We start from the raw sequence: 43,485 nt of genomic DNA, 5'->3' as shown, positions 1-43,485 counted from the left end.
AAAAAAAAACTGACTTATGCAAGACTTTTAATATATTAATATATTGATAGTCAGATATATAACCGCATACAATCGATTCTTCTGTAACCTCGTACTACCCTACGAGTAATTCTTTGCGGACAGTACCCTGGAGCAGAACCACGAGTTTCTCCCAACCGATTTCATAACGATGACTGGCCTTGCAGAAAACAGGCAGGAGGAAACGGTCTTTGTCCAGCTTCTTCCAATAAAGCACGTATCCCCCTGTATCATGATGAAGGATTTTGATGTTCCGCCGGTCCTTACTCAAAAAGATGAAAATGTCCCCTGTGGAGGGCTCTTTGCCCATAATCTTGCGTACCAGTTCGGCAAGGGTGAAAATACCTTTTCGCATATCTACCGGACCTTCGCACAGGTAGAAGCGCATGCTGGGATTCAGCCCTAACATAATGTTCCCAGGTTTTGAAGCAGAGCTGTTATGCTCTCAAGATTAGTGTTACATTTTCGGATCTCAACTCCATTGCCCAGTTTTAGACGAAACGAAACAATCTCAAAGTTGTCCGATTTGACAGATTTGGGAGATAATGTACAACGTGAATGACCGGAGGGGGAACCGTTCACATGAATAGGAGTCAGCTGCATACCGGAAGGGGAAGTGGGGTTAGTTAATTGACACTTGTAATGACGATACCAGCCAAGGAATTTATAATAATCAACGCCAAAACGATGGCAATACTCCAAAAGAGAGACTTGGCAACCACTGTCGGATGACTGATAAGCAGAAAGAATCTCTAAAAAACAATCAGTAGAGTCCATAAGAATAAAATTTTAAGTTCTGTGCAAAGGTAAAGCTGACTGATAGGATAAACAAGAGCCATACAATGAGTGCTTACCCAACATAATCAGGCTATTACAGAGTAAAGATTGTTTCATCGGCGAGAAACTACAGTTCCATCGGTGCGGAACTATAGTTTCATCAGTAAGAAACTAATAGTTCCAAGCAGGAGAAACAAAAGTTTCAAGTCTACGAAACCTTAGTTTCAAGCCGCAGAACAAATAGTTTCAAGGCTTGAAACTATCAGTCACAAGGCAGATCCTGCCCCGTAAGTACAAGGGTAATAAATAGAATAGCCTATCTGCCTGTAGTTAATACTATTTAGGCAATGAAACTTCATCTGTGATTTTTACTTGATTCGGGTATGCACCTCTATCACACCTTTGTAGTGCGTTTATTTCTCCCTGGCTTTGCAGTGACAGCACGATTGCCGTCACAGTGCTGTCACCACTTTGCTGTCACGCCATTTACTTTTCATAATCAAACAGTTAAGTTGCAATCTGTGACAGATGACAGCAAATTTTATTTTTTTTATTTATTAGAGAGAGGCTGCTGAATTCAAGTTATAAATGCAATATCTCTTTTTTATTAATCGGACTTTGGATGCAAAGTTGCTTATTTATTCCGATAAAGTTGCGGACGGAAAGGAATATAAAGAGTATAATTACTATCCGCCGGCTTTCCTCCCGCCAATGCAGGGGACCATTTCGGCATCCCTTTAACAATGCGGAGAGCCTCCTCTGCAAATTCCGGATGAGTGGAACGTAGAATATGAGGACGAAGGATAACCCCTTCCTTATCAATAGTAAACTCACACAAAGCATAACCCGAAACATTCTTCTCTAAAAGTCCTGCCGGATAAACCATTTCATTGGCAATATATTCTTCCAGACTCATCGCAGAGAAATGAGCAGGTTCTTCCACCTGCCTTCCGGAAAGCGTCTTTGCGCGGGGACCTACCGGATAAATTCCAACATACATCGGTTGTTTATAAGCATCCGGTTCTTCCTTACTACGCTGTTGCAATGCTTTCAATAAAGAAGCAGCCTCTTCCGCCAATGTCTGTTCCGAAATATTCTCTCCCCGGGATAACATATATGCCGACTGACAAACCAATACAAGACGTTCCATCAACGTTCCTTTTTCCGGCGACCATTTTCGTCCCATCCGCTCTTTGCCTTTTGCGTCCGTAGAAGAAAAGTAATAGACAATTCCATCCAGACCGGCCGTAGAACCATCCAGATCCTGCACCTGCTCTGTCACCAAACGAAAGATAGCCCCTAAAGACTGATACAGGGAAGCGCTAATGACAACCGATTTAGTATCCACCGTCACTGTCCCCTTCTCCGCCTGCCAATAGGTACGAGATAGTGTATTCGAAATCAGCGTATAACGCCCGTTTTTCCTTTCTACCGACATTGCATACTCCGGCGAAAAGGAAGGGATAGCTGCGAAACGCGCGTATGGCTGTTTCTGAAAGCCAGTATTAAGTAAAGAAAACACACTACGGTAATATTCGCCTAACTCGCCTGTATAAGAAGAAAAAGGTTTCACCGGCTCCAAATAGTCAATCTGGGCCGCCAGGCGAAAAGAAAAGGTTAAAAGCAGAAGACAGAAAACAATCTTTTTCATAAGTTGCCGGATTTTCGGTACATATCGGCAACAAAGATACAAATTATTTCGATGGTTCGTGATAAAATTATATCTTTGCACGGTTTTTACTAAGAAACTGAATAACAATACATCGAAAATATGATAGCTAAGATTGAACAACTTCTGAAAGAGGTGGAAGCCTTACACGCCTCCAATGCCGAAGAACTCGAAGCTCTCCGCATCAAATACCTAAGTAAGAAGGGAGCCATTAACGACTTAATGGCAGATTTCCGTAATGTAGCTGCCGATCAGAAAAAAGAAGTCGGCATGAGACTGAATGAACTGAAAACAAAAGCGCAGGACAAAATCAACGCGCTGAAAGAATTGTTTGAAAGTCAGGACAATGATTGTGACGGATTGGATTTGACGCGTTCGGCTTATCCCGTGGAACTTGGTACACGCCACCCGCTCACCATTGTAAAGAACGAAATCATCGATATCTTTGCCCGCCTGGGATTCAGCATCGCCGAAGGTCCGGAAATTGAAGATGACTGGCATGTATTCTCGGCACTGAACTTTGCCGAAGATCATCCGGCACGCGATATGCAGGACACTTTCTTTATCGAAGCTCACCCGGACGTAGTATTGCGCACACATACTTCTTCCGTACAAACCCGTGTGATGGAAACTTCACAACCTCCTATCCGCATCATCTGTCCGGGACGTGTGTATCGTAACGAAGCAATCAGCTATCGCGCACACTGTTTCTTCCATCAGGTAGAAGCGTTGTATGTAGACAAAAACGTATCGTTCACCGACTTGAAACAAGTATTGTTGCTTTTCGCTAAAGAAATGTTCGGTGCTGATACAAAGATTCGTCTGCGTCCGTCTTACTTCCCGTTCACTGAACCTAGTGCGGAAATGGACATCAGCTGTAATATCTGCGGCGGTAAAGGTTGTCCGTTCTGTAAACACACCGGCTGGGTAGAAATCCTCGGTTGCGGTATGGTAGACCCGAACGTACTTGAATCTAACGGTATAGACAGCAAAATATACAGCGGTTATGCTCTCGGTATGGGTATCGAGCGTATCACAAACCTGAAATATCAGGTGAAAGACCTCCGTATGTTCTCTGAAAATGATACTCGCTTCCTGAAAGAATTCGAGAGCGCTTACTAAATTTAGATTTCACCACAGAGGACGCAGAGGACACAGAGTTTTTATTTCAGCCGTATCAACTACGACTCGTTTTTCATAGAAAGTCATTAGAAAGAAAAAACTCCGTGAAACTCTGCGTCCTCTGCGTCCTCTGTGGTGAAATAAATAAATTCATTATGGCAAAGGATAGACTCATTACTCCCAGTTATTGTTTCATCTTGGCAGCCAACTTCCTGCTCTACTTCGGCTTTTGGTTGTTGATTCCTGTTTTGCCGTTCTATTTATCAGAATTCTTCCAAACTGGAAATTCCACTATTGGCATTGTACTTTCCTGCTATACGGTAGCCGCTCTCTGCATCCGTCCGTTTTCCGGTTATCTGCTCGACACGTTTGCCCGCAAACCTCTTTATCTGTTTGCTTACTTCATCTTTATGATGATGTTCGGCGGGTATTTAATAGCCGGCTCCCTTACCTTATTTATTATATTCCGAATCATTCATGGCGTCTCTTTCGGAATGGTTACAGTAGGAGGAAACACGGTAGTGATAGACATTATGCCATCTTCCCGCCGTGGAGAAGGTTTAGGTTATTACGGGCTTACCAACAATACAGCTATGTCCATCGGGCCGATGTTCGGACTGTTTCTGCACGATGCAGGAGTCTCTTTTGCTACGATCTTCTGTTACGCATTCGGTTCCTGCATTTTGGGTTTTCTATGTGCCAGTCTGGTGAAAACGCCCTATAAACCTCCTGTGAAACGGGAACCGATTTCACTCGACCGTTTTATTTTGATGAAAGGACTGCCAGCCGGACTTAGCCTATTGTTACTTTCCATCCCTTACGGAATGACAACCAACTATGTCGCCATGTATGCCCGCCAAATAGGATTGAACACACAAACCGGATTCTTCTTTACTTTTATGGCTGTCGGCATGGCAATCTCCCGCATCTTTTCGGGGAAACTGGTGGATCGCGGAAAAATAACGCAAGTAATAATAGCTGGATTATACCTGGTTGTTTGCAGTTTCTTCCTGCTTTCAGCCTGTGTATATCTGATTCAATGGAATGATACCGTTTGCAACATCCTGTTTTTTGGTATCGCATTGTTGATGGGGGTCGGATTTGGAATCATGTTTCCGGCATTTAATACGTTGTTTGTCAACCTTGCCCCCAATAGCCAGCGGGGAACAGCCACTTCCACCTATCTTACCTCTTGGGACGTAGGAATCGGTATCGGTATGCTGACCGGTGGATATATCGCAGAAATTAGTACATTTGATAAGGCTTATCTTTTCGGAGCCTGCCTGACAGTAGTTTCCGCCCTCTATTTCAAACTAAAAGTGACGCCTCATTACCATAAAAATAAGCTACGATGAGAAAGAAAGAACGTTATGAGAAAGTAATCGCCTGGTTTCAGGACAATGTACCTGTAGCCGAGACCGAACTGCATTACAACAATCCGTATGAGTTGCTGATAGCTGTTATTCTTTCTGCACAATGTACGGACAAACGGGTGAATATCATCACTCCCCCTTTGTATAAAGATTTTCCGACTCCGGAAGCGCTGGCAGCCACTACGCCGGAAGTTATTTTCGAATATATACGAAGCGTATCCTATCCGAACAACAAAGCCAAACATCTGGTCGGTATGGCAAAGATGCTGGTGAATGACTTCAATAGTCAGGTGCCCGACAATCTGGAAGACTTAGTAAAGCTACCCGGTGTAGGAAGAAAAACAGCCAATGTCATCCAGTCGGTTGTGTTTAATAAGGCTGCAATGGCGGTAGATACACACGTATTCCGTGTCAGCCATCGCATCGGACTGGTGCCGGATAGTTGCACTACCCCGTTCAGTGTGGAAAAAGAATTGGTGAAGAATATTCCGGAAAAACTCATACCGATTGCCCACCATTGGCTCATTCTGCATGGTCGTTATGTTTGTCAGGCACGCACTCCCAAATGTGACACCTGTGGTTTGCAAATGATGTGCAAATATTTCTGTAACACCTATAAAGTTACAAAAGAGGAACCAAAAGCCAAGAATAAATAACGATTTAATAGCAAGGAACCGAAATAAATAGTAACTTTGCGGTCGTTCTAAAAGAAGAATTTTAAAAACACTTTTAAATAAAAATAGAGTATTATGCAGACAATTGACAAATTCAATTTTGCCGGTAAAAAGGCATTTGTTCGCGTGGACTTCAATGTACCCCTGGACGAAAACTTCAACATTACAGATGACACTCGTATGCGTGCAGCTCTTCCTACTTTGAAGAAGATCCTGGCAGACGGCGGAAGCATCATCATTGGCTCTCACCTGGGCCGTCCGAAAGGCGTTGCCGATAAATTCTCTTTGAAACATATCATCAAGCATCTGTCTGAATTGCTGGGCGTTGAAGTTCAGTTCGCTAACGACTGCATGGGTGAAGAAGCTGCTGTAAAAGCTGCTGCTCTGCAACCGGGAGAAGTGCTGTTGCTCGAAAATCTTCGCTTCTATGCTGAAGAAGAAGGCAAACCAAGAGGTTTGGCTGAAGATGCAACTGACGAAGAAAAAGCTGCTGCCAAGAAAGCAGTAAAAGAAAGCCAGAAAGAATTTACCAAGAAATTGGCTTCTTACGCTGACTGCTACGTAAACGACGCATTTGGTACTGCTCACCGTGCACACGCTTCTACAGCATTGATCGCTAAATATTTCGATGTAAACAACAAGATGTTCGGTTACCTGATGGAAAAAGAAGTGAAAGCCGTTGATAAAGTATTGAACGACATCAAACGTCCGTTCACTGCTATCATGGGTGGTTCTAAAGTTTCTTCTAAAATCGAAATCATCGAAAACCTGTTGAGCAAGGTAGACAACTTAATCATCGCCGGTGGTATGACTTATACATTTACTAAAGCTATGGGTGGTAAAATCGGTATCTCTATCTGTGAGGACGACAAACTTGACCTGGCTTTGGATTTGATGAAGAAAGCAAAAGAAAAAGGTGTAAACCTGGTATTGGCTGTTGACGCTAAGATTGCTGACGCATTCTCTAACGATGCAAATACTAAATTCTGTGCTGTTGACGAAATTCCTGACGGATGGGAAGGTCTTGACATCGGTCCTAAGACTGAAGAAATCTTCGCTAACGTTATCAAAGAATCTAAGACTATTCTTTGGAACGGTCCTACAGGCGTATTCGAATTTGACAACTTCACTCACGGCTCACGTGCAGTAGGTGAAGCAATCGTTGAAGCAACTAAGAACGGCGCATTCTCACTTGTGGGTGGTGGCGACTCTGTAGCTTGTGTTAACAAATTCGGTTTGGCTAGCGGTGTATCTTACGTTTCAACCGGTGGTGGCGCATTGCTCGAAGCAATCGAAGGAAAAGTTCTTCCGGGTATCGCTGCTATCCAAGAATAATAGAACTAGATAATTAGTTAATTTTTTAAATAGTTAATGATAAGAGGGCAGTTCTTTGTGAAAAGAGTTGCCCTTATTTATAAAAAACGGAGTTCCTCTTATTTACAAAAACGAGGTATGAAAAGACTGATACTACTCTTTTGGTTCATCCTTCTCTTCCTTTACTCCTGTCAGAGTAAAAAAGGAGACGGCTCTTTTTTACCTCTAACCGAACTGCAACCACTCACCCTGGGCATGATGCCTACACTGGACGGACTCCCTTTCCATATAGCTAAAACACAAGGTATCTACGATTCATTAGGGCTGAACCTGACTATTCTTTCATTCAACTCTGCCAACGACCGGGACGCTGCTTTCCAGACCGGGAAAATGGATGGCATGATTACCGACTATCCCAGCGCAGTAGTGCTGCAAGCTATCCATCATGCAGATTTAGGGTTCGTCTTGAAAAATGATGGTTATTTCTGCTTCATTGTCTCTAAAGAAAGTAATATCAATCAACTGGAACAGCTCAAGGAAAAGAATATTGCTGTGTCACGCAACACAGTTATCGAATATGCTACCGACCAGTTATTAAGCAAAGCCGGAATCAGTCTTTCAGAAATGAATATGCCGGAAATCGGCCAGCTTCCTCTCCGACTGCAAATGTTGCAATACAATCAGATTGACGCTTCTTTCCTGCCCGACCCTGCCGCATCCATCGCCATGAACAGCCAGCATCGTTCATTGGTGAGTACACAGGAATTGGGCATTGATTTTACGGCTACCGCTTTTTCACGAAAAGCGCTCAACGAAAAAAGAAAAGAAATCGAACTACTCATCACAGGTTATAATCTGGGAGTAGATTATATAAAAATGCATCCACAGAAAGAATGGGAACAAGTGCTGATAGAAATAGGTGTACCGGAAAATCTGACAGGACTCATTGCCCTCCCTAGTTATCAAAAAGCAAAACGCCCTTCGGCTGAAGGGATAGATAAAGCTATACAGTGGTTGAAAGAAAACCACCGAATCCCCGAAACCTACTCTGAACGGAATCTGATTGACACAACGTATATCCCCACAGTATCAACCATAATACAGTATCAACCATAATCAAAATCAAATAACAACTAACTCATGCGAAAAACACTACTCCAATTCTTAACCTTTGTATTATGCATTACAGGTATGCAAAATCCTCTCCTGGCACAGGAGCAGACACCACTAAATCAAGTTGTCAACACACTGAAAGAACGGATTAGTCTCTCTGGATATGCCCAATTGGGATATACTTATGACGATGCAGCGAACCCGGACAATACATTCGACATCAAACGAATCATTTTCATGGCACACGGAAAGATCACCAAACGGTGGACTTGTGATTTTATGTATGACTTCTACAATGGGGGCATGTTACTCGAAGTGTATACCGATTATCAGTTTCTCCCCGGACTTACGGCACGTATCGGTGAATTCAAGGTTCCTTATACCATAGAAAATGAATTATCTCCTACCACAGTAGAGCTCATCAATTGTTATTCACAGTCTGTTTGTTATCTGGCGGGAGTAAGCGGCAGCGATAAGTGTTACGGAATGACGTCCGGACGGGATATCGGTATGATGCTTCACGGAAAATTATTTCGTGACTTTCTACAATACAAAGTGGCTGTAATGAACGGACAGGGATTGAACACCAAAGACAAAAACAGTCAAAAAGATGTAGTCGGTAACTTGATGGTTAATCCGCTGAAATGGTTATCCGTAGGTGGTTCGTTTATCCGCGGAACAGGACATGCCATAGCAGATTCGGAATATACCGGAATTAAAGCCGGAGAAAATTACGCCAAGAAACGCTGGAGTGCAGGAGGGGTTGTCACCACTTCCACCTTTAATCTACGCACGGAATATCTTGCCGGAAAAGACCGGAGTGTGAAAAGCGAAGGTTTCTATGCAACAGGCAGTGTACGCTTCGCCCGGAATTTCGATTTCATCGCTTCGTTCGATTATTTCAACCCGAACAAAGCTGCTGATTTCAAACAGAATAACTATATTGCAGGCGTACAATACTGGTTCTACCCTAGATGCCGCTTACAAGCACAATATACCTTTTGCGACAAGAAAGGAGACGGACAAAAAGACTCCAATCTGATACAGGCACAGGTGCAGGTAAGGTTTTAAATTAAGTATCAATTAAGTATCAAGTATTAAGTATTAGCATCCGGTATTAGGGCTGGAGTAACAGTATTAAAACAGCGGAATCAAATAATTATAGAATATCAACCTTATAAATAACAGAAACGAAGAAATCATGGAACACAAAATCGCGGAAACCAACGCCCGAATAGACGTGGCCGACGTATTAAGAGGATTAGCAGTAATGGGAATTATTCTCTTACACAGTATTGAACATTTTAATTTCTACTCTTTCCCAGAAGAAGTACCTTTTGAATGGATGAAATTTACCGATCAGGCTATTTGGAGAGGATTATTCTTCACATTCAGTAACAAAGCATACGCTGTGTTTGCCCTGCTCTTCGGTTTCAGTTTCTACATTCAGGACAACAACCAACAACGGAGAGGGAAAGATTTCCGCTTGCGTTTTTTATGGAGATTATTCATTCTCTTCATGATAGGACAGTTCAATGCCGCTTTCTTTACCGGTGAAATATTGACTATGTATGCGATTTTAGGAATTATCCTTCCGATATTCTGCCGGATGAGCGACCGCACGGTTGTCATCTTCGCTACTTTATTAATTCTACAACCTATCGACTGGGTGAAATTGATTTATGCTTTGTGTAATCCTGACTATGTGGCAGGAAAAAGTTTGGCAGGTTATTATTTCAGCATTGCTTTCGACGTACAAAAGAACGGAACTTTCCTCGAAACAGTCCGCATGAATATGTGGGAAGGACAACTGGCCAATATGACCTGGGCACTGGAACATGGACGTATCTTACAGACACCGGGGTTATTCTTATTCGGAATGCTTGTCGGTCGCCGCAAATATTTCCTGTACAGCGAACAGAACGAACGCCTGTGGTTAAAGGCATTGGCCGTTTCGCTTCTCTGCTTCTTCCCCATCTACGGATTGAACAATATGCTGCCGGAATTCATCGAACGAAGTGCCATCCTTGTTCCCTTGCAATTGATATTAAGTTCATTCAGCAGCCTTAGCTTCATGGTATTGCTGGTAACAGGATTACTGCTGACTTTCTACCGTGTGAAAGACCGCAGTTTCTTTATGCGTTTCACATCTTATGGTAAAATGAGTTTAACGAACTACCTCGGGCAATCTATTTTCGGTTCTCTTTTGTTCTATCATTGGGGATTTGAACTTGGACGATATTTAGGAATCACTTACAGTTTCCTTTTTGGCATCCTTTTTGTTCTATTACAAATGGTATTTTGTTCGTGGTGGCTCCGACACCATAAGCACGGTCCTTTTGAAGGTCTCTGGAAACGTTTGACCTGGATTGGAAAAAATAAATAATTAAAGAATGATGAACGAAAAAACGATTAATGAACAATACGCATATATACGTACTTTACTTGAAGAGAAAAGACTCAAAGAAGCCTTAATGCAGTTGGAATCTTTGCTGTGGCAATGTCCTGACTGGGATTTGCGCACTCGCCTGGAACAATTGCAGACCTCTTACAAATATATGCTGGAATACATGAAACAGGGAGCAAACGACCCTGACCGGTGGAATCTGTATCAAAAAATGGTAGCAGACACCTGGGGAATTGCCGACCAATCACGTTTGCTCATGTTGGACAACGCTTCATCAAGATATTATCATGAGGTACGCCGCACTCCCAGATCGGCGGACTTGTCGAACTATGGTATCAAAACAATATTACACATATTGGAGTCATTTAATGACGACTTGGCAGTCAGCGGATTACTGTCTGACGAAAAGATGGATGAAGTATTAAGACGGCATGAAGATACGCTCAAGTTTATGTTTATAAGAACGTGGACAAACAGTGCATGGACTCCCGAAGACGAGGAAGACGCAAAAGCTATGCTTGCCTCGGAATTACTTCCGGGAGATGACTTATGCTTATTTGTCAGTGCCCTCACATTGAGCTTGATGGAATGTTTCGACATACGAAAAATAATGTGGCTGCTCAATGCTTACGAACACCCTAACGTCAACGTCAGCCAACGGGCATTGGTAGGTACAATGATTATCTTCCACATCTACAGAAGCCGTCTTTCTTTTTATCCGGAACTTATCAAAAGGGTAGATCTCATGGAGGAAATACCTTCATTCAGAGAAGACGTCGCACGTATTTACCGCCAAATGCTATTGTGTCAGGAAACGGAAAAGATTGATAAAAAGATGAGGGAAGAGATTATTCCTGAAATGCTGAAGAATGTTTCCTCCATGAAAAATATGCGGTTCGGTTTTGAAGAAAACGATGAAGAAAACAATGATATGAACCCGGATTGGGAAGATGCGTTCGAGAAGTCCGGCCTGGGAGATAAATTGCGTGAAATGAACGAATTGCAATTAGAGGGCGCAGATGTGTATATGAGCACTTTTGCCGCATTGAAAAATTATCCGTTCTTCCGCGAGGTGCATAACTGGTTCTATCCATTCAGCAAACAACAGTCCAATGTACTCAAAGCAATGAAACAAGCGGGAAATCAAGGCAGTAGTTTACTGGATTTAATTCTTCAATCGGGCTTTTTCAGCAACAGCGATAAGTACTCGCTCTTTTTCACGATTCATCAATTGCCACAGTCGCAACAAGATATGATGTTGAGTCAGTTGAACGAACAGCAGGTGGCAGAATTGGCAGAGAAATCGAATGTTGAAACAATGAAGAGGTTCAATGAACGTCCGGGAACGGTCAGTAACCAATACCTGCACGACTTGTACCGTTTCTTCAAACTTAGTGTACGCAAGAGTGAGTTCAGAGATATTTTTAAAGAGAAACTCGACCTTCATCACGTTCCTGCACTCGACAATATCTTGTATTGGGAAGATGTATTATTCCCCATTGCCGATTTTTATCTGGCAAAGGAACGTTGGGACGAGGCTATTGAAATTTATGAAGAACTGGAGTCTATTGGAGGATTCGAAGGAGAAAGTGCAGAATATTATCAGAAGTTTGGCTATGCATTACAGAAAAGAAAGAAATATGCAGAAGCTATTCAGGCTTATCTGAAAGCAGACACGCTGAAGCCGGATAATATTTGGAACAATCGCCACCTGGCTATTTGTTACCGGTTAAACAGAAACTATCAGGCTGCACTCACTTATTATAAAAAGGTAGAAGAAGCTGCTCCGGAAGATACCAATGTGACTTTCTATATCGGTAGTTGCCTGGCTGAACTGGGACAATATGAAGAAGCTCTGAATTATTTCTTCAAATTGGATTTCATCGAGAACAATTGTATAAAGGCATGGCGCGGCATCGGTTGGTGCTCGTTCATCAGCCAGAAATATGAACAGGCGATGAAATATTATGAAAAGATTATTGAGCAAAAGCCGCTGGCTATTGATTATATGAACGCAGGGCATGTGGCCTGGGTAATGGGAGATATTCAGAAAGCTGCCGTTTTCTACGGAAAAGCCATTACAGCTAGTGGGAACCGGGAAAGATTCCTGGAGATGTTCCACAAAGATGAAGAATCTCTTCTCACACAAGGGATTCGAGAAGAGGACATTCCTCTGATGTTGGATTTATTATAGTCTCCTGCATCTTTCAATTCGGGATATTCAGTAAATGTCCCTGCTTAAGAATACAGAAAAAGGCTGCCTCATTTTCTATTTTGAGGCAGCCTTCTCATATTATTGGGGTAAGTAGAAATATTCAGATAGATTCAGGATCCTTACTATAACTTTTTCAACTCTCCATACAACTTCTGTATGGGAAGTCCCATAATATTATAGAAGCTACCTGAAATTGATTTCACACCGATATACCCGATCCATTCCTGGACACCATAGGCTCCTGCCTTATCCATCGGCTGATAGAGGTCGACATAATACTGGATTTCATCTTCTGACAAGACATCAAACAATACTTCGGAAGAAGCGGTAAAGCTTTTTTGCCATTCGGTAGTAGTCAAGCAAACACCTGTGAAAACCTGATGAGACTTCCCCGAAAGAGCACGAAGCATTTCAATGGCCCCTTCCCTACCTTCCGGTTTTCCAAGTACTTTTCCATCCATCCAGACAATGGTATCTGCTGTAATCAATAATTCTCCCGGCTGCATCATGGTACGGTAGGCACCCGCCTTTTCACGAGCAATATATTCGGGTATTTCAGCACCAACCAATGTATCCGGATATGACTCGTCTACATCCGGCAATGTTCTGACTACATAGTCCACTCCCAAGCCTGACATCAATTCTTTCCGACGGGGAGAATTGGAGGCTAGTATAATCTGATATTTCTTTAAATTATCAAGCATGATTCGATTTATGATTTATAATTTATGGTTGAAAATACTTTTTATTGATGTCACCAGTTGATTTCACCAGCCGAAAGCATCTTCTGCCATCCACAGACCATGAGCTTTCAGTACTTGCTCCACTACATCACGTCCGCAACCACGTCCGCCGTCTGCATAAGAGATATACTTTGCTACGGATTTCACTTCCGGCACGGCATCTTTCGGACAACACGGAAGTCCGCACTCACGCATCACTTCAATATCCGGAACATCATCACCCATATAGAGAATTTCATCATCGGTCAGTCCGTATTTATCACGAAAATCACGATAGTCGTGTATCTTGACAGCGGATCCCATATACAAATCCTTCACGCCTAGTCCCTCAAAACGGATACGCACCGCCTCTGTACGACCACCGGTGATGATGGCTATGTGAAGTCCTTTCTTCACAGCCAACTGGATGGCATACCCGTCTTTGATATTCACGGTACGCATCGGCTCTCCGGAAGGATGCAAAGGTATGGTTGTCGAACTCAATACTCCGTCTACGTCAAAAGCTAAAGCCTTGATACGGGATAAATCATAATTGATGGTGCTCATGGATACTTTTGCTCATTAGTTTATATATATCCTGCAATGCCGGAGAATCTACCAACATGGCAAGATGATTGTTCATCACATTCTCATCGTAACGAACAGCGGGTCCGGTCTGTGCATCACGTGGTGCCAGCTCGTGTACTTTACGTGCCGTTTCGTCTATCAGCGGAAGCATGACATCGAAAGGCAAGTTGTATTTTTCAAGCAAGTCAGCAGCTAATGCATACATGTGATTTGTGAAATTACAAATAAAAACAGCAGCCAAATGAAGGCTTTTACGTTGCTCGGAAGAAGCTTCGTAAACTTTCTCTGAAAGAGTGGCGGCAACAGCTTTCAAGAACTCTACATCTTCCGGTCGTTTCGCTTCAACAAAGAAAGGCACTTCCTGAAAATTGACTTCACGTTGTTTGCTGAATGTCTGCATCGGATAAAATACTCCATACCGTTCTGCATGCCCTTCCCAAATACTCATCGGGATACTTCCCGCGGTATGCACCAACAAAGAACTCTGTTTTCCTTCTGTTATCTGCGGCAACAAATCTACTAAAGCGGCATCCTTCAAAGATACGATATACAATTTAGCATCTTTGGAGATTTCCTGTAAATCTGTTGTATATTCAGCTTCAACTTTCTCGGCTAAAGTACGAGCAGATTCCATGGTCCGGCTATATACCTGCACAATACGGAAGCCTTTATGATAGAGAGCCTTCGCCAGATTAGTAGCCAGGTTACCTGCGCCAATAAACACAATCGGTGTATCTTCTATACTTCTCTTCATTATTTCCTTACCGTTTTGCAAACCAGAATAAAATGATGCCGACAATGAGCAAAGTCAATGGCAGCAGATACCCGGATAACGAACCCAGCAATGATATTACCAGACTGATATTCATCACCAGCCAAAGACCAAGTAACACAAAACCAATTGATTTATCGCGTTTGAAAATAAGAAAACAGATCGAAGCATACAATAACATATTGTCTTTATTCATCACCCAAGGTAGTCCAATAGTAGAGAAATGAATCAGTTTATCAATCAGATAAAGTGCTCCGATAACGATAAAGGTAACAGCAGTAGCCAAATAAGTATCTTTGCTGTTACTCGCTTTAGCAGCTCCCATATTTATTTTCCTCCGAATTTATTTATGTGAATTTTCTCCCATTGAAGATGTTCTTCGTTGAAAGGTTTACGTTCCATCCCTTTATGTCCGATAGCAATAACGGAAAGAATTTGAAGTTGCAGAGGAATGCCCAGGATTCCATGAACAAATTCATCGGAAGGCATTCCGGTAGCAGTGAAACGTTCGCGGACCTGCACCCAGCAGCTTCCCAAGCCGAGATCTTCGGCCTGCAACTGTATCATGATAGAAGCAATAGAAGCATCTTCAATCCAAACATCACTGGCCAACGGATCGGCCATTACCACAATTGCCAAAGCAGCGTCGGCAATGAATGAAGAAGCCTGTTCCTTACAATGAGACAATTCTTTCAATACCTCTTTATCATCAATCACTACAAACTGCCAACTATTACTACGTTTGGAAGAAGGAGACATCAAAGCTGCTTTCATCAACGTAACTACCTGATCTTGTGTCAACTCTTCATCGGTGAACTTCCGCATACTACGACGGTTCTTTATTAATTCACTGAAATTTTCCATATTATTTTCCGGTTTCATTTGATTAATGTATGCAAAGATAATGCAAACCGAGCGTAATAGGAAATAAAAGTATCTTTTTCATTTCTATTGTCAGAAGGGAATCTATGACATGAAAAGAGTGCCAAATACTCCACTAAATGAAGAATATATTGTATCTTTGCACAGATAAATAATTTCATTATGAAAAAGCGAATTACACAAGACGATTACATTAAAGCGAATCGTAAAGCTAGCCGTGAGGCAGAAATTGAGATGTACGGGCACCCTATTTGTCACAAACGAGTGCACCAGTCAAAGAAAGTATATAACCGCAGAAAGATAAAGGCAGCCGATAAAAAGCTGCCTTATTTTTTTGCCTTCAAAATAGCGTCACTATCCTCCAGACATAGCGACACTATACAATAGGAATAGCGTCACTATCATGATAGGATAGCGTCACTATATTTAGGGGATTAAAAAAGAAGTTTATCTATTTACCTATCTATCTAATAATCTATACAATCCGAGTTAATTCCCCGGTTGTAGAATCAATAATAAACCCGTAGACTGTCACATCTGAAGGGATCAAAGGATGACGCACGATAAAATCTACTGTTCCTCTCACCGACTTTTCTGTATCTTCGAAACCATCCAGCCACGAATGAAAGTCAACTCCGCAGAAACGCATCATGTCAATATAATCCGGATTGATCCCGCGTGCTTTCATTTTTTCGAGCATTACTTCACTGTGCATGTGGCAAGCTCCACAGTCAGAATGAGCAATCACCATTATTTCCTCTACCCCCAACTCAAAAATAGCAACGAGCAAACTACGTATCACGCTACCGAAAGGATGGGAAATAACGCCACCTGCATTTTTTATCATTTTTACATCGCCATTCTTAATTCCTAATGCGGCTGGAAGCAAAGCAGTCAGTCGGGTGTCCATACAGGAAAGAATAGCTATTTTCTTATCGGGATATTTATTAGTAATATACGATTCGTATCCCTTGTTCTCAACAAATTGCTTGTTGTAAGCTAAAATTTCTTCTAACATAGTTCCGCTTTTTAAAAGTTCTGTTCGATTACGCAAAGATAGAAAAAATATATAAAGGTGCATTTTTTACAACTATATATATCAAGCAACTCCAACAAATTCTCCGTTTTGTTGTTGAATAAAGAATAAAAAGTGTAAATTTGTACCTAGATGCCACTGAAACTAACAACATATTATCATGGGAAGGATATTCCTGAATTGCCGGGAAAAAATACCTTCCATTCCAAAGAGTTATTTCTGATTTATGAAGCAACTCCTGGGTATACTCCTTTATTAATAGTGGCAACAGAAGACGGCAGACCGGTGGCACGCCTGCTTGCTGCCATCCGCAAAGCAAAGAAGTGGCTCCCTTCTTCTTTAGTGAAACATTGTGTAGTATATAGTGAAGGCGAATTTCTGGACGAGTCTCTTTCGACCAACAAAGAAAAGGCAGAAGAAGTCTTTGGCGATATGCTCGAACATCTCACACAAGAAGCATCGCGCAGCTGTGTCCTGATCGAATTCCGGAACCTAAACAATTCGATGTTCGGCTATCGGGTTTTCCGTGCCAATGATTATTTCCCTGTCAATTGGCTGCGGGTACGCAATTCGCTGCACAGTATGAAAAAGACGGAAGACCGGTTCAGCCCGTCACGCATCCGTCAGATAAAAAAAGGACTCAAGAATGGAGCCAAAGTAGAGGAAGCACATACCGTGGAAGAAATACACGATTTCTCACGGATGCTGCACAAGGTTTATTCCTCCCGCATACGCAGATATTTCCCTGCCAACGACTTTTTCCGTCACATGAACGATATGCTAATCAAAGGACAACAGGCAAAAATATTCGTAGTAAAATACAAAGAGAAAATCATTGGCGGTTCCGTCTGTATCTATTCGGGAGATGACGCCTACCTTTGGTTCTCCGGAGGAATGAGAAAGACATACGCACTTCAGTATCCGGGAGTGCTGGCCGTTTGGAAGGCATTGGAAGATGCCCGCCAACGGGGATTCCGTCACATGGAATTTATGGATGTAGGACTTCCGTTCCGCAAACACGGTTATCGTGATTTCGTTCTCCGATTCGGAGGAAAGCAAAGCAGTACCCGCCGCTGGTTCCGTGTCAATTGGAATTGGCTGAACAAACTCCTAGTCAAATTTTATATCTAAATGTAATCTCAAGATTGCAAAACGACTCTCCATGCTCCTTCCCTACCATTTTTTCTGTTTAATAATCCAATAATTAAATGCAGAAATATTTCTTTATTAGGTAAGAAATGTCTTTCTTTGTGCTGTTTTATGCCATATAAGCACATGATTAAAACCAAATAAAAAAAGTATAGTTATGAAGATTTCACACATTGAACATCTGGGCATTGCTGTAAAAAGCATCGAAGAAGCCCTTCCTTACTACGAAAATGTATTAGGTCTGAAGTGTTACAACATTGAAACAGTGGAAGATCAGAAAGTAAGAACTGCTTTTTTAAAAGTAGGCGAAACCAAAATTGAACTGTTGGAGCCGACTTGCCCGGAGAGTACTATTGCCAAATTCATTGAAAACAAAGGTGCAGGTGTTCACCATGTAGCCTTTGCTGTAGAAGATGGCGTAGCCAATGCGCTGGCAGAGGCAGAAGGCAAAGAAATCCGCCTTATCGACAAAGCTCCCCGCAAAGGTGCTGAAGGTTTGAATATCGCTTTCCTTCACCCGAAATCAACTTTGGGTGTGTTAACAGAACTCTGCGAACATTAATCATAAACTCTAAAACCAACAAGAACTCATGAGTAATCAACTTGAAAAAATTAAAGAGCTTATTGAACGCCGTGCCGTAGCACGTATCGGAGGCGGTGAAAAAGCAATTGCGAAGCAACACGAAAAAGGGAAATACACAGCACGCGAGCGTCTGGCTATGCTGCTTGACGAGGGTAGCTTCGAAGAAATGGACATGTTCGTTGAGCACAGATGCACGAACTTCGGAATGGAGAAAAAACATTATCCGGGAGACGGTGTAGTAACCGGCTGCGGTACAATCGAAGGACGTCTGGTATATGTGTTCGCACAGGACTTCACTGTTTCTGCCGGTTCACTGTCAGAAACAATGTCATTGAAGATTTGTAAAATTATGGATCAGGCCATGAAGATGGGTGCTCCTTGTATCGGTATCAACGACTCGGGTGGTGCACGTATCCAGGAAAGTATCAACGCTTTGGCAGGTTATGCAGAAATCTTCCAACGCAACATCCTTGCTTCAGGTGTTATTCCGCAGATTTCCGGTATCTTCGGTCCTTGTGCCGGTGGTGCTGTTTATTCTCCGGCTCTGACCGACTTCACACTGATGATGGAAGGCACTTCTTATATGTTCCTCACCGGACCGAAAGTGGTGAAGACCGTTACAGGTGAAGACGTTAGCCAAGAAAACCTCGGTGGCGCAAGCGTTCACTCCACTAAATCGGGTGTGACTCATTTCACCGCCCAAACAGAAGAAGAAGGTTTCGAACTGATTCGCAAACTGTTGAGCTATATTCCTCAAAACAACCTTGAAGAAGCTCCTTATGTAGATTGCACAGACCCAATCGACCGTCTGGAAGATTCTTTGAACGATATTATCCCCGACAGCCCTACTAAACCGTATGACATGTACGAAGTGATCGGCGCTATTGTGGACAACGGTGAATTCCTTGAAATCCAGAAAGATTATGCAAAGAATATCATCATCGGTTTCGCCCGCTTCAACGGACAATCGGTAGGTATCGTTGCTAATCAGCCTAAGTATCTGGCTGGTGTGCTCGACAGCAACGCATCTCGTAAAGGCGCACGTTTCGTTCGTTTCTGCGATGCATTCAATATTCCTATCGTATCGTTGGTAGACGTACCGGGATTCCTTCCGGGAACAGGTCAGGAATACAATGGCGTTATCCTTCATGGTGCTAAACTGTTGTATGCTTACGGTGAAGCTACTGTGCCTAAGGTTACTATCACATTGCGTAAATCTTACGGTGGTTCTCACATCGTGATGAGCTGTAAGCAACTTCGCGGTGACATGAACTACGCATGGCCTACTGCCGAAATCGCAGTAATGGGTGGTGCAGGAGCAGTAGAAGTATTGTACGCACGCGAAGCCAAAGATCAGGAAAACCCTGCTCAATTCCTTGCAGAGAAAGAAGCAGAATACACGAAACTGTTCGCCAATCCTTACAATGCAGCTAAATATGGCTACATCGACGATGTGATTGAACCGCGCAACACACGTTTCCGTGTTATCCGTGCTTTGCAGCAGTTGCAGACTAAGAAATTGAGTAATCCGGCTAAGAAGCATGGTAATATTCCGTTGTAATCCTACTTTTCACATTAAAACAAGAACGATTATGAACAAAACCAAAATCGGAATATTCCTTTCTTTGCTGTTGCTGATTGGTCTGACTTCTTGTGGAGAGCAAAAGTCGAACAATAAGCTGGTGCTAAACGAAATCCTGATAGACAATCAGAGTAATTTTCAGGACGATTACGGATTGCACAGCGCATGGATTGAAATATTCAATAAATCATTCGGTAGCGCCGACCTGGCAGCTTGCTTGCTGAAAGTAAGCAGCCAACCGGGCGATACAGTTACTTATTTTATCCCGAAAGGTGATATACTTACCTTAGTGAAACCACGCCAACATGCACTATTCTGGGCAGATGGCGAACCTAACCGTGGTACTTTCCATACCAGCTTCAAGCTGAATCCGGAAACAGCTAATTGGGTTGGTCTGTTCGACTCCGGCAAAAAGTTGCTCGACCAGATTGTAGTACCCGCAGGCGCTCTCGGTCCCAACCAATCATACGCTCGTGTAAGCGACGGGGCAGCTGAATGGGAAGTAAAAAGTGGAAGCGGTGACAAATACGTGACTCCGAGCACCAACAATAAGACTCTTGACAGCAATTCCAAGATGGAAAAGTTTGAAGAACACGATGCTGATGGCGTTGGAATGTCCATTTCTGCCATGAGCGTAGTATTCTGCGGATTGATTCTTCTCTTTATTGCTTTTAAGATTGTAGGAAAAGTAGCTGTTAATTTGAGCAAGCGCAACGCTATGAAATCTAAAGGCATTGACAAGCATGAAGCTAAGGAACTGTCACAGGCTCCGGGCGAAGTATACGCTGCTATTTCTATGGCATTACACGAAATGCAGGATGAGGTGCACGACGTAGAAGAAACGGTGCTGACCATCACCCGCGTAAAACGCAGCTACTCACCATGGAGTTCGAAGATTTACACTTTGCGTGAAACTCCTCCCAGAAAGTAAGTCACCTTTTAAAAAGTAAAAACGATGAAAGAATATAAATATAAAATCAACGGTAACTCATATAAAGTAACCATCGGAGATATTGAAGACAACATCGCTCATGTAGAAGTGAACGGTACACACTATAAAGTAGAAATGGAGAAACAGCCGAAGCCTGTTGCGAAACCCGTGACAGTACGCCCGATGCCTAATGCTCCTACTGCTCCTACTCAAGTAGTGAAACCGACCGCTCCGTCTACCGGAAAATCAGGAGTTAAATCTCCGCTGCCGGGTGTGATCCTTGACATCAAAGTGAATGTAGGCGATACTGTAAAGAAAGGACAGACCATTATCATATTGGAAGCCATGAAGATGGAAAACAATATCAATGCGGATAAGGACGGTAAGATTACTGCCATCAACGTCAACAAGGGAGACTCTGTTCTTGAAGGTAATGACCTCGTAATTATTGAATAATATGGGAGACTTTATAAACTTTTTAGGAAATAACCTGGCCGACTTCTGGACATACACAGGCTTTGCCAATGCTACGGTAGGGCATGTAGTCATGATTCTCGTTGGCTTGGTATTCATCTATTTGGCAATAGCCAAAGAGTTCGAACCGATGCTGCTGATTCCTATCGGTTTCGGTATATTGATCGGTAATATACCTTTTAATATGGATGCCGGGCTGAAAGTCGGTATTTATGAAGAAGGTTCTGTATTGAATATATTGTATCAGGGAGTGACCTCCGGCTGGTATCCGCCACTCATCTTTTTGGGTATCGGTGCCATGACGGACTTCTCGGCACTTATCTCTAATCCAAAATTGATGCTGATCGGTGCAGCTGCACAATTCGGTATCTTCGGTGCTTATATGATCGCGCTAGAAATGGGCTTCGATCCGATGCAAGCCGGTGCTATCGGTATCATTGGTGGAGCAGACGGCCCGACGGCCATCTTCCTTTCTTCCAAGCTAGCACCTAACCTGATGGGAGCCATTGCGGTGTCCGCCTACTCCTATATGGCGTTGGTTCCGGTGATACAGCCGCCTATCATGCGTCTGCTCACCACCAAGAACGAACGTGTCATCCGCATGAAACCGCCGCGTGCCGTTTCTCACACGGAGAAGGTGATTTTCCCGATCATCGGTTTGTTGCTGACTTGTTTCCTGGTTCCTTCCGGTCTGCCTTTGTTGGGTATGCTGTTCTTCGGTAACCTGTTGAAAGAAAGTGGTGTAACCCGCCGTTTGGCTAATACTGCCAGTGGTCCGTTGATTGATACAATCACTATCCTGTTGGGTCTGACAGTAGGTGCTTCTACGCAAGCTTCCGAATTCCTGACGCTTGACTCTATCAAGATCTTTGCTCTCGGTGCATTGTCATTTGTTATTGCAACTGCCTCCGGTGTCATCTTCGTTAAGATCTTCAATATCTTCCTGAAGAAGGGTAATAAGATCAATCCGTTGATCGGTAATGCAGGTGTTTCTGCTGTTCCCGACTCTGCACGTATCTCGCAAGTGATTGGTTTGGAATACGATTCGACCAACTATTTGCTGATGCACGCTATGGGTCCGAACGTTGCCGGAGTGATCGGTTCAGCTGTTGCTGCCGGTATTCTGCTTGGATTCTTGATGTAAGAAACATTATATAATAGATAAGAACACCCGTGTTACATTCAGTTGTGACACGGGTGTTCTTTATTACAGCCATAGTGTTATCTTCTCTCCGTTCTGAAACGATTAAACGTCATAAAAAAGGCTGCTACCAGTGTTCAAACCGGAGCAGCCTCTTTCTTTTATTTATGGAATAATCCGGAGATTATTACTGTGCCAATTTGTTGTCAGAACCGAGCACGTTGATGATTTTGTGCTTGTACAGTTTTTCCATGTTGTCACGAGCCGGACCAAGATACTTACGTGGGTCGAATTCAGCCGGTTTTTCAGCGAATACCTTACGTACAGCAGCAGTCATAGCCAGACGAGAGTCAGAGTCGATGTTGATTTTGCAAACAGCAGACTTAGCAGCTTTACGCAATTCTTCTTCCGGAATGCCGATAGCAGCTTTCAGTGCACCACCATATTTGTTGATAGTTTCCACTTCTTCTTCCGGAACTGAAGATGATCCGTGAAGAACGATAGGGAATCCCGGAAGTTTTTCCATTACAGCGTCCAATACTTCGAAAGCCAATGGAGGAGGAACCATACGGCCAGTCTTCGGGTCGATGTGGCATTGTTCCGGAGTAAATTTGTAAGCACCGTGAGAAGTACCGATTGAGATAGCCAAAGAGTCGCAACCAGTGCGAGTAGCGAAGTCGATTACTTCTTCAGGGTCAGTATATGTGTGATGGTCGGAAGAAACTTCATCTTCTACACCAGCCAATACGCCAAGTTCACCTTCTACAGTTACGTCGAACTGGTGAGCGTATTCAACAACTTTCTTAGTCAATGCTACGTTTTCTTCGTAAGGAAGGTGAGAACCATCGATCATTACTGAAGAGAAACCTGAATCGATACAAGATTTGCAAGTTTCGAATGTATCTCCGTGGTCAAGATGAAGAACGATTTCCGGATGTGCGCAGCCTAATTCTTTAGCATATTCTACAGCACCCTGTGCCATGTAACGCAACAAAGTAGCGTTAGCATACTGACGAGCACCTTTAGAAACCTGAAGAATCACAGGAGATTTAGTTTCAACAGCAGCCTTGATGATAGCCTGCATTTGTTCCATATTGTTGAAGTTGAATGCTGGGATAGCATATCCACCTTTGATAGCCTTAGCAAACATTTCTCTTGTGTTTACCAATCCTAAATCTTTGTAATTTACCATTTTGTTTAAAGTTTATTGTTAGTGAATAAAAATTCTACGCAAAAGTAAGCATTATCCATCGAATAACGAACATCGGAAAGAAAAATATAGTAGAAAAAGGTTTAAATCAGACTGCAAAATTTAGCAGGAATACGAGTGTGACATTAGATTGTAATGTCTACCTTGCAAACTTTGGGATTTATGATTTCTGAATTCTGATTTATGCCTTCGGATTTATATCTCCTTATTTATACCTTATTTATACCTCATTTTTCATTCATTTAATCACCAAAATCTGCATAGCAAATCAGAAATCATAAATTAGAAATCAGAAATTTTAGAAAACCTTTTTCTATTTCACAGAAAAGCATTATCTTTGCGCTCTGAAAATGACCATTACACTATTTCTTACCAAAATAGTAACAGAATATAAATTAAAAAAACAGATACTGAAATGAAAAAAGGCCTTCATCCAGAATCATACCGTCCGGTAGTATTTAAAGATATGTCAAATGGTGACATGTTTTTGTCTAGATCAACTGTAGCAACTAAAGAAACCATCGAATTCGAAGGTGAAACTTATCCGTTGCTGAAGATTGAAATCTCAAACACTTCTCACCCGTTCTATACAGGTAAATCTACATTGGTAGATACTGCAGGTCGTGTTGACAAGTTCATGAGCCGTTACGGTGACCGTAAGAAGAAATAATTCGATCTTTCGTGAAAGATGAAAAAAGAGGAGATTCTCGCAGAGAATTTCCTCTTTTTCGTTTTCTATATTCCTTAACGTCAAGCATCATCCAACAAGAAATCGGCTATATGACGATGCCTGACCCCCTCCACATTATCCTGCCACAAGCTGTCCATACTAACTACATATTTAGGATAATGGTCGTTAATGGCGAGCAAAGGAGCAAACTCCCTCTCAACAGTGGCCTGTGAAGCTAACTGATACGTTACTTGCACATAAATCTTTTCTTCCCGACGGATGGCTACAAAATCCACTTCTTTATCATCCTGTTTGCCTACATACACTTCATAACCCCTTCTTTTCAACTCCAGACAGACCAGATTCTCCAACATACCTGCAATCAACCGGTCACGATAGCCCATCACGGAATAAATCAAAGAAAGGTCACTTACAAAATACTTCTCATTCGTCTGCAGAATTTCCTTTCCTTTAATATCATACCGGGGAATACGTTGAATGATAAAAGCACTTTCCAATGCATTCAGATAATTATAGATGGTATTCATATCCACCCTCCGTTGCTGACTTTTGAAGTAATCAGCTATATTTTTAGCGTTCAGCTTATTGCCTATATTATCGAAAACAAACTTCACTACCCGTTCGAGCAGTTCCACATTCCGGATATTGTGACGCTGCACCGTGTCACGAAGAATGACAGAAGAATAGATGTCGTAGACAATTTTATAGATAGCCTCATATCCATAATCGGCAGTATGTATGGCCGGAAATCCTCCCATACGGAGATATTTCTGAAATTCCTCCTTCCGGTTGAGTGTCGGATCATTGGCCTGCAAGTCATGGAAAGTCAGATATTCTCTAAAAGACAAGGTCATGACATGGAAAGCGACATACCGTCCCGTTAAATAAGTTGCCAGTTCGGACGATAACATACGTGAGTTGGAGCCGGTCACATAAATATCCGTATCCAAATCTACCAGAAGTGAGTTGACCACTTTTTCCCAACCGTCCACTTCCTGAATTTCATCCAAGAGAATATAATATTTACCCGCATCTCCCGCCTGTCCCCGAATATAAGCATACAAAGCCTTCGCCTCTTTCAGATCTATCCACTGAAAACTTTCAAAATTCAGATAGATGATACGTTCTTCACGAACTCCTCTCCTCAACAGTTCGTCACGAATCAGACGCAGCACTACCGACTTTCCACTGCGACGAATACCCGTTATCACTTTTACAAACGGCTTATCTATAAAAGGAACAACTTGTTCCATATACTGTTCACGATTAATCATATTCAAAAGTTTTTAGGGTTATAAGCACAAAGATATACTATTTTCGGAAAGTTTTTAGGGTTATAACCCTAAATAAATCCATAAATTCAGATTCTTTTAGGGTTATAAGCCGAAAAATAAATAAAAGAAATATGACTAAATCCGATTTATTACCAAATAAAGAAAGTACCTTTACCCGACTAATTAATAAAAAATGGAAATAACCGATTTAAAACAAATGACAAAGGAAGAAGTTTTCAATTTCATCAGACAACGCCTTTCTTTCAGTAAAGAGCTGCAAGAACAATTCAGGCATGTGAATAAAGACGATCTCGCAAAAGAACATCGCAGATTCGAAATGTCCGGAAATGAATCAAAGACAGGCCAATGCACGATTTTCAACACAGCGATTCTGAACGAGTTTGCCGATCTTGGCATCTATGATTATACTTCTTATCTTTTTCTCGACTTCCACAATGGCACTCCAACCGTTTATCTCAAATACTTCTCCGAAAATGAAAATTTGGAATATACATTTACCGGATATACCACAACGGAAATCATCTTTGCAATTCTTGAACTGACTATCTTCTCCGGAAAGCCCAAAAGAAATCGCAGCTAAAAAAAGAATTGCACGGAAAGACAATACGAGGTCAAAAGACTTTTATGGCTTTCATTTAGGCACGGATTACACGGGTTTCACGGTTCCATTAGACTAAAACCGCGAAATCCGTGTAATCCGTACCTAAATAATATCAATCTAATAGATGGTTTTACTTTTGGCTCCCTCCTTTTTATCATCACATTATATTTGCCACCCGTATAGCATATTTACCATCTTTATACCATACTCTCTATTCTCATACCATATTTCCTGCATTTATTTCCTCTTTTCCATCCTATTCCGAAAAAAACATATATCTTTGTCACACGCTTTCTGCCCATCAGCGTGATGAAACAGGCAAAAGCGTTTTTTTATTCCTTAATGGAGTAAATAACGTATTGTCTCTCAAACTTAAAAATTAGCAGTTTTTTCACACCGAGAGATGATACAACAGATACTCCACGTAGATAGTCGTATATCAACATATCGATTAGAGATTTGTTATATATAAACGTTTGGCGTGGGTGTCTGTTGTTTATCATTATCTGGTGAAGGGTGTTGCTAAGCCTTAAGTTTAGATAATGGTACAACAGCACTCACGCTTTTATTGTATCCGGTCGGTTTCAACAATCCTTATACCCCAACCAATTCCCCAGCCGACCGAAATCATAAAAATCGTGGGTGTTCGTTGCACCTCTCCGGACAATACGTTATTTACTCCTTTTTTATAACACATTAAAACAAAAGCGATATGCCAAAATGGATTAGTGTAGAAAAAGCAGTGATTAAGTATCACATCGAAAAAGAAGCGATCCTGCTTTGGGTGGAAATGGGACAATTCCCTATGTTATACATAGACAATGTTCCGAATGTTGACGAAGAATGTATTCTGGAACTCTTTCGCCGAAGTAAAGCCGGCATTACAGCAGAATATATTGATACGCTGGAACAACTGTGTATAGACAAAACGATGGTCTGCGAGAAATACGCCCACATTATTCAATTGAAAGAAAAGGAAATTCAGCTGCAGAAGGAAATAAATACGTTGATAAACGAAATACAGGCAGCAATGAAGAGACAAAATGAACGGATCCGGGATTTGAAAAAAGCGATTGGAGAGAATAATAATGTTATACGTAGCGACAGTTGGATAAAAAGGCTGCGCAAAAGGTTTCAATGGTGAATAATTATCAGTGTACCAATTACCATGTGGGACATTATTGCACGGTTTTCACCACAGAGGATAAGGAGGGCCGTCCTTTGCCCTTTGCAGCCTATTCCCATTCCCTCCACAGCTTTCTTTAAACTCCTCCATAAGCTCTTTAAAGCCTATATTCAAACAATGAAAAATACAAAATATTTTATTCCATTTATTTAACTAATCATCCATTATATAAGTAATTTTATCCTTTGTAAAGTCAAGTAAATTCACTACATTTACACCACTAACAAGAACTGAAATGTGAGCATTTCAGCACAAAGAAATCTGTATGAAAAAAACGATGAAGAATGACAGTTGCCTGACGGTTTCCCGTCGGGCAGCTATTATCCGCCAAGATGCGGAAGAGAATTACGGCACACTGTTGACACTGGGAGAATCTATGCGCCGTGCATACCAAGTAGAAGAACTGATAGACCGGATGAGATGGGACAACGCCGATTTCTGCCTGCAACGAACAGACGGAACCTGCCTTTCCATTACAGGGACACTGACAGAATATGAACACTATTTCGGCCGCCCCTACTACGAAAACCCCTCCAACAGGTTTCTCCCATACTATGACGTGCATTGTAGAAAATGGCTTACGTGTCGAGTGGCAGGGATTGTATTCGGCTCTTCTGTGAAAAAAAATTAATTTCATGGATTAAATAAGGAAAGTTGTAGGACATATACGAAATAAAGTAGTTACTTTGCAACCGCAAGTAAGAGAAAAAATCATGTCAATGCTGCTTCCTTGTTTTTTGACAGAGGCAGTTATCTGTTTTTCCAGCATTGCTTTTTCAGAACTTCGGAATTAAATCTCCCCTGCTCCGAAAATTCCCTATATTACAGATTACATACACGAAGAGAATACTCCGATTCCATCATGAAGAATGAGTACGATATTTGCTGCTTTCCAAAGAAGTGGCCGGATTCTTCGTATCTGTATTTTCAGAAAAATAGAATTTAAAACAGAAACTAATATATTTTATTATGACAACATCTAATTCAGCAAATACCAAACAATCGAACAACGCATCACAAAAGAGAAAACCGATTCATAACGGTTACTTCAATCATCCCACTTCTTCTTCCAGCAATATACCCATGAGTATTTTGATACGGGAACAAGGACTGGAAATATACGGACTATACTGGGTGATGCTCGAAGAAGCTCATGCACAGCTTAAATGCTGCGTCAATATCCAGACAATGGAAATCATCGCCAATATATTCCATGCCCAACCCGAACATCTTGAGCTCCTCTACCACCATTATTTCCGGCGTCCCGGCAAAGGATACAACTCGCATATACTCTATGCCGACTTTTGCGAAGAATCTGCCATCAGAAGTTATTTCCCGCACCCCCTACTGGCATACACCGACAACGAACTGCTGCGGATGATTATGCAAGACGGACTAAAAGCCTACGGACTATATTGGCTTGTGATGGAAAAGCTCTATCAACAGCCACAACATTTTCTGGCACCGCAAACTGCTTCCTTCATCCAGAACCTTTATGATGTGAGCGACGAACTGATGGAAAGTGTATTATACAATTACGGACTCTTTTATCTGGATGAGAAAATGAACCTCCATTCTAAAGCAATAGACGATTATAGGGAAGCACTTGACAACATGGAAGATGAAAAAAAGCGCAACACGAAACCGCACGTCAATAACTCTCTGAAAGCCAACGGAAATGCAGAGGATTTTAACACTCGGGAAATAAAAAAAACGTCAAATATACAGAAAAATCCATCCCCCATTATAAATAAAGAAATAAACAAAAAAAATTCTTCTTCTGAAGAAAGCGGAAAAGAAAAAGAAGAAGAAAATGGTTTGAAGGTGACGGACTTGAACGCTGTGACACCCGATATGCGCCCCAACGCATGGGAAGAAAATCTACAGGAGGCAATGAACGACACATCCTGGTATGAAGTCGTAGCCATTCAGTCGGGCATCCCCCGGCTGATGATGGAAGAAAAAGAATGGTTCTTCAACTATTTACGGGAGCAAATCATCTTACGGGGGAATGAAAGCTCGATGAACAGCCTGCACGAAATAAAAAACTATTTCGCCAATCTCACCCGGCAGGGAAGCCATGTGTCATCCACAACGCAGGTGGCACTGAAGAAGTTTCTCAAAAACCGGCAAGAGCAACAGCAATGTTCGCCCTACGAAACCATCACCAACGGAATACGTACCTACGACGGGCATCCCATCCCCGCTTATGCCAAGCCGCGACCTTCGGCGGCACATATCTGGAATCCGGTGACGAACGAATGGACACGATAGCATATTATCTCTCAATCATTTACTAAATATGGATAGATTCAAAGAACTGGGTATTGATACCCACGGTCGCACAAGCGGCAAAATGAAAACAAAATGTCCCTGGTGTCATGCCCAACGGACGGATAAGCGTGATAAATCACTAAGTGTCAACCTCGATACCAAACTGTATTTGTGCCACTACTGCGGCGCACACGGTTCGGCAGCCATATATGCCGGAAAAGGCAGAAAGCTGGGTGATCCGTTGGTCAAATTTCCAACGGCAACAGGTAGCAACTCCAGTTGTCCGCCCACTGAAAAGCCGCACGGCGACCCAGAGCAAGGGGCACTCACACAAAAGCAAATTGAATGGTGTCGTGACGTCCGCCACATTCCGCCGGAAGTATTGGTGGAAGCTGGCGTGGCTTTCGCCTCCATTTCGATGCCTATATCCGGAAAGGAGAAAGGTTGGGAAAAGAGGGACTGTCTCTGCTTCAACTTTTTTGAAAACGGGGAATTGGTGAACACGAAGTTCCGCGACTCACAAAAGCACTTCAAATTGCTGCAAGGAGCGCGCACCATCCCTTACAACATCGACGCCATCCGCGACACGCCGGAGTGCATCCTCGTGGAAGGGGAATTTGATGCCCTCTCCTACATGGCTGTCGGCCGGACGGATGTCATTTCCGTGCCGAACGGTGCCAACAGTCAACTGGACTGGCTGGACGAATTGTCGGAATCTCATTTCGAGCAGAAACAAGTGATTTATCTGTCGGTGGACACCGACCGCAAGGGACGGGAACTGTGCCGGGAACTCTCCCGACGGCTGGGGGTAGACCGCTGCCGTATCGTCACCTACGGCGAAGCATACAAGGACGCCAACGAACTGCTCGTGGCGGAAGGCCCGGACGCACTACTGAAGGCACTGGAGGACGCTCCCATCCCCCGCCTGGAAGGTACGTTTACGGCAGAAGACTTACGGGAGGGATTGCACCAACTGTTTGAAGAGGGGTATACCTCGGGCGTGGAATTGGGAATACCGAATCTGGACGAAATCATGAGGCTGGAAACGGGGCGGGTGCTCACCGTCACCGGTATTCCCGGACATGGCAAATCGGACTTTGTGGATGAGATAGTGCTCCGGCTCTGCACCCGCCAAGATTGGCGAGCGGGATATTTCAGTCCGGAGAACACGCCAATCGAGTATCATCATGCCAAACTGGCGGAGAAACTGCTGGGACACCGTTTCCGCAAAGATTTCTCTACGGAGGAGGAATTCGCCCGCGTAGTGGATTATCTTTCGCAACGCGTCTGGCACATTCTTCCGGACGGGGATTTCACACTGGGCAACGTCTTGTCAAAGGCACGCGAACTGGTGCACCGTCACGGCATCCGTGTGTTTGTCATCGACCCGTACAATTACATCAACCATCAGATCCCGGCAGGCATGACGGAGACAGGGTATATCGGTTCATTCATGAATAGTCTGGCACGTTTTGCCCGGCTCAACTCCTGCCTCGTCATTCTGGTGGCGCATCCGAGAAAGATGAACAAGCAATACGGCACGCAGAAAACGGAAGTTCCCACCATGTATGACATCAACGGCTCGGCCAACTTTTTCAACATGACGGACTACGGAATAGTGGTAGACCGTCAGGATGAAATGGGGATCGTGTATATACACGTCGAGAAAACCCGTTTCCGTAATTTCGGAACAAAGGGAAACGCAGCGTTCTGCTACGATGTGACCAACGGAAGATATTCCCCTTGTACGCCGCCACCCGAACCGGGCATGCAGGTGCAACCGTGGAAGGGAGCCAAAGACTTATTCTCGTCAGAGGGATGGATTTAGGGATTAAGGCTCTCCCAAATACTTCTCAATCAGCTCCACCTGCAACGGTGTGAGCCAATGTATCCAAAATGCCCAGCCGGTAGCTTCGAGAGCCTCCAGCAGCTCCCGGTTTCGGCGGATGCATTTATTTAAATGTCTTCTTGCCACATCGGCACTTGCATACGGCATATAGAGTAATGCCAATTCCGTTTTCTTCATAGATTTTCTTCTTTTAATTTATTATTTACGTCATGTAAAGATACTGTTTTTTGCGTAGAAATGCAAGCAAATACACAGATATTCAAGCGTTTGCCTTCACTTACCGGCAGATACCGTTTCATGTTTCCTCCCCTGCCGGTTGGGGTATCTTTGCTACTGTAAAAGAGACAGAAAACGTTCGTTTACTGACTCAATAAAATCTTATTTATTCACTTAAAAAGGAGGAAATCAGTATGTTGATTTACAAAGCGGTTCAGTCCAATATCGCATCGAAGGACAAAAAGAAGAAATGGCATCCCTGCCTGATTAAAATGGGAAACGTAGTGGATACGCAAATGATTGGCGAAACGATTGCCGAACGGTCATCACTGACGGCCGGTGACGTGCACAACGTGATCCGAAACCTGATGGCAGTGATGCGCGAGCAGTTGCTCAACAGCAGGACAGTGAAGCTCGAAGGATTGGGCACATTTACCATGGTGTGCCAGTCACGCTGCAAGGGGGTGGATGCGGAAGCCGATGTTAGTCCGGCACAAATCACGGGATTGCGTTGCCAGTTTACCCCGGAATATACGCGGGATGCCGGTGGAAATATCACCCGTGCGCTGATTCAGGGAGCGTCATATATCCACGTCAACCAGTTGACGAAAGCACTGGGAACGGGAGGCGGTGGAAACGCCGGCGGTTCGGGTGATGACAAACCGGGCGGCGGTGGTCAGGAAGCGCCCGATCCGGCAGCGTAATATAGTAGGTGATAGAGGATAGTGTGGTATGGAAAGGAGGTGTTGAATTATGAAGAAATCCATTTGGAATACGATTTTAAAAGTCGTCATTGCGGTTGCTACTGCTATTGCAGGCGTCATTGGAGGTCAGAACCTGATGATGTAAAATGAAACAAAAGAGTTGGACGGGAATTTTACCTTAGAAACGGTAAAGTTCCCGTTTTTTTGTGTTCCATATAAAGGTTAAGAGGCAGGATATGAAAAGACAGGAATATTGAACATAAATAAACAGGAGTTGTTTTAGTATATTATTCGCTATTTATCAACGCAAAACCTCTAAACATCAACGTGGTATATGAAAAAGAAATTTGGATTCGTCCTGGCGGCTGCAATCTTGCTGGCTGGCTGCGGACAGAAAAAAGAAACGACAACGACAACTGCACGTCCCGTAAAGACTACGATTGTCGAGTCAAGATCGATTATCAGAAAAGATTTCTCGGGAATCGTGGAAGCGGTGGAATATGTGAAGCTGGCTTTCCGGGTCAACGGACAAATCATTCAGCTTCCTGTCATCGAAGGGCAGAAAGTGAAAAAAGGACAGCTCATCGCGGCTATCGACCCCAGAGACATCGCGTTGCAATATGCCGCCACGAAATCGGCATACGAAACGGCTTCGGCACAAGTGGAACGTAACAAACGGCTCCTCTCCCGGCAAGCGATCTCCGTGCAGGAATATGAAATCAGCCTCGCCAACTTCCAGAAGGCGAAGTCTGAATACGAACTGTCTGCCAACAATATGCGCGACACCAAGCTGACAGCTCCTTTCGACGGTTCTATCGAAAAACGACTGGTGGAAAACTATCAGCGTGTCAACTCCGGTGAGGGTATCGTGCAGCTTGTCAATACACACAATCTGCGTATCAAATTCACCATTCCGGATGCGTATCTTTATTTGTTGCGCGCCAAAGACCCGCGTTTCCTTGTAGAGTTCGACACATTTAAAGGACACGTGTTTCAAGCGAAACTGGAAGAATATCTTGATATTTCTACGGATGGCACAGGAATTCCGGTCAGCATCACGATTGACGATCCGTCATTCGACCGCGATCTGTATGCTGTGAAACCCGGTTTCACGTGCAGCATCCGTTTCACGGCAGATGTAGGTCCGTTGGTGCAGGATAGCTGGACGATCGTACCGCTTAGTGCCGTATTCGGCGAAAGCGAAGGGAATAAAATGTATGTCTGGGTGGTAGAAGACAACAAAGTCCACAAACGGGAAGTGACCGTCAACGCCCCGACCGGAGAAGCACAGGCGCTCATCTCGGAAGGTTTGAAACCCGGTGAAAAAATCGTCATAGCAGGCGTATACCAACTAGTAGAAGGAGAATCTATCACAACTGTTGACAGGTGATAGTTGGTAAATGATTATGTAATCATTTATCCGCTGTCATTCATCAATTATCAACGATCATTTATTATGAGTTTAGCCAAATATTCATTAGATAATACGAAAATCATCTATTTCTTTCTTGCTGTATTGCTGATTGGGGGAATCACTTCCTTCGGCAAGCTGGGTAAGAAAGAGGATGCTCCTTTCGTCATAAAGTCGGCGGTTATTATGACCCGCTATCCGGGTGCCGAACCGGCAGAAGTGGAGCGGTTGATTACCGAGCCTATCTCTCGTGAAATTCAAAGTATGAGCGGTGTGTACAAGATAAAATCAGAATCGATGTACGGGCTCTCAAAAATCACATTCGAGTTGCAACCTTCCTTGTCGGCAAGCTCCATTCCGCAGAAGTGGGATGAGTTGCGACGGAAGGTGCTAAATATACAGCCACAATTGCCGAGCGGTGCTTCCGCACCGACGGTTTCCGATGATTTCGGCGACGTGTTCGGTATCTATTACGGTCTGACGGCGGACGACGGTTACACATACGAAGAGATGCGCAACTGGGCGGAACGGATCAAGACGCAGGTAGTGACGGCGGACGGGGTGATGAAAGTCGCCCTGTTCGGGACGCAGACGGAGGTGGTCAATATTTTTATTTCCACCAATAAGCTCGTAGGTATGGGCATCGACCCGAAACAGCTTGCCAGTCTGTTGCAATCGCAGAACCAGATTATCAATACCGGAGAAATCCGTGCCGGCGAGCAACAGCTCCGGGTGACTGCCAACGGTATGTATACCACCGTAGACGATATCCGCAACCAGGTGATTACCACCAAAGCCGGACAGGTGAAACTGGGCGATATCGCCGTCATCGAAAAAGGGTACATGGACCCTCCATCCAACATCATGCACGTGAACGGCAAACGTGCCATCGGCATCGGCGTCTCCACCGACCCGCAACGGGACGTGGTGCAGACGGGCAAAAACGTGAAAGCCAAACTGGACGAATTGTTGCCACTGATGCCTGTGGGACTGGAACTGCAAAGCCTGTATCTGGAGAACGAAATTGCCAACGAAGCCAACAACGGATTTATCATCAATCTGATCGAATCGATTCTGATTGTTATTGTGATTATCATGTTGGTGATGGGTTTGCGCGCAGGTGTACTGATCGGCTCGTCACTGATTTTCTCTATTGGCGGCACATTGCTTATCATGTCTTTCTTCGGTGTCGGGCTGAACCGTACTTCGTTAGCGGGATTTATCATCGCCATGGGGATGCTGGTGGATAACGCCATCGTGGTAACGGACAACGCACAGATTGCCATCGCCCGCGGAGTAGACCGGCGGAAAGCGCTGATAGACGGCGCAACCGGTCCGCAATGGGGATTGCTTGGGGCTACGTTCATCGCTATCTGTTCGTTCCTCCCGCTCTACCTTGCTCCTTCTGCCGTGGCGGAAATCGTGAAACCGCTTTTTGTGGTGCTTGCCATCTCGCTGGGATTGAGCTGGGTGCTCGCGCTGACGCAGACCACTGTTTTCGGTAATTTCATCCTGAAAGCGAAAGCAAAGGACGGCACGAAAGACCCGTATGACAAACCGTTCTATCACAAATTCGCCTCCATCCTCCGCACGCTAATTCGCAGGAAAACATTGACACTGGGTTCGATGGTAGTGCTCTTTGTTGCTTCGCTGGTTATCATGGGAATGATGCCGCAAAACTTCTTCCCTTCTCTCGATAAGCCTTATTTCCGGGCGGACGTGTTTTATCCCGACGGGTATAGCATCAATGACGTAGTGAAAGAGATGAAATCCGTGGAAGAGCATCTGGCAAAGCAGCCGGAAGTGAAGAAAGTGTCAATCACCTTCGGCAGCACGCCGTTAAGGTATTACCTCGCTTCTACTTCGGTAGGTCCGAAACCGAATTTTGCCAATGTATTGGTTGAATTGACGGACAGTAAATATACAAAAGAGTATGAAGAAGATTTCGACGCGTACATGAAGGCGAATTATCCGAATGCGATTACCCGCACCAGTCTGTTTAAACTGTCGCCTGCGGTGGATGCCGCTATCGAAATCGGGTTTATCGGTCCGAATGTAGACACGCTTGTGGCGCTCACCAACCAGGCTTTGGAGATTATGCACCGGAATCCGGATTTAATCAATGTGCGCAATTCGTGGGGAAATAAAGTTCCTGTATGGAAGCCTGTATATAGTCCCGAACGGGCGCAACCGTTAGGGGTATCGCGTCAGGGAATGGCACAAAGTATACAGATCGGAACCACAGGTATGACACTTGGAGAGTACCGGCAGGGCGATCAGGTGCTTCCTATCTTATTGAAGGATAACACGGTGGATTCGTTCCGCATCAACGACCTGCGCACGTTGCCCGTGTTCGGCACGGGGAATGAAACGACCAGTCTGGAACAGGTGGTATCGGAATTTGATTTCCAATATCGTTTCTCGAATGTGAAGGATTACAACCGGCAAATGGTGATGATGGCGCAATGCGATCCGCGTCGCGGAGTGAATGCGATTGCTGCTTTCAATGAGGTTTGGCCGCTGGTGCAGAAAGAGATTAAAGTGCCGGAGGGGTATACGATGAAGTATTTCGGGGAACAGGAAAGTCAGGTGGAGTCTAACGAGGCGTTGGCCAAGAATTTACCGTTGACGTTCTTCCTGATGTTCGTCACGCTGTTGTTCCTGTTCAGAACGTATCGTAAGCCGACAGTGATCTTGTTGATGTTACCGCTTATTTTTATCGGTATCGTTTTGGGATTGGTGTTGCTAGGCAAGTCGTTCGACTTCTTCTCCATCCTTGGTTTGCTCGGACTGATTGGGATGAATATCAAAAATGCGATTGTACTGGTGGAACAGATTGATCTGGAAGCAAAAACGGGCAAAAAACCGTTGGATGCTGTTGTCAGTGCTACAACGAGTCGTATTGTCCCCGTAGCAATGGCGTCCGGCACTACCATTCTGGGTATGTTGCCATTGTTGTTCGACGCGATGTTCGGCGGTATGGCGGCTACGATTATGGGAGGCCTGTTGGTGGCTTCGGCTCTGACGCTGTTTGTTCTTCCGGTAGCTTATTGTGCCATTCAAAGAATCAAAGGCTAATTGCCTTCTCTTATATGAAACTTGAATTTATTGTATAGATTGAATAAAATGAAAACTCAACTTATAACTCTGTCTCTGCTGCTCCTCGGTCTCACTGCCGGGGCACAGCAGCCCTATTATCTTAGCCGGGAAGCTTACCGGGATAAAGTGGAAGCTTACAGTCAAATTCTGAAGCAACAGAAACTAAAGACGATGGCAAGTACGGAAGCACGGAAGATTGCTCACACGGGATTCTTGCCAAAAATTGATGTCAATGCGGACGGTACTCTCAACATGAGCGACCTTAATGCATGGAACGAACCGATAGGCGAATACCGCAACCACACCTATCAAGGTGTATTTATCGTCTCGCAACCGTTGTACACGGGCGGGGCACTCAACGCCCAGCACAAGATTGCCAAAGCGGACGAAAAGCTGAATCAACTAAATGAGGAGCTTACCATCGACCAGATTCATTATCAGAGCGATGCAGTTTATTGGAATGCTTCCGCTTCACAGGCTATGTTGCAGGCGGCGGACAAGTATCAAAGTATTGTGAAGCAACAGTATGACATCATTCAGGATCGTTTCAACGACGGGATGATTAGTCGAACGGACTTATTAATGATTTCCACCCGGTTGAAAGAAGCGGAATTGCAATATATCAAGGCGCGTCAGAATTATACCCTGGCGCTGCAAAAGCTGAATATCCTGATGGGAGAAGAGCCGAACAATCCCGTAGACAGTCTGTACACGATTGACACGGCTTCCGCTCCGGTGCAGATACTTTCTCTGGAGAATGTACTGCAACGTCGCGCGGATTACGAAAGTACGGAAGTAAACATCATGAAAAGTCAGGCGCAACGCAAAGCGGCTCTTAGCCAGTTCAACCCGCAATTGAATATGTATTTCAGCGGTGGATGGGCTACAGCTACACCTAACCTCGGTTATGATGTTTCTTTCAATCCCATCGTCGGCATTAACCTGAATATACCGATCTTCCGTTGGGGAGCCCGGTTCAAAACAAACCGTCAGCAGAAAGCGTATATCAGCATACAGAAACTGCAACAAAGTTATGTGACGGATAATATCAACGAGGAACTTTCTGCCGCCCTGACCAAACTGACGGAAACGGAATATCAAGTGAAAACCGCCAAAGAGACTATGAGTCTGGCTAATGAAAATCTTGATTTGGTTTCTTTCTCGTATAATGAGGGAAAGGCAAACATGGTGGATGTACTCTCCGCACAATTGTCATGGACGCAGGCGCACACCAATCTGATTAATGCGTATCTGTCGGAAAAGATGGCGGTAGCGGAATACAGAAAGGTTATCAGTGAATAAATTTAGAAACAAAAGAAACTTATTCACAAAGTCTTAGTCTTATAAAAGAAAATCGTCCTGCCATCACGCAACCGTGAAACAGGACGATTTCTTTTTATATCATAAGGACTACAAAATACCGTTTTGCTTCAGGATATCTTCTATTTCCTTATCTGTGATATTTGCACGTTCTGACTTATCATAAATAGTGAGCAATTTTATCTCTGTATCTATTTCTGTCCAGATTATCGTATAGGTTATCACCCGTGCACCTCCACTTTTACCTTTATTTTTCGAAGTTATCGCTATACGTATTTTACGAAGATTATTGCCCAAACTGACTCCTTGTTCAGGATTTAATAACAAATCATTTCCAAAATTCCTAAGATCTTCTTTCAACGATTTATACCGTTTTGACAAATGCTTCATTTCCCTTAAAAATTCGAGGGTAACGCTTATTCTATATTTCATTAAGGGCATCATCTAATGACTTAAACTCCAACTTACCCTCCAGATTCAGTTTCAGTTCCTTACACGCCTGATCTAAGCTTGCCAGAATCTCCGCCTTTGTCTGGTAGGGAGCTGCTTCCTCTGCGACAACATTCGTTTGCTCTTCTTCACAACTCAACATCGATTTCACTCTCCGCAGAATAGCGACATCATCCACATCCAGAATCCGCCGAATCAGTTCGTTCTTTTCGGCTTCCAATGACATTGCACTCATACGCTTGCTATTTTTACTGTTATACATTCACACAAAGATAACGCTATCAAACGAATCTTCCAAGTGTGAATGTATAAAAAGTCTTTTTCAGGCAGGAATTACCTTACGCAAGGAAGGAGATCAACACACCCGCAGCTACGGCAGAACCGATTACTCCGGAGATGTTGCTTGCCATGCAATACTGCAATACGTGATTCTTCGGATCGTATTTCAAAGCAATCTCATTGGCTACACGGCTCGCCATCGGAACGGCACTCAAACCAGTGGCGCCGATAAGCGGATTGATTTTCTTCTTCGAGAAGAGATTTACCAGTTTCACAAAGAAAATACCACCGGTTATAGAAAGTGCAAATGCAAGGAATCCACCGATCACAATACCGATTGTTGTCCAGTTGAGGAATGCTTCGGCTGTCATCGTTGCTCCTACGGACAGTCCGAGGAAGATGGTGGCAGCATTCATGATACTATTAGAAGCGGCATCGAACAAGCGGAATGTGTTGGTTCCGATTTCTTTCACCAGATTACCAAACATCAACATACCCACCAAAGGCACTGCACTTGGCACGAAGAGGGCAACAATAGTAGTTACCACGATCGGGAAGATAATCTTCAACACACGCAGGTTCTTGATTTCAGTCTTCGAAGGGTACTTCTTTTCCTGTTCTTTCATGTTGATGCTCAACTCTTTCTTCGTACAGAACAGCTTCACTACCAGCGGAATAATCACCGGAACGAGCGCCATGTACGAATAAGCGGCAATGGCAATCGGGCCCAGCAAATGCGGCGCCAGTTTGATGGTGGTAAAGATGGCTGTCGGACCATCCGCGCCACCGATAATGCCCAGAGAAGCGGCTTCCTGTGGAGTGAATCCCATCAGGATGGCTACCAGCAATACGGTAAAGATACCCAACTGTGCAGCTGCACCGAATATAGAAAGATGCAGGTTACGCAACATCGGCCCGAAGTCCGTCAGCGCACCGACACCCATAAAGATGATCGGAGGCAGGAAACCTGTTTTAATCAACATATAGTAGATGAAGTTCATGATTCCCAGTTCGTGGGCAATGTCATGCAAAGGCATTTCCCAGATGTTCTTCAACACTCCGTTTACCATCACCATACCATTTTCGTCGGCCTGAATCACGCCCATATCTCCTCCGGGGAAGTTGGCTAGCAACACACCGAAAGCGATGGGGACAAGCAGCAACGGCTCGTACTGTTTCTTAATACCCAAATAGAGCAGAACGAACGCGATGGCATACATTATCAGGAACTGCGGTTCGGCAATGATATTACTGAACGCAGTCATGTCATATAAGTTCTCAAATATTTCGTTCATTATCCTATCTTCATTAATACGTCATCTTCTGAAACAGCATCTCCCGGGTTGACACAGATAGCAGTCACTGTACCGCCAAACTCTGCACGGATGGCATTGTAGGTCTTCATCGCTTCTACATAGCAGATTACATCACCTTCTTTCACAGTGTCACCTACTTGCAAAGGAGTTTCCTGCGCACCTTTCACTAAGAAGAACTTGCCTTCCAACGGAGAAAGTACTTCTTTACCCTCTCCTGCCGGAGCAGTGGCAGCACCCGCAGGAGCAGCAGGTAGTTCGGCATCACCGTATGCTACCGTCACACGATAAGCCTGTCCGTCCACTTGTACGGTCAGTGTCTTCGGTTTGGCATCTTCTTCCGGAGATTTATCTTTTTCGGCACGACGTTTGGCTACGTCTTCCAGGAAGTCTTCTTTTGCTTTGCCACTCTTGTAAGCCTCATATTGAGCCGGGTGCATAGCATATTCGAAGAGTTCTTCGTCGTCCTGTCCCACTTCCCATTTGTTCTCTTTCATCAGTTTGCGATATTTGTCGAGAGCATCAGGATAGTTATTCTGCGGATCACCTTCAAAGAACTTACGGCCTTCACGTTCTGCCTTTTCAATGATTTCGGGAGCAAGTTTGCCCGGCAGACGTCCGGCTTTACCCAGAATCATATCCCAGATATCATCGGCAATCATTCCCCAACGTTCTTTTCCTTTTTCCATTGCCATCACGTTCATCATGGCGAGGTTCTTCACGTATTGGCTGAACGGAGTCACCAATGGAGGATAACCGACACGAGGCCATACGTAAGCTACTTCATCAAAGAGCTTGATGAGCAACTGGTCTTGTGTCATAAACGGCAGATTGTGTTTTGCCTTATATTTATTGATTGATTCCAAATTGGATTCGAGGTCGGCCATCAAACTACCCATCATACCGCCGGGAAGTCCGGGAGCAATCAGCAAGGAATTCATCAGACGGTTTTTCGGGCTGATATACAAGCCGAGGAAGTCGTCCATAAATTCCTGAATCATGCCGCGCACTTTCATGTAGGCTTCCATATTGATTTCGGGCACTTGATATCCGGCGTCTTTCAACATCGCCTGCACACTAAGCAAGTCAGCATGGCCTGTTCCCCAGGATAGCGGTTCCATGCCTACGTCGATGTAGTCGCAACCGGCTTCGCATACTTCGAGGATGCTTGCCATATTGAATCCGGGACCTGCATGACTGTGATACTGAACGGGGATTTCGGGATGTGCCGCCTTGATATTTGCTACGATCTTACCTAACGATACGGGACGACCGATACCTGCCATGTCTTTGATACAGATTTCGTCTGCTCCCAGTTTGATGAGTTCCAGCGCCATATTGGTGTAGTACTCTACGGTATGGATAGGCGAATGAGTGATGCAAAGCGAGCATTGTGAAATCATGCCTGCTTCCTTTGCGTATGTGATGGAAGGAGCGATGTTACGCACGTCGTTCAATCCGCAGAACGTACGGGTAATGTCTGTTCCTTGTGCTTTCTTTACTTTGTAGAATAATTTGCGGACGTCTGCCGGAACGGGGCTCATACGGAGTCCGTTCAGTGCGCGGTCGAGCATGTGGGTTTGAATACCGGCTTCGTGGAACGGTTTTGTCCATTCGCGTACCGCTTTATTCGGGTTTTCACCAAACAATAAATTTACCTGTTCAAAACCTCCGCCGTTTGTTTCTACGCGGGCAAAACAGCCCATTTCAATGATGGCAGGAGCTACCTTTACGAGTTGGTCTACACGAGGTACGTATTTTCCGGCAGATTGCCACATATCTCGGAAAACCAAACTAAACTTTACTTCTCTTTTCATGTCTTTCAGTGATATTCTTTATAGATTTATAATTTTTCTACTTTAGTGATTTTTCCTTTACCTTGTGTCACCACATTTACAGCAGCTGTAATGGCGGCTAAGATGTTTCCCGGAACAGGGGCAGGACCTTGCGATGCTTCCCGCTTCACAGGAACCACTTCTTCAGGAGCATACTTGTTGACTAATGTAATCAACAACTTACCTAAATAAATCACAATCAGCAGAATAACAAACACGGTAGCCATTCCGACCACCATCAGCAGGATCGCTGTTTCGATATTTTCCATATAATAAACTATTAGTATTTTAAGTTGTTCGTCTAAAAAGCGTCCGAAAATACCAAATTTTTATTATAAAATAAATTAAGAAAGGAATATAATGTATAAAAACGTCATTTCTCTGATTGGAAAACTGGGGAAGTTTAATGATTTATGATTTATGATTTAGCGTGCCATCCACATCTAAACTAAATTCCCATTTATCTTATTTATTATCTGCTTCTATTGCACAACCCAAATAGTAAATGGTAAATAGTCCAATAGTAAATCGTCCTATCTATTGTTCCTACAAAAAAATGTGAGAGAAAGCCCCTCAACTTTCTCTCACACTCTGATAAAACAATTATTAAATAAAAATACTCAATGATAGACCGGTTCAGCCCTTTTCTGGTTTCATACTCTCTTAACCTACTATTAAACTACCAGATAAAACCGGCCTTGTTAAACCTCTCATGCGCCATCACGGCTTTCATTCTTTTAATTAGCGTAGCAGTCTAGTTGAAAAAACCTTTTTTTAAGCCAACTAAGTCTGTTTAATCGGAAAAAACAAGCCTCTAAAGCTCATATCACGTCCGATGAGGGAGTCTTTCCGGCTTACGTTTGTGGCAGGAATAATTCATCTGCCGCTGTCTATTGTTTGCTTTGAGCCCTAGTTTGCATTTCTAAAACATTGTTTGTTTTGGGTTAAATTTAAATTTTATAAAAAGCATCTATTGTTTGTTTTGAGTTTAGCTTGTAATTCTCTATAAAACATCTATTGTTTGTTCTGAATCCCGGCCTTATTTCTGCCGGATAATTTCTAATTTCTTCTACAACATTTAATCTTCTAATCAATTCTACCGTTTTCTTCAAATATCATTAAATAGCTCATCTATTAGAAAGAGAAGCATCTGTTGTTTTTTTACCAAGAAAAAATGAAGAAAATTTGAAGAAAAACAAAAAAGCTCTCT

44 protein-coding genes are annotated in these 43,485 nt (G+C 43.6%); 27 read left to right on the top strand and 17 right to left on the bottom strand.

The window, feature by feature from the left end; translation table 11 throughout:
- Positions 1 to 94 precede the first annotated feature (94 nt).
- The 3 genes from tnpB to BSAG_RS13690 all read right to left on the bottom strand — a co-directional run bounded on the left by tnpB (position 95) and on the right by BSAG_RS13690 (position 2,446).
- The gene (tnpB, locus tag BSAG_RS13685) at positions 95 to 427 is read right to left on the bottom strand and encodes an IS66 family insertion sequence element accessory protein TnpB (RefSeq protein ID WP_004316244.1); all 333 of its coding nucleotides are present in this window, start codon (positions 425 to 427) and stop codon (positions 95 to 97) included.
- Positions 421 to 795, bottom strand: a complete 375-nt coding sequence (locus BSAG_RS24185) for a hypothetical protein (protein ID WP_008641868.1) — start codon at positions 793 to 795, stop codon at positions 421 to 423. The genes tnpB and BSAG_RS24185 overlap by 7 nt, the downstream gene beginning before the upstream one ends.
- A gap of 634 nt (positions 796 to 1,429) precedes the next feature.
- Complete coding sequence (locus BSAG_RS13690) at positions 1,430 to 2,446, bottom strand: energy transducer TonB (protein ID WP_004314232.1); 1,017 nt, start codon at positions 2,444 to 2,446, stop codon at positions 1,430 to 1,432.
- Between the two features lie 120 nt (positions 2,447 to 2,566).
- Between BSAG_RS13690 and pheS the strand changes: the two genes are divergently transcribed.
- The 8 genes from pheS to BSAG_RS13730 all read left to right on the top strand — a co-directional run bounded on the left by pheS (position 2,567) and on the right by BSAG_RS13730 (position 12,661).
- Positions 2,567 to 3,586 (top strand): phenylalanine--tRNA ligase subunit alpha, encoded by a 1,020-nt coding sequence (gene pheS, locus BSAG_RS13695; protein WP_004314231.1) that lies wholly within the window; start codon positions 2,567 to 2,569, stop codon positions 3,584 to 3,586.
- A 155-nt stretch (positions 3,587 to 3,741) separates the two neighbouring features.
- Positions 3,742 to 4,941, top strand: a complete 1,200-nt coding sequence (locus BSAG_RS13700; RefSeq protein ID WP_004314230.1) for an MFS transporter — start codon at positions 3,742 to 3,744, stop codon at positions 4,939 to 4,941.
- Positions 4,938 to 5,615 (top strand): endonuclease III, encoded by a 678-nt coding sequence (nth, locus tag BSAG_RS13705; RefSeq protein WP_004314229.1) that lies wholly within the window; start codon positions 4,938 to 4,940, stop codon positions 5,613 to 5,615. The genes BSAG_RS13700 and nth overlap by 4 nt, the downstream gene beginning before the upstream one ends.
- 93 nt (positions 5,616 to 5,708) lie before the next feature.
- Positions 5,709 to 6,968 (top strand): phosphoglycerate kinase, encoded by a 1,260-nt coding sequence (locus BSAG_RS13710; RefSeq protein WP_004300866.1) that lies wholly within the window; start codon positions 5,709 to 5,711, stop codon positions 6,966 to 6,968.
- Positions 6,969 to 7,085: 117 nt separating this feature from the next.
- A complete protein-coding gene (locus BSAG_RS13715) occupies positions 7,086 to 8,063 on the top strand; it encodes an ABC transporter substrate-binding protein (RefSeq protein WP_004314228.1) in 978 nt (325 codons plus the stop codon).
- A 24-nt stretch (positions 8,064 to 8,087) separates the two neighbouring features.
- Entirely contained in the window at positions 8,088 to 9,131 is a 1,044-nt protein-coding gene (locus tag BSAG_RS13720) for a hypothetical protein (RefSeq protein WP_004314227.1), read from the top strand.
- A gap of 130 nt (positions 9,132 to 9,261) precedes the next feature.
- Entirely contained in the window at positions 9,262 to 10,446 is a 1,185-nt protein-coding gene (locus BSAG_RS13725) for a DUF418 domain-containing protein (protein ID WP_004314226.1), read from the top strand.
- A gap of 7 nt (positions 10,447 to 10,453) precedes the next feature.
- On the top strand, positions 10,454 to 12,661 hold the full coding sequence (locus BSAG_RS13730) for a tetratricopeptide repeat protein (protein ID WP_004314225.1): 2,208 nt from the start codon (positions 10,454 to 10,456) through the stop codon (positions 12,659 to 12,661).
- 143 nt (positions 12,662 to 12,804) lie between these two features.
- Here the strand turns inward: BSAG_RS13730 and BSAG_RS13735 are convergent, their stop codons facing one another.
- The 5 genes from BSAG_RS13735 to BSAG_RS13755 form a co-directional block, all read right to left on the bottom strand.
- Positions 12,805 to 13,386 (bottom strand): Maf-like protein, encoded by a 582-nt coding sequence (locus tag BSAG_RS13735; protein WP_004314224.1) that lies wholly within the window; start codon positions 13,384 to 13,386, stop codon positions 12,805 to 12,807.
- A 63-nt stretch (positions 13,387 to 13,449) separates the two neighbouring features.
- Complete coding sequence (locus tag BSAG_RS13740) at positions 13,450 to 13,971, bottom strand: KdsC family phosphatase (protein WP_004314223.1); 522 nt, start codon at positions 13,969 to 13,971, stop codon at positions 13,450 to 13,452.
- Positions 13,952 to 14,746, bottom strand: a complete 795-nt coding sequence (locus BSAG_RS13745) for a Rossmann-like and DUF2520 domain-containing protein (RefSeq protein WP_008997458.1) — start codon at positions 14,744 to 14,746, stop codon at positions 13,952 to 13,954. The genes BSAG_RS13740 and BSAG_RS13745 overlap by 20 nt, the downstream gene beginning before the upstream one ends.
- A gap of 7 nt (positions 14,747 to 14,753) precedes the next feature.
- Positions 14,754 to 15,089, bottom strand: a complete 336-nt coding sequence (locus tag BSAG_RS13750; protein WP_004314220.1) for a hypothetical protein — start codon at positions 15,087 to 15,089, stop codon at positions 14,754 to 14,756.
- Between the two features lie 2 nt (positions 15,090 to 15,091).
- Positions 15,092 to 15,628 carry a nitroreductase family protein gene (locus BSAG_RS13755; protein WP_008771322.1) on the bottom strand — a complete coding sequence of 179 codons (537 nt, stop codon included), beginning with the start codon at positions 15,626 to 15,628 and terminating at the stop codon, positions 15,092 to 15,094.
- A gap of 180 nt (positions 15,629 to 15,808) precedes the next feature.
- On the opposite strand from BSAG_RS13755, the gene BSAG_RS13760 reads away from it, so the two are divergent.
- The gene (locus BSAG_RS13760) at positions 15,809 to 16,033 is read left to right on the top strand and encodes a hypothetical protein (RefSeq protein ID WP_008771321.1); all 225 of its coding nucleotides are present in this window, start codon (positions 15,809 to 15,811) and stop codon (positions 16,031 to 16,033) included.
- An 88-nt stretch (positions 16,034 to 16,121) separates the two neighbouring features.
- On the opposite strand, the gene BSAG_RS13765 is transcribed toward BSAG_RS13760, so the two are convergent.
- On the bottom strand, positions 16,122 to 16,664 hold the full coding sequence (locus tag BSAG_RS13765) for a beta-class carbonic anhydrase (protein ID WP_004300877.1): 543 nt from the start codon (positions 16,662 to 16,664) through the stop codon (positions 16,122 to 16,124).
- A 150-nt stretch (positions 16,665 to 16,814) separates the two neighbouring features.
- Between BSAG_RS13765 and BSAG_RS13770 the strand changes: the two genes are divergently transcribed.
- The 6 genes from BSAG_RS13770 to BSAG_RS13795 all read left to right on the top strand — a co-directional run bounded on the left by BSAG_RS13770 (position 16,815) and on the right by BSAG_RS13795 (position 22,545).
- Entirely contained in the window at positions 16,815 to 17,813 is a 999-nt protein-coding gene (locus tag BSAG_RS13770) for a GNAT family N-acetyltransferase (protein ID WP_004314218.1), read from the top strand.
- A 175-nt stretch (positions 17,814 to 17,988) separates the two neighbouring features.
- The gene (gene mce, locus BSAG_RS13775) at positions 17,989 to 18,393 is read left to right on the top strand and encodes a methylmalonyl-CoA epimerase (RefSeq protein WP_004311398.1); all 405 of its coding nucleotides are present in this window, start codon (positions 17,989 to 17,991) and stop codon (positions 18,391 to 18,393) included.
- A 28-nt stretch (positions 18,394 to 18,421) separates the two neighbouring features.
- Positions 18,422 to 19,975: an acyl-CoA carboxylase subunit beta gene (locus BSAG_RS13780; RefSeq protein WP_004314217.1), complete on the top strand. Its 1,554-nt coding sequence runs from the start codon at positions 18,422 to 18,424 to the stop codon at positions 19,973 to 19,975.
- Between the two features lie 31 nt (positions 19,976 to 20,006).
- A complete protein-coding gene (locus tag BSAG_RS13785; protein WP_004314216.1) occupies positions 20,007 to 20,927 on the top strand; it encodes an OadG family transporter subunit in 921 nt (306 codons plus the stop codon).
- A gap of 24 nt (positions 20,928 to 20,951) precedes the next feature.
- Positions 20,952 to 21,383, top strand: coding sequence for an acetyl-CoA carboxylase biotin carboxyl carrier protein (locus tag BSAG_RS13790; RefSeq protein WP_004314215.1), 432 nt, complete (start codon positions 20,952 to 20,954; stop codon positions 21,381 to 21,383).
- A 1-nt stretch (position 21,384) separates the two neighbouring features.
- Positions 21,385 to 22,545: a sodium ion-translocating decarboxylase subunit beta gene (locus BSAG_RS13795; protein WP_004300899.1), complete on the top strand. Its 1,161-nt coding sequence runs from the start codon at positions 21,385 to 21,387 to the stop codon at positions 22,543 to 22,545.
- A gap of 184 nt (positions 22,546 to 22,729) precedes the next feature.
- Here BSAG_RS13795 and BSAG_RS13800 read toward each other — a convergent pair whose 3' ends face one another.
- On the bottom strand, positions 22,730 to 23,734 hold the full coding sequence (locus BSAG_RS13800; RefSeq protein WP_004311395.1) for a class II fructose-bisphosphate aldolase: 1,005 nt from the start codon (positions 23,732 to 23,734) through the stop codon (positions 22,730 to 22,732).
- Positions 23,735 to 24,167: 433 nt separating this feature from the next.
- On the opposite strand from BSAG_RS13800, the gene BSAG_RS13805 reads away from it, so the two are divergent.
- Positions 24,168 to 24,422 carry a type B 50S ribosomal protein L31 gene (locus BSAG_RS13805; RefSeq protein WP_004300906.1) on the top strand — a complete coding sequence of 85 codons (255 nt, stop codon included), beginning with the start codon at positions 24,168 to 24,170 and terminating at the stop codon, positions 24,420 to 24,422.
- A gap of 80 nt (positions 24,423 to 24,502) precedes the next feature.
- Here the strand turns inward: BSAG_RS13805 and BSAG_RS13810 are convergent, their stop codons facing one another.
- On the bottom strand, positions 24,503 to 25,717 hold the full coding sequence (locus BSAG_RS13810; protein ID WP_004314213.1) for an ATP-binding protein: 1,215 nt from the start codon (positions 25,715 to 25,717) through the stop codon (positions 24,503 to 24,505).
- A gap of 193 nt (positions 25,718 to 25,910) precedes the next feature.
- Between BSAG_RS13810 and BSAG_RS13815 the strand changes: the two genes are divergently transcribed.
- The 5 genes from BSAG_RS13815 (at position 25,911) to BSAG_RS13835 (ending at position 31,627) form a co-directional block, all read left to right on the top strand.
- Positions 25,911 to 26,318, top strand: coding sequence for a hypothetical protein (locus BSAG_RS13815; protein WP_004304410.1), 408 nt, complete (start codon positions 25,911 to 25,913; stop codon positions 26,316 to 26,318).
- Positions 26,319 to 27,051: 733 nt separating this feature from the next.
- Positions 27,052 to 27,483 carry a hypothetical protein gene (locus BSAG_RS13820; RefSeq protein WP_004314211.1) on the top strand — a complete coding sequence of 144 codons (432 nt, stop codon included), beginning with the start codon at positions 27,052 to 27,054 and terminating at the stop codon, positions 27,481 to 27,483.
- Positions 27,484 to 27,790: 307 nt separating this feature from the next.
- A complete protein-coding gene (locus BSAG_RS13825; protein WP_004311392.1) occupies positions 27,791 to 28,156 on the top strand; it encodes an SH3 beta-barrel fold-containing protein in 366 nt (121 codons plus the stop codon).
- A 338-nt stretch (positions 28,157 to 28,494) separates the two neighbouring features.
- On the top strand, positions 28,495 to 29,799 hold the full coding sequence (locus BSAG_RS13830) for a Lin1244/Lin1753 domain-containing protein (protein WP_004314209.1): 1,305 nt from the start codon (positions 28,495 to 28,497) through the stop codon (positions 29,797 to 29,799).
- Between the two features lie 28 nt (positions 29,800 to 29,827).
- On the top strand, positions 29,828 to 31,627 hold the full coding sequence (locus tag BSAG_RS13835) for a toprim domain-containing protein (RefSeq protein ID WP_004314206.1): 1,800 nt from the start codon (positions 29,828 to 29,830) through the stop codon (positions 31,625 to 31,627).
- A 3-nt stretch (positions 31,628 to 31,630) separates the two neighbouring features.
- On the opposite strand, the gene BSAG_RS13840 is transcribed toward BSAG_RS13835, so the two are convergent.
- Entirely contained in the window at positions 31,631 to 31,825 is a 195-nt protein-coding gene (locus tag BSAG_RS13840; protein ID WP_004304415.1) for a DUF4248 domain-containing protein, read from the bottom strand.
- Positions 31,826 to 31,875: 50 nt separating this feature from the next.
- On the opposite strand from BSAG_RS13840, the gene BSAG_RS24940 reads away from it, so the two are divergent.
- The 6 genes from BSAG_RS24940 to BSAG_RS13860 all read left to right on the top strand — a co-directional run bounded on the left by BSAG_RS24940 (position 31,876) and on the right by BSAG_RS13860 (position 38,380).
- Positions 31,876 to 32,022: a hypothetical protein gene (locus BSAG_RS24940; RefSeq protein WP_008771318.1), complete on the top strand. Its 147-nt coding sequence runs from the start codon at positions 31,876 to 31,878 to the stop codon at positions 32,020 to 32,022.
- 36 nt (positions 32,023 to 32,058) lie between these two features.
- The gene (locus BSAG_RS13845) at positions 32,059 to 32,568 is read left to right on the top strand and encodes an HU family DNA-binding protein (protein WP_004314204.1); all 510 of its coding nucleotides are present in this window, start codon (positions 32,059 to 32,061) and stop codon (positions 32,566 to 32,568) included.
- A gap of 49 nt (positions 32,569 to 32,617) precedes the next feature.
- Entirely contained in the window at positions 32,618 to 32,713 is a 96-nt protein-coding gene (locus BSAG_RS24935; RefSeq protein ID WP_149939068.1) for a smalltalk protein, read from the top strand.
- 189 nt (positions 32,714 to 32,902) lie between these two features.
- The gene (locus BSAG_RS13850; protein WP_004304417.1) at positions 32,903 to 33,958 is read left to right on the top strand and encodes an efflux RND transporter periplasmic adaptor subunit; all 1,056 of its coding nucleotides are present in this window, start codon (positions 32,903 to 32,905) and stop codon (positions 33,956 to 33,958) included.
- A gap of 66 nt (positions 33,959 to 34,024) precedes the next feature.
- Positions 34,025 to 37,057 carry an efflux RND transporter permease subunit gene (locus tag BSAG_RS13855; RefSeq protein WP_004314201.1) on the top strand — a complete coding sequence of 1,011 codons (3,033 nt, stop codon included), beginning with the start codon at positions 34,025 to 34,027 and terminating at the stop codon, positions 37,055 to 37,057.
- Between the two features lie 48 nt (positions 37,058 to 37,105).
- A complete protein-coding gene (locus BSAG_RS13860) occupies positions 37,106 to 38,380 on the top strand; it encodes a TolC family protein (protein WP_008018467.1) in 1,275 nt (424 codons plus the stop codon).
- Positions 38,381 to 38,488: 108 nt separating this feature from the next.
- On the opposite strand, the gene BSAG_RS13865 is transcribed toward BSAG_RS13860, so the two are convergent.
- From BSAG_RS13865 to BSAG_RS13885, 5 genes are all read right to left on the bottom strand, one after another.
- Entirely contained in the window at positions 38,489 to 38,830 is a 342-nt protein-coding gene (locus BSAG_RS13865) for a type II toxin-antitoxin system RelE/ParE family toxin (RefSeq protein ID WP_004300933.1), read from the bottom strand.
- On the bottom strand, positions 38,820 to 39,083 hold the full coding sequence (locus tag BSAG_RS13870; RefSeq protein WP_004304421.1) for a hypothetical protein: 264 nt from the start codon (positions 39,081 to 39,083) through the stop codon (positions 38,820 to 38,822). The genes BSAG_RS13865 and BSAG_RS13870 overlap by 11 nt, the downstream gene beginning before the upstream one ends.
- A gap of 103 nt (positions 39,084 to 39,186) precedes the next feature.
- Positions 39,187 to 40,422 carry a sodium ion-translocating decarboxylase subunit beta gene (locus BSAG_RS13875; protein ID WP_004300937.1) on the bottom strand — a complete coding sequence of 412 codons (1,236 nt, stop codon included), beginning with the start codon at positions 40,420 to 40,422 and terminating at the stop codon, positions 39,187 to 39,189.
- Positions 40,422 to 42,257, bottom strand: coding sequence for a biotin/lipoyl-containing protein (locus BSAG_RS13880; protein WP_008771317.1), 1,836 nt, complete (start codon positions 42,255 to 42,257; stop codon positions 40,422 to 40,424). The genes BSAG_RS13875 and BSAG_RS13880 overlap by 1 nt, the downstream gene beginning before the upstream one ends.
- Positions 42,258 to 42,283: 26 nt before the next feature.
- Entirely contained in the window at positions 42,284 to 42,544 is a 261-nt protein-coding gene (locus BSAG_RS13885; protein ID WP_004300941.1) for an OadG family protein, read from the bottom strand.
- Positions 42,545 to 43,485: the final 941 nt, after the last annotated feature.

It is taken from the genome of Bacteroides sp. D1 (assembly GCF_000157095.2).
GTDB lineage: Bacteria > Bacteroidota > Bacteroidia > Bacteroidales > Bacteroidaceae > Bacteroides > Bacteroides xylanisolvens.
This window is presented reverse-complemented; position numbering and strand designations above follow the sequence as displayed.

Excerpts from the sequence above, each read along its gene's own strand:
- tnpB (WP_004316244.1), bottom strand. The coding sequence starts at position 427 with ATGTTAGGGCTGAATCCCAGCATGCGCTTCTACCTGTGCGAAGGTCCG.
- BSAG_RS24185 (WP_008641868.1), bottom strand. The coding sequence starts at position 795 with ATGGACTCTACTGATTGTTTTTTAGAGATTCTTTCTGCTTATCAGTCA.
- BSAG_RS13690 (WP_004314232.1), bottom strand. The coding sequence starts at position 2,446 with ATGAAAAAGATTGTTTTCTGTCTTCTGCTTTTAACCTTTTCTTTTCGC.
- pheS (WP_004314231.1), top strand. The coding sequence starts at position 2,567 with ATGATAGCTAAGATTGAACAACTTCTGAAAGAGGTGGAAGCCTTACAC.
- BSAG_RS13700 (WP_004314230.1), top strand. The coding sequence starts at position 3,742 with ATGGCAAAGGATAGACTCATTACTCCCAGTTATTGTTTCATCTTGGCA.
- nth (WP_004314229.1), top strand. The coding sequence starts at position 4,938 with ATGAGAAAGAAAGAACGTTATGAGAAAGTAATCGCCTGGTTTCAGGAC.
- BSAG_RS13710 (WP_004300866.1), top strand. The coding sequence starts at position 5,709 with ATGCAGACAATTGACAAATTCAATTTTGCCGGTAAAAAGGCATTTGTT.
- BSAG_RS13715 (WP_004314228.1), top strand. The coding sequence starts at position 7,086 with ATGAAAAGACTGATACTACTCTTTTGGTTCATCCTTCTCTTCCTTTAC.
- BSAG_RS13720 (WP_004314227.1), top strand. The coding sequence starts at position 8,088 with ATGCGAAAAACACTACTCCAATTCTTAACCTTTGTATTATGCATTACA.
- BSAG_RS13725 (WP_004314226.1), top strand. The coding sequence starts at position 9,262 with ATGGAACACAAAATCGCGGAAACCAACGCCCGAATAGACGTGGCCGAC.
- BSAG_RS13730 (WP_004314225.1), top strand. The coding sequence starts at position 10,454 with ATGATGAACGAAAAAACGATTAATGAACAATACGCATATATACGTACT.
- BSAG_RS13735 (WP_004314224.1), bottom strand. The coding sequence starts at position 13,386 with ATGCTTGATAATTTAAAGAAATATCAGATTATACTAGCCTCCAATTCT.
- BSAG_RS13740 (WP_004314223.1), bottom strand. The coding sequence starts at position 13,971 with ATGAGCACCATCAATTATGATTTATCCCGTATCAAGGCTTTAGCTTTT.
- BSAG_RS13745 (WP_008997458.1), bottom strand. The coding sequence starts at position 14,746 with ATGAAGAGAAGTATAGAAGATACACCGATTGTGTTTATTGGCGCAGGT.
- BSAG_RS13750 (WP_004314220.1), bottom strand. The coding sequence starts at position 15,089 with ATGGGAGCTGCTAAAGCGAGTAACAGCAAAGATACTTATTTGGCTACT.
- BSAG_RS13755 (WP_008771322.1), bottom strand. The coding sequence starts at position 15,628 with ATGGAAAATTTCAGTGAATTAATAAAGAACCGTCGTAGTATGCGGAAG.
- BSAG_RS13760 (WP_008771321.1), top strand. The coding sequence starts at position 15,809 with ATGAAAAAGCGAATTACACAAGACGATTACATTAAAGCGAATCGTAAA.
- BSAG_RS13765 (WP_004300877.1), bottom strand. The coding sequence starts at position 16,664 with ATGTTAGAAGAAATTTTAGCTTACAACAAGCAATTTGTTGAGAACAAG.
- BSAG_RS13770 (WP_004314218.1), top strand. The coding sequence starts at position 16,815 with ATGCCACTGAAACTAACAACATATTATCATGGGAAGGATATTCCTGAA.
- mce (WP_004311398.1), top strand. The coding sequence starts at position 17,989 with ATGAAGATTTCACACATTGAACATCTGGGCATTGCTGTAAAAAGCATC.
- BSAG_RS13780 (WP_004314217.1), top strand. The coding sequence starts at position 18,422 with ATGAGTAATCAACTTGAAAAAATTAAAGAGCTTATTGAACGCCGTGCC.
- BSAG_RS13785 (WP_004314216.1), top strand. The coding sequence starts at position 20,007 with ATGAACAAAACCAAAATCGGAATATTCCTTTCTTTGCTGTTGCTGATT.
- BSAG_RS13790 (WP_004314215.1), top strand. The coding sequence starts at position 20,952 with ATGAAAGAATATAAATATAAAATCAACGGTAACTCATATAAAGTAACC.
- BSAG_RS13795 (WP_004300899.1), top strand. The coding sequence starts at position 21,385 with ATGGGAGACTTTATAAACTTTTTAGGAAATAACCTGGCCGACTTCTGG.
- BSAG_RS13800 (WP_004311395.1), bottom strand. The coding sequence starts at position 23,734 with ATGGTAAATTACAAAGATTTAGGATTGGTAAACACAAGAGAAATGTTT.
- BSAG_RS13805 (WP_004300906.1), top strand. The coding sequence starts at position 24,168 with ATGAAAAAAGGCCTTCATCCAGAATCATACCGTCCGGTAGTATTTAAA.
- BSAG_RS13810 (WP_004314213.1), bottom strand. The coding sequence starts at position 25,717 with ATGATTAATCGTGAACAGTATATGGAACAAGTTGTTCCTTTTATAGAT.
- BSAG_RS13815 (WP_004304410.1), top strand. The coding sequence starts at position 25,911 with ATGGAAATAACCGATTTAAAACAAATGACAAAGGAAGAAGTTTTCAAT.
- BSAG_RS13820 (WP_004314211.1), top strand. The coding sequence starts at position 27,052 with ATGCCAAAATGGATTAGTGTAGAAAAAGCAGTGATTAAGTATCACATC.
- BSAG_RS13825 (WP_004311392.1), top strand. The coding sequence starts at position 27,791 with ATGAAAAAAACGATGAAGAATGACAGTTGCCTGACGGTTTCCCGTCGG.
- BSAG_RS13830 (WP_004314209.1), top strand. The coding sequence starts at position 28,495 with ATGACAACATCTAATTCAGCAAATACCAAACAATCGAACAACGCATCA.
- BSAG_RS13835 (WP_004314206.1), top strand. The coding sequence starts at position 29,828 with ATGGATAGATTCAAAGAACTGGGTATTGATACCCACGGTCGCACAAGC.
- BSAG_RS13840 (WP_004304415.1), bottom strand. The coding sequence starts at position 31,825 with ATGAAGAAAACGGAATTGGCATTACTCTATATGCCGTATGCAAGTGCC.
- BSAG_RS13845 (WP_004314204.1), top strand. The coding sequence starts at position 32,059 with ATGTTGATTTACAAAGCGGTTCAGTCCAATATCGCATCGAAGGACAAA.
- BSAG_RS24935 (WP_149939068.1), top strand. The coding sequence starts at position 32,618 with ATGAAGAAATCCATTTGGAATACGATTTTAAAAGTCGTCATTGCGGTT.
- BSAG_RS13850 (WP_004304417.1), top strand. The coding sequence starts at position 32,903 with ATGAAAAAGAAATTTGGATTCGTCCTGGCGGCTGCAATCTTGCTGGCT.
- BSAG_RS13855 (WP_004314201.1), top strand. The coding sequence starts at position 34,025 with ATGAGTTTAGCCAAATATTCATTAGATAATACGAAAATCATCTATTTC.
- BSAG_RS13860 (WP_008018467.1), top strand. The coding sequence starts at position 37,106 with ATGAAAACTCAACTTATAACTCTGTCTCTGCTGCTCCTCGGTCTCACT.
- BSAG_RS13865 (WP_004300933.1), bottom strand. The coding sequence starts at position 38,830 with ATGAAATATAGAATAAGCGTTACCCTCGAATTTTTAAGGGAAATGAAG.
- BSAG_RS13870 (WP_004304421.1), bottom strand. The coding sequence starts at position 39,083 with ATGAGTGCAATGTCATTGGAAGCCGAAAAGAACGAACTGATTCGGCGG.
- BSAG_RS13875 (WP_004300937.1), bottom strand. The coding sequence starts at position 40,422 with ATGAACGAAATATTTGAGAACTTATATGACATGACTGCGTTCAGTAAT.
- BSAG_RS13880 (WP_008771317.1), bottom strand. The coding sequence starts at position 42,257 with ATGAAAAGAGAAGTAAAGTTTAGTTTGGTTTTCCGAGATATGTGGCAA.
- BSAG_RS13885 (WP_004300941.1), bottom strand. The coding sequence starts at position 42,544 with ATGGAAAATATCGAAACAGCGATCCTGCTGATGGTGGTCGGAATGGCT.